At 49.3% G+C, this 57,459-nt stretch carries 58 protein-coding genes and 3 pseudogenes (2 of these 61 only partly in view); 45 read left to right on the top strand and 16 right to left on the bottom strand.

Annotated features, from left to right (window positions below; all coding sequences use genetic code 11):
• A protein-coding gene (locus DT73_RS17970) for a type 1 glutamine amidotransferase domain-containing protein (protein WP_152552545.1) crosses the window boundary here: on the top strand, positions 1-367 show its 3' end. 476 nt of this gene lie to the left of the window's left edge; 367 of the gene's 843 nt are visible here — the last part of the coding sequence; the start codon falls outside the window, past its left edge; it ends in the stop codon at positions 365-367.
• Positions 368-654: 287 nt separating this feature from the next.
• Here DT73_RS17970 and DT73_RS17965 read toward each other — a convergent pair whose 3' ends face one another.
• Positions 655-1,272 carry a TetR/AcrR family transcriptional regulator gene (locus tag DT73_RS17965; RefSeq protein ID WP_036112667.1) on the bottom strand — a complete coding sequence of 206 codons (618 nt, stop codon included), beginning with the start codon at positions 1,270-1,272 and terminating at the stop codon, positions 655-657.
• Between the two features lie 433 nt (positions 1,273-1,705).
• Here DT73_RS17965 and DT73_RS17960 point away from each other — a divergent pair, with 433 nt between their 5' ends.
• Together DT73_RS17960 and DT73_RS17955 are read left to right on the top strand one after the other, a co-directional pair.
• Positions 1,706-2,806: an alkene reductase gene (locus DT73_RS17960; protein ID WP_036112488.1), complete on the top strand. Its 1,101-nt coding sequence runs from the start codon at positions 1,706-1,708 to the stop codon at positions 2,804-2,806.
• A gap of 40 nt (positions 2,807-2,846) precedes the next feature.
• Positions 2,847-3,494, top strand: a complete 648-nt coding sequence (locus DT73_RS17955; RefSeq protein ID WP_036112486.1) for an NAD(P)-dependent oxidoreductase — start codon at positions 2,847-2,849, stop codon at positions 3,492-3,494.
• Positions 3,495-3,726: 232 nt separating this feature from the next.
• Here DT73_RS17955 and DT73_RS17950 read toward each other — a convergent pair whose 3' ends face one another.
• Together DT73_RS17950 and shiA are read right to left on the bottom strand one after the other, a co-directional pair.
• Positions 3,727-4,242 (bottom strand): polyketide cyclase, encoded by a 516-nt coding sequence (locus tag DT73_RS17950; protein WP_036112665.1) that lies wholly within the window; start codon positions 4,240-4,242, stop codon positions 3,727-3,729.
• 379 nt (positions 4,243-4,621) lie between these two features.
• Entirely contained in the window at positions 4,622-5,947 is a 1,326-nt protein-coding gene (gene shiA / locus DT73_RS17940) for a shikimate transporter (RefSeq protein WP_036112480.1), read from the bottom strand.
• A 587-nt stretch (positions 5,948-6,534) separates the two neighbouring features.
• On the opposite strand from shiA, the gene DT73_RS25210 reads away from it, so the two are divergent.
• Entirely contained in the window at positions 6,535-8,085 is a 1,551-nt protein-coding gene (locus tag DT73_RS25210; protein ID WP_160173980.1) for an EAL domain-containing protein, read from the top strand.
• A gap of 53 nt (positions 8,086-8,138) precedes the next feature.
• On the opposite strand, the gene DT73_RS17930 is transcribed toward DT73_RS25210, so the two are convergent.
• Entirely contained in the window at positions 8,139-9,497 is a 1,359-nt protein-coding gene (locus tag DT73_RS17930) for an 8-oxoguanine deaminase (protein ID WP_036112476.1), read from the bottom strand.
• Between the two features lie 256 nt (positions 9,498-9,753).
• Here DT73_RS17930 and DT73_RS17925 point away from each other — a divergent pair, with 256 nt between their 5' ends.
• The gene (locus DT73_RS17925) at positions 9,754-10,158 is read left to right on the top strand and encodes an ACT domain-containing protein (RefSeq protein WP_036112464.1); all 405 of its coding nucleotides are present in this window, start codon (positions 9,754-9,756) and stop codon (positions 10,156-10,158) included.
• A gap of 42 nt (positions 10,159-10,200) precedes the next feature.
• On the opposite strand, the gene DT73_RS17920 is transcribed toward DT73_RS17925, so the two are convergent.
• Positions 10,201-11,118, bottom strand: a complete 918-nt coding sequence (locus DT73_RS17920) for a LysR family transcriptional regulator (protein ID WP_036112461.1) — start codon at positions 11,116-11,118, stop codon at positions 10,201-10,203.
• A gap of 161 nt (positions 11,119-11,279) precedes the next feature.
• Here DT73_RS17920 and DT73_RS17915 point away from each other — a divergent pair, with 161 nt between their 5' ends.
• The 6 genes from DT73_RS17915 (at position 11,280) to DT73_RS17890 (ending at position 16,957) form a co-directional block, all read left to right on the top strand.
• Positions 11,280-12,050 (top strand): 5-oxoprolinase subunit PxpA, encoded by a 771-nt coding sequence (locus tag DT73_RS17915; protein WP_200874803.1) that lies wholly within the window; start codon positions 11,280-11,282, stop codon positions 12,048-12,050.
• Positions 12,051-12,069: 19 nt separating this feature from the next.
• Entirely contained in the window at positions 12,070-12,321 is a 252-nt protein-coding gene (locus DT73_RS17910; RefSeq protein WP_036112460.1) for an acetyl-CoA carboxylase, read from the top strand.
• Between the two features lie 16 nt (positions 12,322-12,337).
• On the top strand, positions 12,338-13,738 hold the full coding sequence (locus tag DT73_RS17905; protein ID WP_036112457.1) for an acetyl-CoA carboxylase biotin carboxylase subunit: 1,401 nt from the start codon (positions 12,338-12,340) through the stop codon (positions 13,736-13,738).
• A complete protein-coding gene (locus tag DT73_RS17900) occupies positions 13,728-14,612 on the top strand; it encodes an allophanate hydrolase subunit 1 (RefSeq protein WP_036112454.1) in 885 nt (294 codons plus the stop codon). The genes DT73_RS17905 and DT73_RS17900 overlap by 11 nt, the downstream gene beginning before the upstream one ends.
• Positions 14,602-15,582: a biotin-dependent carboxyltransferase family protein gene (locus DT73_RS17895; protein WP_036112451.1), complete on the top strand. Its 981-nt coding sequence runs from the start codon at positions 14,602-14,604 to the stop codon at positions 15,580-15,582. The genes DT73_RS17900 and DT73_RS17895 overlap by 11 nt, the downstream gene beginning before the upstream one ends.
• A 64-nt stretch (positions 15,583-15,646) precedes the next feature.
• Positions 15,647-16,957, top strand: a complete 1,311-nt coding sequence (locus DT73_RS17890) for a cytosine permease (protein ID WP_036112449.1) — start codon at positions 15,647-15,649, stop codon at positions 16,955-16,957.
• 108 nt (positions 16,958-17,065) lie between these two features.
• On the opposite strand, the gene DT73_RS17885 is transcribed toward DT73_RS17890, so the two are convergent.
• Positions 17,066-17,521 (bottom strand): GNAT family N-acetyltransferase, encoded by a 456-nt coding sequence (locus DT73_RS17885; RefSeq protein WP_036112656.1) that lies wholly within the window; start codon positions 17,519-17,521, stop codon positions 17,066-17,068.
• A gap of 70 nt (positions 17,522-17,591) precedes the next feature.
• Positions 17,592-18,035 (bottom strand): DUF2000 domain-containing protein, encoded by a 444-nt coding sequence (locus tag DT73_RS17880; RefSeq protein WP_036112446.1) that lies wholly within the window; start codon positions 18,033-18,035, stop codon positions 17,592-17,594.
• A 136-nt stretch (positions 18,036-18,171) separates the two neighbouring features.
• On the opposite strand from DT73_RS17880, the gene DT73_RS17875 reads away from it, so the two are divergent.
• Positions 18,172-18,504 carry a LysR substrate-binding domain-containing protein gene (locus tag DT73_RS17875; protein WP_051691453.1) on the top strand — a complete coding sequence of 111 codons (333 nt, stop codon included), beginning with the start codon at positions 18,172-18,174 and terminating at the stop codon, positions 18,502-18,504.
• Between the two features lie 222 nt (positions 18,505-18,726).
• Here DT73_RS17875 and DT73_RS17870 read toward each other — a convergent pair whose 3' ends face one another.
• A complete protein-coding gene (locus DT73_RS17870) occupies positions 18,727-19,539 on the bottom strand; it encodes a DUF1796 family putative cysteine peptidase (protein WP_235234535.1) in 813 nt (270 codons plus the stop codon).
• A gap of 767 nt (positions 19,540-20,306) precedes the next feature.
• On the opposite strand from DT73_RS17870, the gene DT73_RS17865 reads away from it, so the two are divergent.
• Entirely contained in the window at positions 20,307-20,744 is a 438-nt protein-coding gene (locus tag DT73_RS17865) for a hypothetical protein (RefSeq protein ID WP_036112442.1), read from the top strand.
• 194 nt (positions 20,745-20,938) lie between these two features.
• Here the strand turns inward: DT73_RS17865 and DT73_RS17860 are convergent, their stop codons facing one another.
• Positions 20,939-21,865 (bottom strand): LysR family transcriptional regulator, encoded by a 927-nt coding sequence (locus DT73_RS17860; protein WP_036112439.1) that lies wholly within the window; start codon positions 21,863-21,865, stop codon positions 20,939-20,941.
• 258 nt (positions 21,866-22,123) lie between these two features.
• On the opposite strand from DT73_RS17860, the gene DT73_RS17855 reads away from it, so the two are divergent.
• Entirely contained in the window at positions 22,124-23,143 is a 1,020-nt protein-coding gene (locus tag DT73_RS17855) for a GGDEF domain-containing protein (RefSeq protein ID WP_051691452.1), read from the top strand.
• Positions 23,144-23,307: 164 nt separating this feature from the next.
• Here the strand turns inward: DT73_RS17855 and DT73_RS26840 are convergent.
• Positions 23,308-23,454, bottom strand: a pseudogene (locus DT73_RS26840) (alpha/beta fold hydrolase); the annotation flags it as partial.
• On the opposite strand from DT73_RS26840, the gene DT73_RS26835 reads away from it, so the two are divergent.
• Positions 23,383-23,916: an NAD-binding protein gene (locus DT73_RS26835; RefSeq protein ID WP_369792639.1), complete on the top strand. Its 534-nt coding sequence runs from the start codon at positions 23,383-23,385 to the stop codon at positions 23,914-23,916. The pseudogene DT73_RS26840 and the gene DT73_RS26835 overlap by 72 nt on opposite strands.
• Before the next feature lie 68 nt (positions 23,917-23,984).
• On the opposite strand, the gene DT73_RS17845 is transcribed toward DT73_RS26835, so the two are convergent.
• Positions 23,985-24,389 (bottom strand): tautomerase family protein, encoded by a 405-nt coding sequence (locus DT73_RS17845; RefSeq protein ID WP_036112436.1) that lies wholly within the window; start codon positions 24,387-24,389, stop codon positions 23,985-23,987.
• 255 nt (positions 24,390-24,644) lie between these two features.
• Between DT73_RS17845 and DT73_RS17840 the strand changes: the two genes are divergently transcribed.
• A complete protein-coding gene (locus DT73_RS17840; RefSeq protein ID WP_036112641.1) occupies positions 24,645-25,157 on the top strand; it encodes a DUF523 domain-containing protein in 513 nt (170 codons plus the stop codon).
• A 28-nt stretch (positions 25,158-25,185) separates the two neighbouring features.
• Here DT73_RS17840 and DT73_RS17835 read toward each other — a convergent pair whose 3' ends face one another.
• Complete coding sequence (locus tag DT73_RS17835) at positions 25,186-25,977, bottom strand: MBL fold metallo-hydrolase (RefSeq protein ID WP_036112639.1); 792 nt, start codon at positions 25,975-25,977, stop codon at positions 25,186-25,188.
• A 325-nt stretch (positions 25,978-26,302) separates the two neighbouring features.
• Between DT73_RS17835 and DT73_RS17830 the strand changes: the two genes are divergently transcribed.
• On the top strand, positions 26,303-26,788 hold the full coding sequence (locus DT73_RS17830) for a GNAT family N-acetyltransferase (RefSeq protein WP_036112435.1): 486 nt from the start codon (positions 26,303-26,305) through the stop codon (positions 26,786-26,788).
• A 153-nt stretch (positions 26,789-26,941) separates the two neighbouring features.
• Here the strand turns inward: DT73_RS17830 and DT73_RS17825 are convergent, their stop codons facing one another.
• On the bottom strand, positions 26,942-27,169 hold the full coding sequence (locus DT73_RS17825) for a DUF1737 domain-containing protein (protein ID WP_036112636.1): 228 nt from the start codon (positions 27,167-27,169) through the stop codon (positions 26,942-26,944).
• Between the two features lie 363 nt (positions 27,170-27,532).
• Between DT73_RS17825 and DT73_RS17820 the strand changes: the two genes are divergently transcribed.
• The 9 genes from DT73_RS17820 (at position 27,533) to DT73_RS17780 (ending at position 37,247) form a co-directional block, all read left to right on the top strand.
• Positions 27,533-28,741, top strand: coding sequence for a hypothetical protein (locus DT73_RS17820; protein WP_036112432.1), 1,209 nt, complete (start codon positions 27,533-27,535; stop codon positions 28,739-28,741).
• 1 nt (position 28,742) lies between these two features.
• Positions 28,743-30,905, top strand: a complete 2,163-nt coding sequence (locus tag DT73_RS17815) for a hypothetical protein (RefSeq protein WP_036112430.1) — start codon at positions 28,743-28,745, stop codon at positions 30,903-30,905.
• Positions 30,906-31,355: 450 nt separating this feature from the next.
• A complete protein-coding gene (locus DT73_RS17810) occupies positions 31,356-32,150 on the top strand; it encodes an IclR family transcriptional regulator (RefSeq protein ID WP_051691450.1) in 795 nt (264 codons plus the stop codon).
• A gap of 17 nt (positions 32,151-32,167) precedes the next feature.
• The gene (locus DT73_RS17805) at positions 32,168-32,920 is read left to right on the top strand and encodes a transporter substrate-binding domain-containing protein (RefSeq protein WP_036112428.1); all 753 of its coding nucleotides are present in this window, start codon (positions 32,168-32,170) and stop codon (positions 32,918-32,920) included.
• Between the two features lie 27 nt (positions 32,921-32,947).
• On the top strand, positions 32,948-33,619 hold the full coding sequence (locus tag DT73_RS17800; RefSeq protein WP_036112426.1) for an amino acid ABC transporter permease: 672 nt from the start codon (positions 32,948-32,950) through the stop codon (positions 33,617-33,619).
• On the top strand, positions 33,619-34,395 hold the full coding sequence (locus tag DT73_RS17795; protein ID WP_036112424.1) for an amino acid ABC transporter ATP-binding protein: 777 nt from the start codon (positions 33,619-33,621) through the stop codon (positions 34,393-34,395). The genes DT73_RS17800 and DT73_RS17795 overlap by 1 nt, the downstream gene beginning before the upstream one ends.
• Positions 34,396-34,419: 24 nt before the next feature.
• A complete protein-coding gene (locus DT73_RS17790; RefSeq protein WP_036112422.1) occupies positions 34,420-35,811 on the top strand; it encodes a formimidoylglutamate deiminase in 1,392 nt (463 codons plus the stop codon).
• 122 nt (positions 35,812-35,933) lie between these two features.
• Entirely contained in the window at positions 35,934-36,395 is a 462-nt protein-coding gene (gene alaE, locus DT73_RS17785; protein WP_036112420.1) for an L-alanine exporter AlaE, read from the top strand.
• A 369-nt stretch (positions 36,396-36,764) separates the two neighbouring features.
• Positions 36,765-37,247: an RES family NAD+ phosphorylase gene (locus tag DT73_RS17780; protein WP_036112417.1), complete on the top strand. Its 483-nt coding sequence runs from the start codon at positions 36,765-36,767 to the stop codon at positions 37,245-37,247.
• Positions 37,248-37,372: 125 nt separating this feature from the next.
• On the opposite strand, the gene DT73_RS17775 is transcribed toward DT73_RS17780, so the two are convergent.
• Entirely contained in the window at positions 37,373-38,110 is a 738-nt protein-coding gene (locus DT73_RS17775) for a metallophosphoesterase (RefSeq protein WP_036112412.1), read from the bottom strand.
• 355 nt (positions 38,111-38,465) lie between these two features.
• Between DT73_RS17775 and DT73_RS17770 the strand changes: the two genes are divergently transcribed.
• Together DT73_RS17770 and DT73_RS17765 are read left to right on the top strand one after the other, a co-directional pair.
• Positions 38,466-38,903, top strand: coding sequence for an N-acetyltransferase (locus DT73_RS17770; protein ID WP_036112409.1), 438 nt, complete (start codon positions 38,466-38,468; stop codon positions 38,901-38,903).
• Between the two features lie 69 nt (positions 38,904-38,972).
• The gene (locus tag DT73_RS17765) at positions 38,973-39,350 is read left to right on the top strand and encodes an ASCH domain-containing protein (protein WP_036112406.1); all 378 of its coding nucleotides are present in this window, start codon (positions 38,973-38,975) and stop codon (positions 39,348-39,350) included.
• Positions 39,351-39,518: 168 nt separating this feature from the next.
• Here the strand turns inward: DT73_RS17765 and DT73_RS17760 are convergent, their stop codons facing one another.
• A complete protein-coding gene (locus DT73_RS17760; RefSeq protein WP_084172317.1) occupies positions 39,519-40,214 on the bottom strand; it encodes an alpha/beta fold hydrolase in 696 nt (231 codons plus the stop codon).
• A gap of 410 nt (positions 40,215-40,624) precedes the next feature.
• Here DT73_RS17760 and DT73_RS17755 point away from each other — a divergent pair, with 410 nt between their 5' ends.
• The 13 genes and pseudogenes from DT73_RS17755 (at position 40,625) to DT73_RS17715 (ending at position 52,442) form a co-directional block, all read left to right on the top strand.
• Entirely contained in the window at positions 40,625-41,107 is a 483-nt protein-coding gene (locus tag DT73_RS17755; protein WP_036112405.1) for a glutathione peroxidase, read from the top strand.
• Positions 41,108-41,317: 210 nt separating this feature from the next.
• The gene (locus tag DT73_RS17750; RefSeq protein ID WP_036112401.1) at positions 41,318-42,613 is read left to right on the top strand and encodes a DUF1254 domain-containing protein; all 1,296 of its coding nucleotides are present in this window, start codon (positions 41,318-41,320) and stop codon (positions 42,611-42,613) included.
• Between the two features lie 382 nt (positions 42,614-42,995).
• Positions 42,996-44,921 (top strand): type VI secretion system Vgr family protein, encoded by a 1,926-nt coding sequence (locus DT73_RS17745; protein ID WP_036112398.1) that lies wholly within the window; start codon positions 42,996-42,998, stop codon positions 44,919-44,921.
• Positions 44,918-45,337: a DcrB-related protein gene (locus DT73_RS17740; RefSeq protein ID WP_036112394.1), complete on the top strand. Its 420-nt coding sequence runs from the start codon at positions 44,918-44,920 to the stop codon at positions 45,335-45,337. The genes DT73_RS17745 and DT73_RS17740 overlap by 4 nt, the downstream gene beginning before the upstream one ends.
• A gap of 2 nt (positions 45,338-45,339) precedes the next feature.
• Positions 45,340-49,884, top strand: coding sequence for an RHS repeat-associated core domain-containing protein (locus DT73_RS17735; RefSeq protein ID WP_051691448.1), 4,545 nt, complete (start codon positions 45,340-45,342; stop codon positions 49,882-49,884).
• Between the two features lie 8 nt (positions 49,885-49,892).
• Positions 49,893-50,198 (top strand): hypothetical protein, encoded by a 306-nt coding sequence (locus DT73_RS17730; RefSeq protein ID WP_036112392.1) that lies wholly within the window; start codon positions 49,893-49,895, stop codon positions 50,196-50,198.
• A gap of 75 nt (positions 50,199-50,273) precedes the next feature.
• A pseudogene (locus tag DT73_RS26950) lies at positions 50,274-50,405 on the top strand (RHS repeat-associated core domain-containing protein); the annotation flags it as partial.
• A gap of 33 nt (positions 50,406-50,438) precedes the next feature.
• Positions 50,439-50,813, top strand: a complete 375-nt coding sequence (locus tag DT73_RS25900) for a hypothetical protein (protein ID WP_235234534.1) — start codon at positions 50,439-50,441, stop codon at positions 50,811-50,813.
• A gap of 7 nt (positions 50,814-50,820) precedes the next feature.
• Entirely contained in the window at positions 50,821-51,165 is a 345-nt protein-coding gene (locus DT73_RS17725; protein ID WP_036112389.1) for a hypothetical protein, read from the top strand.
• Between the two features lie 117 nt (positions 51,166-51,282).
• Positions 51,283-51,645 (top strand): RHS domain-containing protein, encoded by a 363-nt coding sequence (locus DT73_RS26825; RefSeq protein WP_051691447.1) that lies wholly within the window; start codon positions 51,283-51,285, stop codon positions 51,643-51,645.
• Positions 51,635-51,730: pseudogene (locus tag DT73_RS27100) on the top strand (RHS repeat-associated core domain-containing protein); the annotation flags it as partial. The gene DT73_RS26825 and the pseudogene DT73_RS27100, both read left to right, overlap by 11 nt.
• A 21-nt stretch (positions 51,731-51,751) precedes the next feature.
• A complete protein-coding gene (locus DT73_RS26820; protein ID WP_369792637.1) occupies positions 51,752-52,108 on the top strand; it encodes an HYD1 signature containing ADP-ribosyltransferase family protein in 357 nt (118 codons plus the stop codon).
• A gap of 1 nt (position 52,109) precedes the next feature.
• Entirely contained in the window at positions 52,110-52,442 is a 333-nt protein-coding gene (locus DT73_RS17715; RefSeq protein ID WP_036112387.1) for a hypothetical protein, read from the top strand.
• Between the two features lie 275 nt (positions 52,443-52,717).
• On the opposite strand, the gene DT73_RS17705 is transcribed toward DT73_RS17715, so the two are convergent.
• Complete coding sequence (locus DT73_RS17705; protein ID WP_036112381.1) at positions 52,718-53,074, bottom strand: hypothetical protein; 357 nt, start codon at positions 53,072-53,074, stop codon at positions 52,718-52,720.
• A gap of 353 nt (positions 53,075-53,427) precedes the next feature.
• Between DT73_RS17705 and DT73_RS17700 the strand changes: the two genes are divergently transcribed.
• From DT73_RS17700 to DT73_RS17685, 4 genes are all read left to right on the top strand, one after another.
• A complete protein-coding gene (locus tag DT73_RS17700) occupies positions 53,428-54,423 on the top strand; it encodes an alpha/beta hydrolase (RefSeq protein WP_051691445.1) in 996 nt (331 codons plus the stop codon).
• A 164-nt stretch (positions 54,424-54,587) separates the two neighbouring features.
• The gene (locus DT73_RS17695; protein ID WP_235234533.1) at positions 54,588-55,463 is read left to right on the top strand and encodes an IclR family transcriptional regulator; all 876 of its coding nucleotides are present in this window, start codon (positions 54,588-54,590) and stop codon (positions 55,461-55,463) included.
• The gene (dapA, locus tag DT73_RS17690; protein WP_036112377.1) at positions 55,447-56,355 is read left to right on the top strand and encodes a 4-hydroxy-tetrahydrodipicolinate synthase; all 909 of its coding nucleotides are present in this window, start codon (positions 55,447-55,449) and stop codon (positions 56,353-56,355) included. Before DT73_RS17695 ends, dapA begins: the two co-directional genes overlap by 17 nt.
• Before the next feature lie 9 nt (positions 56,356-56,364).
• Positions 56,365-57,459, top strand: the 5' portion of a protein-coding gene (locus DT73_RS17685; protein WP_036112373.1) for a YjhG/YagF family D-xylonate dehydratase. It continues 867 nt past the right edge of the window; the window shows 1,095 of its 1,962 coding nt (coding positions 1-1,095); its start codon is at positions 56,365-56,367; the stop codon falls past the right edge of the window.

Here is a 57,459-nt window from a genome sequence, read left to right as displayed (position 1 = left end):
CAAACCTACCGCACTGGTATGTCATGGCCCGATTGCACTGATATCAGCCTTGCCAGATGCAACTGACTACACCCGGAAGCTTGAACAGAATTCAGCAACGAAAGCGTCTGGCTGGATTTATGCCGGATACCGGCTTACTGCATTCTCGGACCGCGAAGAAGCGGCAAGTAAAGGTATTTTTGCTGGTGGACAGTTGAAATTTACCCCACAGGAAGCGTTAACCGGCGCTGGCGCAGAATATCAGGCAGCGCCAGAGAAATGGCAGAGCCATGTAGTTGAAGACCGTGAATTAATCACCGGGCAAAACCCGGCTTCAGCAAGTGCTGTTGGTGCTGCATTACTCAAACGCCTGGCAAACACACACTAACGAACTGTAACTGGGCCACTTCGGCCCGGGGTAGCTCCGCCTGTGAGGTTTAAATCATGCCCCAGTATGCCTTAACACTGGGGTAAGTCAGCTCAGGCAAACAGGGGAATTCATTGCCTGAACCGACACTCACCACCAGAGTGCCTGGCCAGAAAGTAACGCCGGGTAATTCATTGAGTAGCAGTGCTGCAAACAGCGCCGAAAAACAGGTGTAAAATAGGGCGCTGTATGCAGATTTATTCGCCTGTGAGCTATTTCCCCGGTAAAGCAGCTAAAGACCTGTTGCCTCAGACCAGAATGGTGTGGAACACGATTTCGCAAAAATCACGCAGCGGTTTGTCATCCTTCTCAACCCGCATTCGGAGCAATGCGCCTTCCCAACTGTTGAGAATAAATTGGGCAAGTTTGGCGGCAGGAAGGGGATTTGTGATTGCTCCTGACGCCTGAGCCTCTGCAATACAGGACTCAAATAGTTTACTCCACTCCGTGAAATTCACTGCCAGGGTATCGCGAATTGCCTCACTGTGATCGGCAACTTCAAGGCTCATGTTCCCCATCAGGCAGCCCCGGACAAAACCGGCTTCTGTGAACAATTTGATTCTTTGATCAAAATAGTTACTCAACCGCACCAGCGGGGGAACACTGGGATCTGCCAGCACTTCGCGCAAGGTGTGTAACCCCGACTTGAAGTAATAATCTACAACTTCCTGGCCAAAGACCTCTTTGCTTGCAAAGTGGTTATAAAAAGAGCCTTTAGGTACCTGAGCGGCATTGACAATCTCCTGGATACCCGTTGCTGAATAACCCGCTTCATGCAGCATTTTCACCCCGGCATTGAGCAGATTGCTCCGGGTAGCAACATTGGGTTTTGGCCCACGTTTGGCAGGTGTTGGTTGCGTATTCATTGCGTTATATACCCATAGTAAAAATGGCCAGTCACATTTCATTGCCTGCAGAACAGGCCTGCGGTCATTAAATAATTGTTTACCAGCTATTGTCTGGGCTGGTGCAGTGTTCTGGCCTGAGTAAAGTGCCGGAACGGAAACTGCCCCGCCGTTCAGATTAACCCTCTGTGTACCTTAAACGGTCTCAGAAGTGAGGTAATATAAACCATTTGGTCATTATTAGTCTGACCGACAAGTCTCTCTCCTGTCAAGCATGCTGAAAGACAATCTCAAGGCCGCCATTTCAAGTACAAAAAATCTACATTCTGGGTAGTTGACTTATTAAAGACGACCGGTCATATTAAAAAGAATCAGGGCAATACTGAGCCACCTGCTGCAATAACTGATGCTCCCGCGCTAAACCCTGGCGCTGACTTTAAATGAGGACCTTTGCATGTCTGCTTCATCACTTTTTACCCCTTTAAACCTTGGGCGCTACCGCCTGGAACATCGCGTTCTTATGGCTCCGCTTACTCGTATGCGTGCTGGAGAAGGGAATGTACCCAATGAACTGGCTCCGGAGTATTACAGCCAGCGCGCAACAAAAGGGGGGCTTATTTTTACTGAAGCCACTCAGGTTACTCCTTACGGCCAGGGGTATCCTTCAACACCTGGGATCCACTCTCAGGAACAAGTTGCAGGCTGGAAGAAGGTGACGGATGCAGTTCATGCGAAAGGCGGGCTGATTTTCATGCAACTGTGGCATGTCGGGCGTTCTTCGCATTCCAGTTTCCAGCCCGGTGGTGTGCTGCCGGTTGCGCCTTCAGCCATTGCCATTACCACTGAGAAGTCACTGACTCCTGAATGGCAGCAGGTACCGTATGAGGTTCCTCATGCGCTGGAGCTGAATGAAATACCCGGCATTATTGAAGCTTACCGCCAGGGGGCTCGTAATGCGCTTGCCGCAGGTTTTGACGGGGTGGAAGTTCATGGTGCAAATGGTTATCTGCTTGAGCAGTTCCTGCATGACCATTCGAATAAGCGCACTGACCTTTACGGCGGGTCTGTGGAAAACCGCGCAAGACTGCTCCTTGAGGTGACGCAGGCCGTTGCGGAGATCTGGGGGGCTGATCGCACCGGTGTTCGTTTGTCGCCATTCGGCACCTATAACGATGTAGGTGATTCAGACCCGATCGGCCTTTACAGCTATGTTCTGCCAGCGCTGAGTAAGCTGAATATTGCTTACTTGAGCATTATTGAAGCCCGTGGGGGCAGTGGAATGGAAATTGGTACCCCACAATCTGTTGATCAACTCCGCCCCTTCTGGCCTGGAACGCTGATCCTTGCTGGTGGATTTACAGGTGAAACCGCTGGTGAAGCGATTGAGGCGGGACGGGCAGATGCCATTGCGTTTGGCCGCCAGTTTATTGCTAACCCGGATCTCCCGGAGCGTATTCGGCAGGGATTACCGCTTAACCACTACGACCGCTCCACGTTTTATGGCGGTGGTGCTGAAGGCTATACAACGTACCCGAGATTTACTGACAAAGCCTGAGTTCAGGCGGGCTATTTTTATTCAGAAACAGGAGTGTAATATGAAAATCGCAGTTGTGGCTGCTACCGGGCGCGGTGGCAGCACCGCACTGGCTGAGCTCATCCGTCGCGGGCATGATGTTGTTGCTATTGCCCGCGATACCAGCAAATTCCCTGGTAATTTGCCTTCCACTGTGACCGTGGTAAAGGACGACCTGAGCGACATAGAGCGTCTTGCCGCTATTATTCGTGGTACAGATGCTGTTATCAGCGCCGTAGGTGCACCACGGGATAACGCTGGCGCGGATACCGATATCCTGGTCACGACTTCAGCACAGGTGATAGAGGCAGTCAGAAAAGCAGGGGTGCCCCGTTTGTTGGTGGTCGGTGGCTGCGGCTCGCTCTGGTACAAAGACGGGCTGAAAGTTGTCGATTCAGATGTCTGGCCGAAGTTCCTGGTGCCGATTGCTCTGTCGCATATGAAGCTACTAACGGCACTGAAAGCGTCAGCTGTTAACTGGACTTACATCAGCCCACCACTGATGATTGACCTTGGGGAACGTACCGGGCACTACCGTACCGGTAATGATGAACTGGTGATTGATGCACACGGGAAAAGCCAGATATCTTTCGAAGATTATGCGATTGCGCTGGTTGATGAGCTTGAAAACCCCAAACATGAACGCGCCCGTTTTAGCGTAGGTTCCTGATAGATCTTCACAACAGGCCAGCCGGTGTGAACCTGTATCTGCTGGTCTTTGTTCCTCATAAATGCAAGCAAGAGCACAAATAAAAATGTGCTCTTGTTTTGCTTGTCTGGTTTGTGTAGCAGCAGTACAGGCCTGAACAGGCGAGGAAGATAAAGAATGGGGGCTAATAGCCCCCAGAACAGTCAGTGCAAGTAACCGTAGATGACGGCTACCTGGTGGTAGTTATCACTACTTATTTTTTCGCTTTACGCGCTGCGGCTACCAGGCCATCAAGCCAGTCCTGGTGGCCATTGATCATTGGGTTTGGTTTGGTTGCATGTAAGTCAGCAGCCGGTTTCCCTTTTTGCGTTTCCTGCGTCAGGATACGCACGCGTCCCCCTTCCAGGTCTTCGACTAACCATGCGTGGTGCACATCCAGGCGGCTTTCAGTGCCTTCTTCGCCTGCCCAGCCATGCCAGGCCAGGCGGCCAGGTTGATTACCAGCTGGTGCAACACTTTCCTTGCATTGTGACTCTACCGGGAAGCCAAAGGTTTCGAAGTAAAAACGGTCGCCATTGCGCAGCTCTGGCCCTTTATTGTCGTAAAAGCGGACATTGGCAGAGTTGGTGTAGTAGGTTGGCCAGTGAGCCGGGGTCACCAGCAAAGGCCAGATATCGGCTGCACTCAGCCCGGCAACAATCACTTCATTAGACGCAAAGTTCTCGGTAAAGCCCGGGACAAAACCTTCTGGCCAAATAATCGCGTTCATCATTATGTCTTTACTCCTGAATTGTATTTCGCTGTGGCAATCCGGTAATAAGTACAGTGCAACAGGTAAATCTGTTTGCAGGCTGCATGCGGATGGCGCTCGGTGTTAGTTCGGGAGTAATAGTGCGTATTACTCTGTAATAAATCCAATTTTGATTTTTTATTTTTAATATAAACTGAATTGATATTATATAAAAAACATAGCGTTAAGCTGATTTTTGCTCACTGAGCAAAGGTGGGGATGTATGAAACCGGGTGTGGTCAGGCAGCGGATAAGTAAATAAGCTACCTGCATGTACAGCGTGAAAAAGCCGTTATCTGGCTGCCAGAATAATGTGGGGAAAGATGGCAGGCCCGAAAAGGCCTGCCGTGCAAGCATGTTACTCGTTCTCGGTCGCTGGTGTTTTCATCAAAAACGCGACCACGGCAGACAGCAGGCAACCGGCCATCAGGTAAATCGCCACACTGTGCCATGCGCCCTGAGAGAAGGTGACCAGAGCGGCAGCAATAAACGGCGTAAAGCCACCACCAACCACACTGGCAACCTGGTAGCCAACACCGGCGCCACTGTAGCGGTAGCTGGCACCAAACAGTTCGGTGAAGATAGGCTGCTGAACACACACCACCATATCATGCGCCAGGTTCGCCAGCAGCAGGGAACAAATGATAATACCGGCAACGGACTGCGCTTCCAGAGCCATGAAGAAAGGAAACGCACTTGCCGCGCCAATCAGAGCACCGGTTATATAAATCCGTTTACGGCCGTATTTGTCTGCCAGCAGGGCGAACAGCGGAATGGTGAAACAACTTAGCGCCCCCACACATAACCCAACACTCAAAAACAGTTCCCGGGGCATGCCCAGGTTGGTTGTGGAGTAATTCAGCGCGAAGGTGGTGACGATATACATTGTCAGCAATTCACACAGCCGCAGAGCGATAATCAGCAAAAAACTGCCTGGATGGCGGCGAATTGCTTCCATCACCGGTAACGTGCGGCGGGCAGAAGCCGGTTTTGCCACGGCCTGTTTTTCAAACTCGACAGACTCTTCCATGTCGTTACGAATACGCCAGGCGGCCAGTACCAGAACCACGCTGAACAGGAACGGAATGCGCCATCCCCATTCGAGGAACTGGCTGTCGTTGGTGAAATGGCTGATCAGGGAAACCAGGCCTGTCGAGAGCAATAACCCCACGCCATAACCTACCTGGACACCACTGCTATAAAAGGCTTTTTTGCCAGCAGGCGCGTTTTCTACAGACAGCAGCGCAGCGCCACCCCATTCACCACCGACGGCAAACCCCTGAACAGCACGCAGCAGCACCAGCAGGGCGGGAGCCCACCAGCCAATAGAACCAAATGACGGCAGTAAACCAATACAGGCGGTGGACAGGCCCATCAACCAGACAGTAAGCATGAGCATGCGTTTGCGGCCAAGTAAGTCGCCAAAATGCCCAAAAATAATACCGCCCAGCGGGCGAAACAGAAAGCCCACGCCGAAGGTGGCAAACGCTGCCAGAGTACCCATCGCCGGGCTTATTTGCGGGAAAAATTCATGGTTGAAGACCAGTGCCGCAGTAATGCCATAGAGTAAAAAGTCATACCAGTCCACCACTGCGCCTGCGAAACTCCCCCAGGCTGCACGCTTTGCGCGTGACAGTGCAATGGTGCGCTCTTCATAAGCAGAAGAGGCGAGTGTCGTATCCATAGTTATCCTGTCTTGTTACGTCATTTGTTGTTATTGGTTTTGAGCGGTACCGGAAATACTCACAAAGTTCACTGCCAAAAATAAGGCTTGCTTATGAGACTACCCTGACTCGATGTGAGAGAAAACAGTTTTAGCGAATAAATCCCGCCAGACGCCGGGTTTCTGTTACTGGCACGAATTAAAGCATTTTTTAAAGGCAGTAAAAGACAAATAAAAATAACGTGTGAGACAAAAAATTCAGCGTGTTTTAATGTAAAAGCTTCCACTTGCGGAGAAAATCGCCAAAATAGGCGCGGGTAGCAAAAAAGGCAAAACCTTGCACTGATTATGTCTACTCAACTCAGCAACTGGCTTGTATGATGTCGCCCTTTGCGGCGTAGTGGAACCGTTTTACCGGCAGGAGCTTTTACCTCGAAGGGCCATGTCGGGTGGTGTTTATCTGAATTGCCGGAAAAATCTCGAAAAAGTTGCTGAGTATGGTTAAATCACAGGTTCGTGTTTTGCCAGCTTCAGGCCGGTTATTGGGTGTTAAAGCATCATTATTCAGATGCGCACTAATAAGTTCTCTGTTTAAAGGGGATACAGATATGTCCGAAGCGCGAAAATGGCGGGCAAAAAAACGGTTTCTGTTTTCAGTTTTCCCATTATGCGTGTTCGTTGTTTTTTTGTGTGTTTTTTCCTGGGGATACCGGGCGGTTCAACAAAGAGTCATTGATGATAGTGCGGCTATTATTCTTAACCGTGTTTCGGAAGTGGCGGCAGAGTTTCGTAGCGCGTTAGATCATCTTAATGACAAATATAGCGGCGTGAGTTGTACCCAGGATGTTGTCAGGCAACTAAAAAATGATTTATGGAAATATGAGTTTATTCGTGAAATTGGTATCACGCACCATGGTTTGATGACCTGTACCTCGTCTGGCGCGGTACTTCCTCCTGCTCATGTACCGGTTCCCCAGGTGGTTACACAAATTGGCACCGGGTTAATGTTTAATAACTCGACCTTGTTGGGTAAGGGAATTGCCACAGATGTGATAACCCGTGGCGACATTGTGTTGTTCATTTCCCCCATGATGATGGAAACCATGGACCGCAATGTTCGTGAACATGGCCTGATGCTGTCGCTGGTGCAACAAGACACGGGCAAAGTTATTCGCCAGTCTGGTACGCTGCCGGCTGGCCGGTTACATGACAGGCTGGGCCTTAAGCGCAATGTGTATGGTATAGAACGCTGCGGGCCGCAGGGCAGTATTTGTGTGCGCATCAGTGCTGTGCTGAATGATGCGACAGATTTACCTGCCTGGGGCCAGGTTGCGCTGATTTGTACCGGGCTGGGAGCAGGTCTGGCGGCCAGTTATTTGCTGTTTTTCTACCGCCGCCGCCGGGTATCTATGGATGTTCGGCTGAAAAGAGCCATTCGCAATGAAAGCTTTTCGCTGGTCTACCAGCCGATTGTCCGCACGGTAACCGGTGAAATCGTGGGGTTTGAAGCACTGATACGCTGGCGAGATTCATTGCTGGGCGATGTCTCACCAGATACTTTTATTCCCCTGGCAGAACAGACCGGGCAGGCGCAGGCGATTACCCGGTTGGTTACGAAAATGGCCTTGCGGGAAATTAGCGATACGCTGAAAAAACATAATTTGTTCGTCAGCATTAATGTGATTCCGGATGATATTCGCGATGTCACGTTTATCGATTATCTGAGCGAATCGGTGAATATCGTGGGCCTGTCGCCACAGCAAGTGGTGCTGGAAATCACGGAACGGGCTAATGCATCTACAGACGATGTGGATAGTGGCATGCGTGTATTACGTAACCGTGGGTTCAATATCGCTATTGATGATTTTGGCACCGGCTATTCAAATATATCCTGGCTCACCAGCAATAATTACGACAAGATTAAAATCGATAAATTTATTACCAATGCCATCGGCACTGATTCTATCAATAACAAAACCTTGATGAACCTGATTGTGCTGTTGCGGGAAATAGAAAAAGACATTGTGTTTGAAGGTGTGGAGCACCGTTATCAGGTGCATTTTATCTCCCGCGAAATCCCGAAAGCCTTTTCCCAGGGCTGGTATTTTTATCGCCCGCTGGATAAAACCATGGCTGCGACAGTGGTTGCCAGCCATTAGCCCTGGTGGCTGTTCATGCCAGGTTTAACCGGCCGGGGCATGAACAAACCTGGTTAAACCTGGCGGATTATCTGCCTGGCGGCCGCCTGGTGTTTATTGATAAGTGCAGGAATATCCAGACCGGCAATTTCGCCATTGGTGACGCGCCATTCCCCGGCGACCATCACGCGGTCTGCCTGCTGTGCACCACACAATATCAGCGCGTCCAGGGGCGAATGGCTGCCGCTGAATGCCAGCCCTTGTGGGCGGAACAGTGCCAGGTCGGCCTGTTTGCCTGGTGCGATTTCACCAATATCTGTGCGGCCCAGCAAGCGGGCTGAGCCGGATGTTGCCCAGCCAATGACGCGTTCCGGGGTGATAACCTCGGCACCGTAGCGCAGGCGCTGCAAATACAGAGCCTGGCGTGCTTCGTACATCAGGTTGGATGCATCGTTAGATGCAGAACCATCCACTCCCAGGCCTACCGGGCTGCCTGCCTGTTCCAGGTCCACGGTGGGGCAAATCCCGGAAGCCAGGCGCATATTGGACACCGGGCAATGGCAAATCCCCACCTGAGCCGCACCCAGCCGGGCAATTTCTTGCTGGTCAAAATGAATGCCGTGCGCCAGCCAGACCCGGGAATTCAGCCAGCCCACATCTTCAAGGTAATCTACACAACGTTGCCCAAAGTGTGACAGGCAGTATTGGGTTTCGTCATCGGTTTCGCCAAGGTGGGTGTGCAGGCGTACATCCAGCACTTCTGCCTGGCGGGCAATTTCCTGCATTAATTCACGGGTAACCGAAAACGGGGAACAGGGAGCAAGGCCAATCTGGATACGCGCGCCCGGGCCGCGCTGGTGGTAGCGTTTAACTAACCGCAGGCTGTCTTCCAGAATGGTATCGCTGTCCTGAATGGTGTGGCGCGGTGGCAGGCCACCCTGATCCTCGCCCAGATTCATGGAACCGCGGGTGAGCAATGCGCGCATCCCTAACTGGTTAACGGCTTCAATTTGAATATCAATGGCAGATTCCAGCCCACCGGGGAATAAATAGTGGTGATCGCTCACGGTGGTACAACCGGAAAGGAGTAACTCCGCCATTGCCACCTGGCTTGCCAGCGCCAGTGCTTCTGGTGTCAGCCGCGCCCAAACCGGGTACAGCGTTTTCAGCCAGGGAAACAGGGGTTTGTTAACCACGGGTGCCCAGGCGCGGGTCAGGGTTTGGTAAAAGTGGTGGTGGGCATTAATTAACCCGGGCAGAACCACATGCTCGCGGGCATCAAACACGACATCGCAAGGGTGTGCGGGTTGGCCACCCGCCGGGATGACTTCATCAACCAGACTACCTTCCACCACGATACCACCGCGGCCATCACAATGAGCGGGAAGGGCAATTGCCAGTGGGTTTTTTAACCAGATACGTTGAGCGGCCATGAGTGGCTCCTGTCTGTATTCACGCGCAAAATACGCGCTGTTAAACAAAGGGTGAGCCAGCTCAGTTATGCCCTGTCTGCTGATCCAGGGGTTCAGGTGAACAGGGCGATATTAAAGTGTTTGCCAGAAAAGGCAAGCGAGGGCAGTAGCGCAACGACTCCTGTCATCATAATGGGCTATTTTGGTATTAACCGGTGGCATGATGTGCGGTTTATGTTTACTGTCCTGAATAAAGAGTGATTAAACAGGAGAGACAATGTCTGGTGAAACCAACCTGGAACGCCTGCTGGCTTCTGCGTCACCGCGCCATAACCCTGGCCGCTATGTTTTTTGCACGACAAATACGCTGCCTGAACAGTTAGCGACTCACGCAGTGGTTGTGGTGCGTGAACAGGAGGGCATTACGCTGGTATTACCGGAGGATATAGCCCGCGAATCTGGCTTCCCGTGCAACTATGTGGCCGCCTGGATAACCCTGGAAGTGCACTCATCTCTGGAGGCCGTTGGGCTGACGGCGGCGTTTTCGCAGGCGCTGGCCGCCCAGAAAATAAGCTGCAATGTGGTGGCCGGTTTCTATCACGACCACCTGTTTGTTGCCGCTGAAGATGCAGAGCGTGCGTTAAGTGTTCTGCAAAACTTAGGTAAAAGTACAACCTGTTAAAGGTATGAATAATGGGTTGGGAACTGGAATACCTTTTCTCCATTAACGCCTCACCATATTAATTTGCTGGGTAATAAACGCACTGCGGAAATATTCGCGCAGTGCCAGCATGGCAGGCGTGAACTCGGTATCGTTGCGCCAGGCCAGGCCAACCCCCATTGGGTGCACGTTATTCACCAGCGAGCGGGTTTCAATACGCCGCCCTTCCAAAGACCACGGGCGGTAAACCAGGTCAGACAATATTGCGATGCCTGAACCGTTGGCGACCATGCTGCGTACGGCTTCAACGGAACTGGTGCGCAATATAATATCCGGGCGAAACCCGGCTTCCTCCCAGTAGCGCATGGCGCTGTCTGCGGCTTCATCTACTGTCAGCATGATAAATGGCTCGCCAGCAACGTCTTCCAGCGTAACTTGTGATTTAGCACAGAGTGGGTGGTGCGAAGGCAACCACAAACGCCGGGTGGAGTTAAACAGCGTTTCTGCGTAGATATCCTGGTGGCGTAAGTTACCGGTCAGCACCAGTGCCATGTCCAGTGAGTGGTCCAGCAACCCCTGCTCAATATCCTGGCGCTCATACTCAAACAGTTGAATATCAATATGTGGGTAGTCCTGCGCCAGGCGCTGCAAATGGAAAGGTAGAAAATAACCAATAACTGTGTAACTGGCTGCCAGACGGAGGGTTCCCCGCACGCCGTTGTCGTTAACCGGCACACTGCGCACCGCGTTATCGACAGTTTGCAAAATGGTGTAGGCATGGTTGAGAAAGTGATTGCCGTGCTCGGTCAGCACCATGCCATGCACGGAGCGGGAAAACAGCTTTTTCCCCAACAGTTGCTCCAGTTCCTTAATCGCGCCCGTTACGGCAGATTGCGAAATGTTCAGGTGAACGGCGGCGAGTGAGATTTGCCCCATCTCTGCCGTGGCAACAAAATAACGAACCTGGCGCAAGGTTAGCATCAACATCTTCCTCTGTATTATGGGGGCGCACGGCTTAAAAGGCTGTGTGAGTTAAGCCTTCTGATTTTCTGATATTACGCCATCTAAAAATACTACTTTCCGAACGAAAATAAATACTCATATATTAAATAAACAACTCCTGCGATAAATAAGAAATATATATGATGAAAAGAGTAGACATTAACTCAGATATAGGTGAAAGCTTTGGCTCATGGGTGATTGGCGATGGTGTGGATGACGCATTAATGTCAGTTATCAGCTCTGCTAATATTGCCACTGGTTTTCATGCCGGTGATCCAAATATTATGCGCAAAACAATTGAGCAGGCGAAAATAAATAATGTTGCAATTGGCGCACACCCTGGGTTTCGTGATTTACAGGGGTTTGGGCGGCGCCATTTATCTATCCCTGCGAGTGAGTTAATCAACGATATTATTTACCAGTTAGGTGCGTTACGGGAATTTGCCAGTTTGTCTGGCTTGCCATTGCAGCATATAAAACCCCACGGTGCATTGTATATGCACCTGGCGCGTGATGAAGCTGCGGCGCAACAGTTTGTGGAAACATTACACCAACTGGACAGCAAACTCTGCCTGTACTGCATGGAAAATACCGCAGTCTGGCGTTCGGCGCAGCAACTTGGGCAGCCTGTGGTTACCGAGTTCTATGCAGACAGAGCCTATGATGATCAAGGCGTTATCGTTTTCACCCGCAATACCGGGCACCTGAAAGTGCAGGATATTGTCGATAAAGTTCTCCTGGCATGCCTTGAAGGGAAAGTGAAAACAGTAACCGATAATATTATCCCAATTAATTTTGATTCTATTTGTATTCATAGCGACACCCCTGGTGCTCTGGAAATTATTAGTGCGGTAAAAACGGCACTCATTCACCACGGTGTGGAAATTGCCTCCCCGAGTGCGGCGAAATAAATATAACCTGGAGAAAAATATGTCTGATTTTGAAGTGGTATCACCTCTGCCTGGTGTTTTTTATCGCCAGCCATCACCAGACGCCAAACCTTTTGTTGAACCCGGCCAGGTAGTGTCTGCAGATACGGTTATTGGCTTAATTGAAGTAATGAAACAATTTAGCGAAGTGTTTGCTGAAGTGGAAGGCACGATAACAGAAATAGCGATACAAAATGGTGATGCCATCGAGCCCGGGCAAACGATAGCCATAATAAAAACCGATAATGCATAACCACCCTGGAGGAAATATGGCAGGCAAAATAACAAAACTGCTGGTTGCTAACCGTGGGGAAATTGCTGTGCGTATTATTCGTGCAGCACAGGCATTGGGTATTCCTGTGGTTGCAGCCTGCAGTGAAGCAGATAAAGACAGCCTTGCGGCTCACCTGGCAGATGAAACCGTGATTATTGGCCCGGCGCAGGCAGCACAAAGCTATTTGAATATTAACGCGTTACTGAACGCAGCAACCCAAAGTGGCGCTAACGCCATTCACCCCGGGTACGGGTTTTTGTCTGAGAATGCACAGTTTGCAGAGCGCGTGGAACAGGCCGGGCTGATTTTTGTGGGGCCGGATGCGCAAACGATTCGTGTCATGGGAGATAAAGCCGCGGCCCGCCGCACAGCCGCTGAAGCTGGTGTCCCTGTGGTGCCGGGTTCACGAGTGCTGGAAACGGTCCAGGCAGCCCAGGCCCATGCTGCACAGATTGGTTACCCCTGCATGATAAAAGCGGCGGCTGGTGGTGGTGGCAGAGGCATTCGCGTGGTAGACAACGGCGACGCTCTCGCCAGGGAATTTCCCGTTGCACAAAGTGAATCCAAAGCGGCATTCGGTTCCAGCGCAGTATACCTGGAGCGGTTTATTGCCCGGGCCCGCCATGTTGAAGTGCAGATCCTGGGTGATGGCGAGCATGTCGTTCACCTGTTTGACCGGGAGTGTTCTCTGCAACGGCGGCGGCAAAAAATGTTCGAAGAAGCGCCTTCACCGGCGCTGAGTGACGAACAGCGAAAAACCTTGTGTGACAGTGCGCTGCAATTAGCCCGGCATTTGCGTTACCGGGGGGCAGGTACCCTGGAATACCTGTTTGATGAGGTGCGTGGCGAATTTTGCTTTATTGAAATGAACACCCGTATTCAGGTAGAGCACCCGGTAACGGAAATGGTTACGGGTGTGGATTTAGTACAGTGGATGTTACGCATTGCCAATGGTGAACCTCTGACGCTGGCGCAGGAGGATATCACTCTGCATGGCAGCGCCTGTGAAATGCGTATTAACGCCGAAGACCCGGACAAAAACTTCTTTCCCTGCCCGGGGGTGATTGACGGCGTGGTCTGGCCGGGTGGTGAAGGTGTACGCGTAGACAGCCATGTGTATAGCGGTTACCGCATTCCTCCCTGGTATGATTCTTTGCTGGCGAAAGTGATTACCTGGGGAGAGAACCGCCCGCAGGCCCTGGAGAGAGCCCGGCAGGCACTGGGTTCCCTGGAACTGCGCGGTGTGAAAAACACGGCTTCGCTACATAAATGGTTGCTGAGCCTTCCACAACTGGAAGCTGGCGAATTTACCACAACCACGCTCGAACAGTGGCTGGCGGAGCGCAACCAGAGTGCGTCCACGCCTGCCGGGGAGGTGCGCCGTTATGGCCAATAACCCAATTCGTTACTCATTTGGCGGCGATGAGCACCTTTTCGCCGAAATTGACCGGGAAATGTCTTTGCAGGCTTTTTTTCGGGGGCTGAAACTGACGCGGGCGCTGGAAGCCCTTCAGTTACCTGGCGTGCTGGATATTTGCCTGGCGAATGCCTCTTTTCAGGTGCGTTTTAACCCGGATGTCCTCGACCCTTATGTGCTGTTGGAACAACTGCAGGCACTGGAAGCAGGAAGCAGTGGGGAAGCCGACACCCTGGAAACCCGGATCATTGAGGTTCCGGTGTTTTACAACGACCCCTGGACACACGAAACGCTGATGCGCTTTCGTGACCGCCACCAGGCGCCGGAAGGCAGTGATCTGGATTACGCGGCAGAGATTAACGGGTTTGCAGACAGCGCAGAGTTCATTGCCGCTCACAGCAACACGCCCTGGTTTGTTTCGATGGTGGGGTTTGTTTCTGGCCTGCCATTTATGTACCAAATGGTGGAACGGCAAAAGCAGTTACAGGTGCCGAAATACCTGCGCCCACGCACCGATACCCCCGGGTTGTCTTTAGGCCATGGCGGGTGTTTCGGCTGCATTTACTCGGTGCGTGGCGCAGGTGGCTACCAGTTGTTTGGCATTACGCCAATGCCCATCTACGACCCGGCCCAACGGTTGGGGTATCTCAAACAGGACATGGTGTTTTTCAAAGCGGGGGACATTGTGCAGTTTCGCCCGGTGGACCGGGCAGCCTATGACGCACTGTGTGAAGAGGTTCAACGCGGCGAGTTCACGCCACGAATCCGTGAAGTGACTTTTGCGCTGGCAGATTTTCTTAACGACCCTCAAGGGTATCCTCAGCAACTAAAAAGGGGGCTGTATGGCCATTAATGTTATCAAGCCTGGCCTTGCCACCACAGTGCAGGATACCGGAAGGGAAGGGTACTACCACCTGGGGATACCGCCTTCTGGCGCGCTGGACCCCTATTCTATGCAGATGGCGAATATGCTGGTGGGCAACAACCCGGATGACGCCGTGCTGGAAATGACGCTGCTGGGCCCGGAATTGCAGTTTACTGAAAATACCCTGGTGGCCGTATGCGGTGCGGGCATGGTGCCCATGCTGGATAACCAGCCAGCCAACAGCAACACAGCCTTGCTTATCGCTGCCGGGCAGCGCCTGCGTTTTGCCCCGGCGCGCCAGGGTTGCCGGGCGTATCTGGCGGTAGCGGGCGGGATTGATGTTCCGCTGGTGTCAGGTAGCCGTTCAACTTATACGCTCGGTGCGCTGGGTGGTTACCAGGGCAGGCGCCTCGCCGCAGGGGATTCGTTGCCCGTGTTGCCAGTAACGGCGGGGCGCTTGCAGCTTGAAGGCAAAACAGTGCCGGAAGATTTACTTACGGCATTCCCGAAATCAGTCACATTGCGGATGCTGCCCGGGCTGTATATCCACCGCCTGACTGAAGCCGCCGTCGATAACTTTTTTGCCGATACCTGGCATGTCAGCACCGAAGCCGACCGAACCGGTTACCGGCTGAAAGGTGGCACACCGTTAACGTTTAAACCGGAAGAGCCACCTTTTGGCGCAGGCTCAGACCCTTCAAACATTGTTGATGCCTGTTACCCCATTGGCTCTGTGCAGGTGCCTGGCGGGCTGGAACCCATTGTCCTGCTGCGTGATGCCGTTTCTGGTGGCGGGTATATGACACTGGGTACGGTGATTAGCTGTGACCTGCCCATCCTTGGGCAATTACAGCCTAATCAACAGGTGCAGTTTATCCCTGTCACGCTGGAAGAGGCACTGGCTGCCCGCCGCGCATCACAACACCGGCTGGCTGAGCTTACTCAGGCGTTGCGTTAACCCTGCCCGGGGTGCAGGCCCCGCGGCATATATCACTGGTCTCTACTCGTATCAGGAGGTTGCTATGGCTTCAGCTCCACAATCCCGTGCTGTGCAAAATTCGGCAGAACCGGCACAGATGGGCAAATTGTCACTCACCATGGCATGGTGGGCGGTGTGTAGTGCAGTGTTTTACATTGTGGTGGGTGCATCGCTGGCGATGGCCTATGGCGCGGTTAACGCCATCATTGGTATGGTGCTTTCGGTTATCACCTATGGCCTGATTAACGGCGTTATCAGCCGTTTTGCCATTCGCAGTGGGTTATCTGTTGCTCAGTTTTCGCGCCGCCTGTTTGGCCAGTTAGGCGCGTCGCTTGCCACGCTGATATTTTTCTCCACGGCCATTTACTATGCCGTGTTTGAAGGCTCGGTGATTGCGTTTGCACTGAACCACCTGTACCCGGGGCTGGTGTACTGGGCTGCTGCTGCGCTGGTGGTGGTTTACAGTGTGCCGCTGATTTTTGGCAGTGTGCAGCACTGGCTGGATAAATTTAATGGCGTGCTGCTGCCGTTCTATTTGTTGGGTTTACTGGCAACGATTGTGATGTCGGTGGCGTTACACGGTTACCAGGCAAACTGGCTACAACTGGGGCCTGCCACGCCATCGCCCTGGGGCTGGTGGAACTGTTTCACGTCTTATATGGGTGTCTGGGTTTTGATGATGTACACCTTTGACTACGCGCGTTTTGGTAAAGAGGAAGACAGCCAGTACCACGCCCGTTTCAATTTTGGGATGCCGTTTTACCTGGTGACTTTCTTGCTCAATGGTATGGCGGGGATCTACCTCACCAGCACGTTTGCTGCCGGTACAGCATTAAATGAAACTTCGGTTGTAGTGGCAATTCTCAACCTGCTGGGGCTGGCCGGGCTGGGGTTTGTTTGGGTAACCCAAACCCGGATTAATACCGCGAACTATTACCTGGCAACGGTGAATATGCAGGTGTTTTTCCACAGCCTGTTTAAGGTGAAACTCCCCAAAGTGGTGTGGGCCTGTGTGGTGGGCGTGGTGGTCTATATTCTGATGCTGGCAGATGTGTTCGCCTGGTTGTTGCAGGCACTGGCGTACCAGGGGGTATTTGTGGTGGCCTGGGTGGGTGTTGCCCTTGCCGGCATAGCCCGCAATGTACAGGCCGAACGCGAAAATAGCGCCATCAACCTGACGGGCCTTGGCGCCTGGTTTATCAGCGTTGCGATTGGTATCGCATTAATGCACGCCACCCCATCTGTGGCGGCATTTTCAGCTCCGGTCACTTTTGTCTGTGCCTGTGGCTTGTATGCGCTGTTCAGCCTGTGGGCAGGAGCCCGGTTACCGGCAACCAAAGTGATTAATGACTGATTAGCGGTTTCACAGTGTGCCCACCTGAGTGTGGGCATGCTGCTACTCGCAGGCCAGGGAAGCGTTGTTTGCTAACCTGGATGAACCAGAAGTTGATACCTGGTGTATTCATCGGTGCAATGACATTACTGGATAACAGAGAATATCCTGACTGGCGGTTGTAGCCGATTCAAAAGAGATGAGCCTGTAGCCTCGCTGCATATAGAAGCGTATTGCTGGTAAGGAGGCATCCAGTGTTACTGAACCATATCGCTCCAGCACAGTTCTTTCCAGAAAATCCATCAGCAGTTTCCCGTACCCTTGCCGTTGGTATTGCGGCAGAACAAACAACCGGCCGATTTCATTTCCAGAGATACTTCCCGTTCCAACGACAATGCCATTGCTGGAAAGAATATATATCTCTCTGTTTTTAATTGATTGTTGTACTTTTTCTGGCGCGTGGTGTTCGAGAAAAAAACGTACAACGCCCGCCGGATAATACTTTGGGTAAATGGTGTTGATGGTTGTATTAATAACCGATAGCACTTGCCTGAAATCTTGCTCTTGCGCGTGTTCAATTTTCAAAGGAACCACCTGCACCGAATTAATCACCCTCGTGAGCCGGAAAAGGACATGCACACTTGGGTGAAAACACTTACTTAAATAAACTGAATTTCCCGGTAAATTCTTTAAGTATATCGGTGTCGCCAAACATGCAGACCCCGAAATACTCCAGCGCTTGTTCTGGTGTTTCTGATGTGGCGTGTAACTGTGCTGCCGAAGAGCCAACGATCATTGTGTCTGTAAAATCAGTAAACGGGATATCACGCTGAAGCAGTTCTTCGCGAACTTTCCTGATTTTATTGGAGTTGTCTGCTTTAAGGACAATAAAAGGAAAGTGAGAAATGGCAGGGTGAATGCCACCATCTTTGTCTTTATATTGCAAGAAGCACAAGCTTTCCGGGTTATTGATATGCGCGACAAGCCCCGCCGTCATATGGCCGAGCGCGTTATATAAACGGCCCATTTCAACCTTTTTATTTAATACTGCAATAAAGCGTTTTGTGTTTTCATCGGGCAGGGTGGATAACTCTGTCATAAATGTCCTTTTCTTACTCACATAAGCTCATTTCCCGGTGGATAAACCACAGCCCTGCCAGTTAACGATTCAGGTTTGTTCTGTTTATACCGGGTTGAGAGAAATCATACTCTGCCGGGCAGAGAGTATTCAACGTATGGTACTACACGTAGATAACCGCCATACCCCTCAAGAATCACCGGACTGGCAACACTGGAAACAACGCTACGGGCCGGAAGGCCTGAATTTGTCCAGAGGCCTGCATTTCAGCGATGAAACCCATGCATTACAGGCCGCGGTGGCAGGGCATGGCGCGGTCATTGCCAGTGAATTGCTGGTGGGGGATTTAATCAACAGGGGAATGCTGGTTGCGCCTTACGCCGGTTCTTTACCCGGGGCAAATTATTACCTGGTGGCTTTGGAAGAGATGGCATTCCGGGCAGAGGTTGTTGCGCTGCGCGAGTGGATACAGAGCAGGGTGCAGTTATAACGCAGGCTGGTGGGGAAGCATTGTCAAAACATAACAGGATATTGGCGTAACATAATCACTGCTTTGTTATAAAATATCTTATGGAAGTCTCACAGCATTAACTCCGCTAACTGTATGGTTACCGGAGTTAATAATTATCCCCAGTCTGAATGGTGTCTGTTATTTGTCAGTGGCATCAGCCGTGAGGTGATTATAATTCAGGAGGGTATTTATCACTACCTTTTATTCATCAGTGACATTCAGTTCTTTTTTCCTTAATTCGTCAACTATGCTAAACATAGAGGTAAACAAAGAGTCATCTCTTTTAGCCCAGAAAGTATCAAGATCATCACCGCCCCAAATTGCATGGGTATGGCAGATAAACTCGAGTAAACCTGTACTGTGAGGAATAAAGTCGATAAACTTCTCAGTATTGATGTCAATTATTTTTTGATAGAATAAGATTACTTTACAGTGGCAGTTTTTAATATTATAAAGCGACAGAAATTCATTGAGATGAGATCGCAGTAAGGGAATGTTTGACAAGTCTGAAATACGGTGGTGATATAGAAAAATGAAGTTCCTCACACCTCGGTATTTTAGTTGGCGGTAAATACGGCGTTTGAATGCACGCAAATCTTCTTTCACCCTGAGTGGGTCATGGTGGGAGAACTCAAACCCCAGCATGTGTCGAGGACTGTATTGCCCGGCACAGTCTTTATAGTATGTTGAACGTACCACGAAGTGGTCACCATCCGGGAAGGGTTGTAACTGGTCTTTCTCCAGAAGATGCCGGTAACAGTCCTTCTCCATCTGCAGGATGTACTCTATATTGGAACGGCCAGAGGAAAACACTGAGCTGAACGATTTTCGGTTATGCCTGCTCAGAATATCATCTGCAAGGCAGTTTTCACCAATAGAGATCCATAATGTATCAGATTTAAAATTACGTCTGTTTTGCCACTTCTTACTGATATTACTAATACTCCGTTTTATAGACCGGAGGTTACTTTTTATTTGTTGATGAGTGATTATGTTTTTCATTGCTTTTACCATCCCCCTTTCTCTATGAGATTACAATGATGGTTCTGTAGCACCACAAAGTAGTTGGCGTATTTACAACGGGCATACACTTCCATGGAAAATATTTTCTCCATGTTTTATGCAAAATGATTCACTGGTGGTAAATATCATATTAAGCAAGTTAACTGCGTTGCCAATTATATCTTTCTTTAAAAAGACTACTGGAGTAGATGTTTTTTATAATTCAAAAAAATAATTGCGAATAGAAAATGAATGTTTTGTATCAAAATGATTCTAGTCCTCATGTTTATCAGGGTAAACATGAGGTTTTTCTTAAAACAGTGATTTATTGATTCAGTGACTCATGATGGCGTGCGGTTCTTTCCTTTGTATTGATTGCCACCCCATGAATATTTACCAGTAAGCAGGTGCCGGGTTACTTGTTTTGTGAGTGTTGAAGATTGTTACGGGCAGTAGTTACGTAGTGCGTTGTTTTTAGTAAATTTGCGGGCCCGGTTCCAGTCCTGAGCTTGCTGCCTGTCTCCATTCCCGGTACGCTTTTTTCCGCACCTGCAAATTCAGGTGCCAGGATTGGCATCCTGCATCACCCTTGTTGGCAACATAGTTATAAATTACTATGTTGCGCGCACGGTTACACCTCAATGGCGGGCCGGGCGGGGGCACCGTAAGGTGCGCCGGGGTCCAACAAGGCCGGTTATGCCAACCCTGTTCGGTTCCGCCACCCGTGAAATTGGCATTTCCGGTGGCGGGAAAAATCAATTCCTTGTTGGAGGTGCCCTGTGGCAACAATCCTCACTCCTGGCAGCCATTTGCTGTCTGTTCCGTTCAGTGCTGCAACTGATTTCACCGAACTGGCCACTTACTGCGAGCATTTTGCTCAGACCATGCTGGAAAGCGATGATCCTGCATTGAAAATGGCGTTGCTTGCCCGGCTGAATGCAGCACTTGCGCTGTTGCGCCCAACCCTGGATGACCCAATTCCCCCGCATCTTCTTGAGCAGTTTGTGGTAGATGTCCTGCCCGATGCCCCGGTTTTCGAGCCTGGCCCGGAGTTGTTGTGTGACTACTGCCTTGCGCTGACTCAGGTGCTTACTTTGCAGGGGTTACCACCTGAAACCGGTAAATCCCTGGCCGGGTTGCTGGCCGAGTTAGTGTGGCACTTTGCGGGCAACCTGAAAGCGCCGCGCTGGGAAACGCTTCCGGCTTGTGGGTTGTAAACGGGGGAACAGAGAACCCGTTCTGAATATGAAGTAGCAGGTTAAGCCAGGTGTGCGTTCCGCACCTGGCTTTTTTGTGTGCGGCCGGGTATCAGGCGTGGCTGTGCAGGGTATTTTGCTTTCAGGTGGCCGGGTTACCGGTTTTTTTCAGCCTCAAAGCATTCATCACCCTGTTCGTGGGTGTCGCCTGTTTACTATCCAGCTATTGCCAGTGGTTTGCTTTCACTGCAGGCGGTGAATAACAGCTCACGCAACCAGCGCTGTGCGCTGTCGCGGTGGGTGCGCTCATGCCAGACAGCGGTTTTGGTAAAACCCGGTACGGCAAGTGGCGGTTCCATTACCACCAGGCCAGGCACACCATTAACCAGGCGGTGGGGGAGAATTGCCACCATATCGCTGGCGCGCAGGATCTCTGGCACAATCAAAAAGCTTTTAACAGATAGCGTGACGTTACGCTGTTTCCCCAACGCTTTCAGTGCGTCGTCTGTTACCCCACTAAACTGGCCTCCGGCATAAGACACCAGAGCACTATCCAGAGCACAGAAGTCTTCCAGTGCCAGCGTATTTCCTTTCGCGAGCACCGGGTGGCCTTCCCTCACTACGCAAACATAATGTTCCTGAAACAGATTCCGTGCGTGCAGGTTGGGCAAGGCCGCTTCAGGTGTCACCAGCGCCAGGTCAATTTCCCCTTGCTCGAGTTGTACTGGCAGCAAAGCGTCATCAACCGGCACCAGAGACACCTGAATAAATGGTGCCTGGCGCTTTAATGCCTGAAGAAAAGGCACTGCAACAGCCCGCAGCGCATAATCTGTCGCGGCAATAGAAAAGGTTTGGTGTGCGGTGGCAGGGTCGAAAATGGGAGGCTGTAATAATGCGCCAAGTTCACTCATTATTTGCTTGAGCGGCATAGCCAGGTCCAGCGCCCGTTGGGTGGGCACAATACCGCGCTGGGAACGGACAAACAGCGGGTCGTCGAACGTTGCCCGCAGGCGTGTCAGCATGGCACTCATGGCGGGTTGGGTAACCCCCAGCTTGCTGGCCGCTCTGGTGACATGGCGTTCGTCCAGTAATGCGTCCAGGGACTTAAGCAGATTGAAATCCAGCGCTTTAATATCTTTCATATCTATCAATTCTGTAAAATTAATCAACTCTGTTGATATCTTAGTGCGCCGGGCAGAAATGGCAACGGGTACACTAAAAAGGTGCAGTTATGTGCCGATAAAAAAGAAAGTGTGAGCAGGATTCAAAATTGCAGTTGATAGATTACGTTTATTAATTGTAATGGTATTCTGAGTTAATTACATTGGTGTTGGTTTCTATCGCAGTTCATTAAAGGCGCTGATTCAAATAATAAAAATAACCATTGCCCTGGAGTGAAAATGAACGACTTCACGAGTGGTAGTGTGACCTTACTTCATGCTGATAGCAGTTTTATTAAAGAACTGATGCAGTTTTGTAGCACTGACTCCGGGTTGTATTCACCCTGGGTGATGGTGCTGGACCGTGAATGCTCCCCTGTTACCGCGCCAGGCACAGCGCAATTGTCCCGTTACCATATTATTTCCGGTGAAAAACACACGGTCTGGCAGCAAGTCTTGTCCGGGCAGACTCTGCGAGAAGGTATTTACTGCCTGAAAGCGTTGGCCGGGTTTTACGGCCAGTTTCCAGAGCTGGAAGCTGCGGGAATGTGTACGCACCTGAGCGTGCCCATTATATTGCGGGATGGCACGCTCTATGGCTCGGTTAACACAGTCAGCAAGCAGCAAAAAGAAGATTGCCAGGCAACGGTAACGCGCCTTGTCTCACTGGCAAAAATCATTGCCCGTTACGCCGAAGAACTGTTGGTTATCGAACAGCTTAAAGAAGATAATTACCAGTTGGCATTACACTCCTACACAGATCCACTGACTCAACTGCCGAACCGGCGGGCAATATTCGACCGGTTGCCTGCCTTGTTTTCACTGGCAAAGCGTATCAATCGCGCGGTACTGATTAGTTATATCGATCTCGATGAATTCAAAAAAGTGAACGATGAACTGGGCCATGATATTGGGGACGCACTACTGCAAGATATTGGGCAGCGGTTGCAACATATTGTGCGCGAAGAAGATATTGTTGGCCGGATAGGCGGCGATGAGTTTTTGCTTGCCTGCCTGGGGCCGGAAAAAAGAAGCGACCAAAAAATGGCGCTCTGCACTATTAAAGACAGGATCCATACCACATTGCGCGGGCAGTATACCTTTGGCAATTTGTGTTTATGGTATGAGGGTGCAAGTGCGGGTGTGGTTTGTATCTATCCTGAAACATGTTCTGTGGACAATGCTGTAAAACTTGCTGATACCGCGATGTATAAAGAGAAAAAAGAACGTCGTCAGGGTGCCGCTAAAAAGAACGGTTAACGTTATGGGCACGGGCTAAGCTACCAAACCGCCTGCGTGGCTTCTGGCTACCACTTCCCTTTCTGGCACCACTTATCTGCGCCATCTTATTCACACACCACCGCAAAGTGACCCGGCACACCTCCTGGGGGATAATGCCGGGGCTGGCTGTAGCGCATGGCTTAAGGCCAGGCAACCCAGGCCCCTACATCGTGAGCTGCCAGGTAATAGTGCTCTATGGCCAGTTGTTGCATCAGCCCATGAATTTTCTCAGCCAAAGACTGTGTATCGTAGCCAAACTGAGGTTTGTCGGAATCGCCCTGGCCGGGGACAGCTTAGCCATTCAGCAGGCTTTACCGGTAATTGAAACATACTCAATCAGGCAGGTGCTTGTGGGAGAAACCGCCAGTGCGGCAAGTGCCATGAAAATCTGTGTCAACTATATGACGATGGCTCAACTCGCCATGCTGGGGGAGGTTTTTACTTTTGCAGAGAAAATGCAGCTCGATAATTCTTTAGTGCTGAATATCGTGGAATTGTTCTTTTCAGGGAATGAAGCAATTAAAGAGTACGCCGGAAAAATCGCCAAAAGAAATTTTGATACTGCAGGTTTCGAGCTGGCTGCTGGCTTAAAGGATGCCTGTATTTTTGAAAAAGCGTTTAATTCCTGCGATGTAATCCCGTCGGCAATTCTTGGCGCAAAGCACAACCTGGTAACCGCACAACATATTGGGCTGGGTAAAAAAGACTGGAGTGCATTAACTGAAATATCCAGAATGATGGCCGGTTTATAAGCCAGGTACAGGTGCCAGTCGTGGATACCGGCACTGTAATTGCGGCAGGCACCGGGTTATACCTGTTTTCAGTAAAACTCGTCTTTGTGCTGGTACCTGTATTCTTGTGTGATGCCGGTATACCCATAGGATGCCGCTTTGCAATCAATAACATGTACGTTGGATTGTGGGTGTAAGTTACCCATCGCCTGTTCCATTGCGTTGTAGATTGCTTTTTGGTATGCGGCTTTCTGGTCTTTGCTACAGGTTTCATCTACCACTGTGACTTCAAGTCTGAACGAGTTTTTTCCCCATTCAGCCAGGCTTTTGCCGTCGATAAACCAGTCGTCATCAGCAACATGCCTGACTATCACCATAGTCTCAAAGCTATTTTTCTTTAATATGTCGCATGTGATTTGGGTGGCTAAAGCAACACAGGTTTTGGTTAACTGTGGGTTCTTTTCACCCGATAATGTAAGGGTTATTCCAGGCATCACGTATCCTTAATTCAATGATTACCAAAAGATATTGCCACAGTAGTTGGCTATATAAGAACGGGATATTGTGCATAATCGAAAATAAGCACCCTGTTAATTGTGATTGTGGGGCGGGCGTAGCAGCACTTTATTTTGCCGTTTATTGGCGTGGCCGGTTCTGTTTTGCCTTGCACGGTATTCGATAATGCAGGGGAATGTAGCCCGCCGAAACGTTACACTGACTCTGTTCTGCCACCGCAATGCTGGGAAATGATGAAAAATAAAATTCTGGTAAGTGCCTGCCTGATGGGTTTTAAAGTTCGTTATAACGCAAGTGAGAAAGCACAGATGGCAGAGCAACTTGCTCTCTGGCAACAGGAGCAACGCCTGGTTATTCACTGCCCTGAATTGTCTGCGGGGTTGCCTGTACCTCGCTCACCGGCAGAAATTCTCTCGGCTGGCGGCGGCACCGGTGTAATGCACGGGCAGGGCAGAATCATTGAAAAGACCGGGAAGGATGTGACTGCGCATTATCAACTTGCAGCCTGGCTGGCCTTGCGGGCGGCACAGGAGTCTGGTTGCACCGCTGCGTTATTAACAGACGGCAGCCCAACATGCGGCAGCCAGTTTATTTATGACGGTTCTTTTCGCGGGCTTCGCCAACCTGGCATGGGCGTTGCGGCAGCGTTACTCACTGAGCAGGGTATCGCTGTTTTTTCCGACACCCAGTTTGCAGAACTGGTGGACTGGATTGCGGAAAAAGAAAATCCTGAATTTCCTTTGTGAAGGAAATTCAGATCGCTTTCAGCATGAGTTACTTCAGGCAATCAATATATTTCTGCCCAGAAAATTGGACAATATCATCTGCATGTTCGGTTATTTCTCGCCCTTCAAATGCACCATATATCTGTGAGTATTTAACAATGCTCAGGCGGTTCATTATGCCTCTGACCGTTTCTGCAGGTAATGGTAAGAGGTTAGGGTAACTCCACATGAATGATACGTTCTTTCCCCCCGGTGTTACCTGAACAATATCCCCTGAAAACAGGATCCCGTCTCCCTGATCCCAGTGGAGAACACTACCGCCAGAGAAATGTCCCCCAAGATGAATCAAACGAACATCAGGAGCTAATTGTAGTGAATCCCCATCCCAGAAAGTAATGTACGGGCTGCCGCGCATTACCCACTGCTGGTCACTGGAGTGAAGATAAACTGGCGCGTTAAACTCTGCAGCCCACTCCTGCATTGTGGTGTAGAAATGCGGATGTGATATAGCGATAGCTTTCAGTCCACCCAGTGAAGAAATAAGTGTTTTTGTGGCGTCATCAAGTACGGCTATACAATCCCAGAGAATATTACCATTAGCCGTTTTTAGGATGAATGCACGCTGATTAATTGCAAATTCAGGAACTGTTGTAATGCTAAATATATTGTCTTTAAACTGCTTCCACTTATTTGTATGTGTGGCAATCAGGGTTGGCCATTCAACCCATTGCTGGCCAGCTACAGGCACATACTGGCGCTCATCAGCACAGATTTCACAACATTCCAACGGGGCGTCGAGAAACGCATAAGAAGTACCGCAAGCCTTGCATAAAGTAATCATTGTGCTGAATGCTCCCATATTGAACCCGGCTTCAAATAAGCGGCCCGATCTGAAAATTTTCCACTGACTTCATCTGTTACTTGCCTGCCTAATACTCACATTTTGGTCACCGTGGTTAGCATGGCAGATTGCCAGTCAGGCATGTGCTGTTTTGTGCTTATATATTCCGTAATATATTGAGGGAAAATACCCAGGTTAAGTAACCGCGCTTTGTAACTGACGAGGCATGGAGGGATTTTTTTAGATGACAATTGTCTACTTTGTATCAAGCGCTGAAACGCTAAGTTAGAGTGGGTTATTGACCAAGTGAAAATAAAGGAAGTGTATGAAAATTAAGATCTGTGATGTGTCTGATATTCCGCAACTGGCAAGGGTTTTTGTCGAAATGGAGTCGTATTACTTCGGGAATGAGGCTGCCAGCTATGACGAAATGCTCTCTTATCTGACTCACCGAGTTTTCTCTGCTTATTCGGGTGTGACTGTACTGGGAGCATGGCTAGACGGGACACTCGTCGGATTTGCTACATTCACTCTAATGTTCCCGGCACCGAAGTGCTCTGGGCAAGCGTATATGAAAGATCTTTTTACCTCAGCAGCAGTGAGAGGTCAGGGCGTAGGTAAGTCACTTATGCGATTTATAGCTGCTTTTGCCATAGAACATGGTTGCACAAGATTCGACTGGACGGCCGAAACCACCAACCCCAAAGCAGCCGAATTTTACTTATCACTCGGGGCGTCTCTGGTAGAAGAAAAACAGTACTTCCGGTTAGAAAGTCAGCGTTTAGCGACATTTGCTATGCAGAATGAATAACCCTGAAGCCCATTGTGGCTGAGGGATTCCATCCATTGCTACACCAAAATGCTCTGTTCAATATAAGGAAATGTGCCGCGATGAGTGATCAAATTACCTTACGACAGACACTGGTGGTGAAAAACAGCACCGAACGGATTCAGGACTTCATTACTACGAATCCTGATTCTGTTGTACCTCAGGCCATATGATAGCTTGTGCAACAATCACATCCTGCCCATTAAACGTCGCGGCGGGTGAACCATACAGTTGATAACCAAGCGCCAGCGCTTCTGAAATCCGATGACAAAATTTAGCGTCATCCTTACCTGTCAGGAGACGATAACGAGGAAGACCATCCGGAGGTTCATGGCCCTTATTTTTTATTTCTGGGTTGATCATGGTAGTGCTCATCTTCAAGTTGAGCCTTATAGGCTCTGTCGTTACTCTTATCTTTACAAAACCATAAAATATCATAATGGTCAATCAGGACCATGCGTCCGGAGAGTGCTTCCGGGCCCGGACGACCCTGTGTGTCAGGCGCGGATGTTACAAACATCTGAATATGCTGATCTGCTCAGAGCTGGTTATTACCGTTCAAGTATTAGGGTTGAGGTATTAAGATTTAGAAGGAATTCATTTTTTCGAATATAGCTAGCTTAATAATTGAGTTAGTCCATGTGTTGAGTAATAATTATGTATTAAACAGACATCATTGCTTGAAGCTCATCCTTAATAAAATGTTTAAAATCCGGAGGTGGTACCATGATAGAACTACCTGCATCATTGAGTTTAGATAAGATAGATTCCTTCATCAGAAGGGTAAAGATGGCAGATGATGACCAAGCTTTGCTCCTTCCTTTGGGTAAGAGAAATTCTGCTTTTGGAGGGATAGCCACTGCTGTACAGTCTATTAATACTTGGGCGAACTTAAGCCTGAATAGAAAACTGATTTTAAAAGAGTCATCTATTAAGGGTGCTGACTATTTTATAGACTTGATCAATACCCCGCATAAATTTACCGCTGCAATGATGTCGAAAGAAATTTCATTTTATAGCTCTCCTGATATAAGTATAAGACGTGATATAAATATACTTGCCAAAGAGGCAATTGAGTCTCAATCAGACAACCTTTTTGGGCAACAACATGGAAGACTCTGCTGGTATTCGTTTGTTGATCACAGCACAAAAGGATTCGATCGCAACTTTTATAACAATTCACCTTTTGTTCATTCCAAGCCAAAATCCTATGAAGAAATAAGAAACATAATAAGCGCAATGGTTTTGAAATCATCAACTGTTGCAGGAGGGGCTATATCTCTTAAAGAGGATAGTATTGACGATCTTGGAAGAATATTTTATGAGTTATTTGTTAACACACACGAGCATGGCAGTCGTGCTCAAAATAGATATAAGTGGATAAAACCAGGTAACAGGTTAATTTATACGTATGGAATAAACTTGTCTGATGAAGCAATAAATAATTACCTACTAAATGATAAAGTTCTTTCTGAATACATTTCCAGTCTTAAGAGAACCAACGTTTCTTCACGAAGGTTCATTGAAATAAGCATTATTGATTCTGGTTTAGGATATTGTGGCCGATGGTTGGCGGACCACTCTGATGCTGGCTTAACTCTAGACGTTGATGATGAATATAAGATAATTAAGAAATGCCTGAGGTTTAGAAGTTCATCTACAAATAATGATATAAAAGGGAATGGTTTGCCTTCAGTTATGGCATCATTAACCAAACTGCATGGTTTCATGAAAATAAGAAGTAACAGAGTCTCTATCTATAGAGATTTCAATACTAGCCCATATTGTTTTGAAGAAAGTGATGATTGTAAATTTTTAGACTGGTCAACTAAAAGCTATTGTGATGAGAATATAACTGAACATTCTGAAGTTAGCGGAGTTTCAATAACAATCCTTGTGCCCCTTATCGATAAAAATAACCCCAAGGATGAATAAAATGAGTGATATTTTACTTTTCAGATTTAATAAAATCAGCACTAAACTCTCACCAATAATGGCAATTTTCTGCATTTCATCACTAGATTTGCATCAACTAATCAAAGAAATAAAAGAAGATATAAGCAAAAATTTAGTACCCAATGAAGTATTAATTTTTGGCTTTGGAGTAGATGAAACACAGAAATCACGCTTACTAAATGATCAACTTTTTAACCAAGAGTTCGAGTCTTACATCGGCACAGCATCAAGTAAAATAAAATTTTTAAACGTTAGCAATGACGGTAACATCACTGATATAACGACGAAAGAAAAATATAGTTATCAGCATGAACTTCTCCAGACTGGAGCAAATGAAATCTTTAAGAAACGTAAGGGTGTAATAACCTCTACTTCAACGTATCATTTTAGTAAACCTTCAGGTGATCATTGTGATAAATTCATAAGGGCATCAAATTTGTTTACCTCAAGCGTTGAGGTGACTTTTTTAGCTATTGGGTTATTAAGCTCTATATCTTCAGCTTTAAAAAGAGTGTATGTAGACACTTCATCTATCTCATTTTTAGTTAGTACAGCACTACACTTGTCGAAAAAATTCCCTTCCAGCATTCCAGTAATTGAGAGCTTCGAGTCATATTCATTATTAAGTCAGCAGTTTAACTTTATCCGAGATGAAAATCAGTTAGTTATAATTTCGGCCACAACCAGCGGTGGGCTCGCTCGCACACTTGAAATAAAGAAAAAAATACCGCAGAAAAATATAAAAACACTTTTCTATTCTTCACTAGGTGAAAATCAAACTGGACTATATAACATCCTCGATGCTTTGGGAGGTGAAATATATTCAGAGTCACACGACAAATGTAATCTCTGTGCTAACGGGTCAAAAGTGATCAGACTTGAAGGTGAGCAGTTTTTGCCTGAAACGCCTAAACATGATTTACTCATGATAAAGAAAATAGATTTCAAAGCAGAAAGACAAAACTTTTTTAGAGAATTTGCAGCGAAAAAAATTCTAAATATTAATGCCATAACTCAAGAAAGCAATGACGAGTTTTACGACATCGACATCCCTACTTTATTGAAGGATAAACCTGATCTTCTTATTTCTGATATACGAAAAAAAATTAATAAGTTTTTTTCTCGTGACATTAACACAATCATTCATTTAGACGACGAAGGTTCAGAGCTTTTAGCATTAAAGGTCAAGGATATTATTAATGATGATGAATTAAAAATATTAAATTTCGGCAAGATGAAGGAATCCGATTATAGCAGTCTGTCATCTGTTTTTGTTGTAGCAGGAGCAATAACAACGGGCAGAAAGCTATTATCCGTCTCCAGAAAACTTAGATGTCTTGATAAGTCATCTTCAATTTCATATCTTGTCGTATTTTCAAAATTACAAAACTCAGCTAGTCTTGAGCAGCTAAGAAAAGACTTAAGCATGGGGGGGCATGAACTTATAGTTCTCAGGAACTGTTTCTTACCAAGGATCAGTGACAAGTCAAAAAGCCATTGGGATCTTGAGCATGAAAAACTTTCTCAGTTTAATAATGATAATCCTTTTGATGATTATTACAATCAACAAGAAATCCCTGACGATTTACTATCGAGATTAGCTTTACTTGAATCGCCCATAAGTCCTAATGAACTGTTCTTGAAAGATAGCAAAGGGAATTCTCTGAAGATCCGGGAAACATTTGTTTTTTGGGATAAACTGGCTATTGCAATAGAAGATTCTTCTCAAGCAGATGTTTTTTGGACTATTCAAACACTGCTTCATGATTTAAGAATGAATGATGGAAAGGGTTTATCCACAATTTATCACTACACACTTTTGAGCCCCATTTGCTTTGACCGATACAATGATGGCGTTATACAAGCATGCCTATTACGGTCAGCGTACTCTTCAGAGCTAAATTATGCTATTGATGAAAATTACAGTCAGCAAATGTGCGATATAATATGTTCGGTTGTCAGAAATTATGACAATGAACAAGGTGAAGGTTGCCTTGAGTTCTTAATGTCGATCTGGATCAAACACCTAAGAATAATTGACCGTCATCTGCAGGAAATTCTATCGTTAGAAAATCCAAGCATGCCTGACTCAGTTAAATTCTTATTGCACCAGATTAAACATGATTTATTTTTAAGTGAGTAGCTAGCATATTGAAGGTTGGTAATCCAACCTTCAATCCGCCCCTTGACCAACTCCCCTATGACTTAGGACACCCAAATGTAAGTATGCATTCCAACCTTCCGCTCATCGCCCAAAGCGGACCTTCAGCTCAGTCAGCTCGTCCGCCCCATGCCAACACCAGACATTAACAATGCAACGCGCATGACTTCCACCAAATAACAACTGGTGATGTCGCCAGTTCACTTATTGCACCTGATATGGTGCAACCCCTGCACCAAAACCGTTCAGGCTTCCACCGCAGCTTGCTGTTTACGAAAAATCTCTCCCCAGTAAAACCCTCTTTGCCCGTTATTTGTCTTTATATCTTTCTGTTTAAAAATCAATTCCCTTATTACGGGAATTTATTTCCTCAAACCTGGCACAACCCCTGCAATATTCCCTGCAAGCGTTACAAAACAGGTTAATAAACGGATGGATGCAATACAGAGCAAAGTTGAATCTGCTGACCAGACTCCAACCTCTGAAAGAGTACTGATGGTGCTCAGGATGGTTGCTGAATATGGCCGCCCCGTCAGCGCCAGTGAACTTGTTCATGCCTCTGGTTTAAACAAAAGCACAATGTACCGGCTGTTAGCCTCGTTACGCCGTTGGGGATTTGTGATGGAGTCAGATGCGCTGTATGCGCCGGGCCCTGCCTGCCTGCAAATGGCACTTAACTTTGATGCCGTCACGCTGCTTTCCCTGCATGCGAATGACGCGATGATTGATTTGCGAGACACCACGCAGGAAACCGTTGCAGTGACTGTCGTTATGCAGCAAGAAGCGGTGTGCATCAGCATGTTAGAACCCCGGCAATCCTTACGCTGTTCGTTCGAAAAGGGGCGCAGTTTACCGCTGTATCGAGGGGCAACAGCAAAATGCCTTTTGGCGCATTTGCCTTTACCTGCCAGGCAGCATATTGCGAAAACCCACATCAGCAACATGTTCGAACGTGAAGTCTATGAGAACGAGTTACTCAAGATTGTTCAGCAGGGCTATGCCTGCACAGAAAGCGAAGTGGATGACGGTGTATGGGGCGTAAGTGTTCCTGTGCTTTCACCCAATCAACAACTGCTTGGGGCTTTAACGCTAATGGCCCCCATTATTCGTACTCAGAACAAGCACCAGCGTCTTATCGAAGAAACGCTGAATGCAGCCAAACGTATTCAAGCCAGTTTGAATGCGACATTTACGCAGGCATCACCTGCTTTTCATCATCAATCTTAATTTCAGGAAGTGAGCCCATGCCTTCATTCAAACACACAGTTAAACATGCACTGCTGTCACTTAGCTTACTGAGCATTTCTGCAGCAGCCCTCGCTGCCGGGGCACCCATCAAAGCGGTGACCGATGCCACATTCCCACCGATGGAGTTTACTGAAAACCAGAAAATGACGGGGTTTGATATTGAACTGACAGAAGCCATTGCGCACAAGCTTGGCCGTTCAGTGCAATGGACCAACGTTGATTTTAAAGGGCTGATCCCCAGCCTGACCGCGGGCCGTGCAGATATTGCTGTCTCTGCAATTTACATCACGCCCGAACGCCAGAAAGTAGTTAATTTCACTAAGCCATACATGGCTGGTGGCCTGGTAACACTGGTTAAAGAAGGCAATAACACCATTAAAAGTGCAGATGACTTGAAAGGTAAAAAAGTTAGCGTACAGACAGGCACCAAATCTGTCGAATGGCTGCATACCCATATTCCAGAAGCGCAAACTGTTGAAGTTGAAAAGAACCAGCAAATGTTCAACCTGGTGAGTATTGGCCGGGTGGATGCAGCGGTAACAGGTAAACCTGCTGCATTCCAGTACGCCCGCACGCGTGGTGGCGTGAAAGTTTTACCGGGTTCCCTGACCAGTGAAGAATACGGAATTGCTGTGCGTAAAGATGAAACCAGCCTGGTTGCAGATATTAACAACGCGTTAGATCAACTGAAGGCAGACGGCACCTATAAACAACTGGTCGATAAGTGGTTCCCGGTTTCAGCGAAGTAATTCACTGGCAAAAACACAGGATTAACGATGAGTTTAGATCTTGATTTCGCGCCAGTGTTTGCCAGCAGCAATGCGCTGCTGGCAGGTACAGTGGTGACTATTGAAATTACCCTTTGTGCCCTGGTTCTGAGCTGTATTCTGGGTTTGATAATTGGTGTTGCCAGAATTAACCCACAGCGAAAAGTTGTCTATGGTATTGCCAGCGCTTACGTTGCGGTGATCCGTGGTACACCATTATTAGTGCAGCTGTTTATTTGGTATTACGGGCTACCTCGAGTCGGGGTCATGCTGCCGTCATTTTTTTGTGGCGTGATTGGGCTCGGTCTTTATTCCGCTTCTTATGTTTCCGAAATTGTACGCGGCGCCATTACCTCCATTGACCGGGGCCAGAATGAAGCGGCACGGTCGTTGGGAATGTCATCAAAACAGGCAATGATGAAAATCATTCTTCCCCAGGCGGTGGTACGCATGTTACCGCCGTTGGGGAATGAATTTATTGCGTTAATTAAAAACTCTGCGCTGGTTTCGTTAATTACCATTCACGATGTAATGCAGCAGGGTAATACCATCATCAGTAATACCTACCGCGACCTTGAAACCTACCTGGTTATTGCAGTGATTTATTTTGTACTGACCAGCATTACCGTGACGGCATTACGCTACTTTGAAAAACGGCATCACCAGAGAGGGGAGCAGTAATGTCGAATCACAACGCCAACCCACAACCTCAAATCAGTATTCGCGACCTGCACAAGCGGTTTGGTGACAATGTGGTGCTGAACGGAATTGATTTCGATGTGTTCAGCGGCCAGGTGATTGTCATTATTGGGCCAAGTGGCTCGGGTAAAAGTACTTTCCTGCGTTGCTGTAACGGGCTTGAATTGCCAGAGCGCGGCAATATTACCTTGTGCGGAACACCTTTAATCACGAATGGTAAGCCACTGCCAGAAAAGCAGTTAAACGAACTGCGCAAAGAAGTTGGCATGGTGTTCCAGTCATTTAACCTGTTTCCTCATTTGTCTGTTCTGGAAAACCTGTGTGTTGCGCCAGTGATGTTGCGCAAAATTGATAAAGCAACAGCGCAGAAGCAGGCAATGAAGTTGCTGGATAAAGTGGGGCTGACAGCAAAGGCGCAAGCCATGCCGGGCAACCTTTCCGGCGGGCAAAAACAACGTGTCGCCATCAGCCGCGCTCTGGCTATGTCGCCCAGTGTCATGCTGTTTGATGAACCCACCTCGGCACTTGATCCTGAATTGGTTGGCGAGGTACTGCAGGTAATGAAGATGCTTGCCAGTGAAGGTATGACCATGATGGTGGTAACCCATGAGATGGGATTTGCCCGTGAAGTGGCTGATGTCGTCGTGGTAATGGATGGCGGCGGTATTGTGGAAGCAGGCCCGCCTGAGCAGGTGTTTGGCGCGCCGCAAAATGAGCGCACCCGCCAATTTCTCAATGCGGTATTAACACGGCAATAGCACCAGATCGGAGATGAATTACGTATGAGCACCAGGCAGATTTTTGCCCGCCATGCCTGGCTTGAACAAGGCTGGCAGCGGGATGTACTGATTTCATGGAATAACCAGGGGTTTATTACGGCAGTCGAGCCCAACTCAATGCGGCCTGACAGTGCTGAGTCTGTCTGCTGGCTGCTGCCAGGAATGCCGAACCTTCATTCTCATGCTTTTCAGCACATTTTTTCTGGCATGACTGAATACCGCCAGAACCCGGCAGACAGCTTCTGGAGTTGGCGGAAATTAATGTATGCCTTTGCTCAGCAAATCACGCCGGAACAACTCGAAATTATCGCCACGCAGCTTTATAACGAGATGCTGGCTGGCGGATATACCTCTGTTTGTGAATTCCATTACGTCCACCACCAGCCTGGCGGTGAACCCTATCATGATGCTGTTGCGATGAGCGCCGCACTGGTTCGTGCCGCTCAGCGCACTGGCATTGGCATGACATTGCTGCCGGTGCTCTACCAGGCCAGTGGTTTTGGTAGTTTGCCGCCAGAAGCGCATCAGTACCGTTTCACCCACGATAAGCCATCTTTCCTGGCCTTTTGGGACCAGTTATTCAGTTTGTGCCAGGCGGCGGGCGTAAAACTGGGGCTGGCACCGCACTCATTACGTGCAATCAACCCTGATGATTTGCAGGCGGTGTTGTCACATATTTTTGCGGCCGATGCCACTGCACCTGTTCATATCCACGTTGCTGAACAACAAAAAGAGGTTGATGACTGCCTTGCCTGGAGCGGGAAACGCCCGGTACAGTGGTTGCTGGATAATTTTGATGTGGATTCTCGCTGGTGCCTGATTCATGCCACCCATATGGATGAACAGGAATACAGCGAAGCGGCGGCGACTGGGGCAGTTATTGGTTTATGCCCAACGACAGAAGCGAACCTTGGCGATGGCATTTTTGATTATCGCCAGTGGCAAACGCACCGCGGCCATTGGGGGATTGGTTCAGACAGCCACATTGCCGTGAATGCGGCAGAGGAGTTACTGCAACTGGAGTATTCACAGCGGCTTGTGCATCAGCAGCGCAATATCTGTTGCAGTGATAACGAACCCGATGTCGCCAGTTATCTTTATCGCCACGCGTTGCAGGGCGGGGCACAGGCTTCTGGCCGGCTCGTTTCAGGTATTCAGCCAGGCATGCTCGCTGATTTTATTGAACTGGATGCAGACAATCCTGCACTGGCGGGGCTTTCGCCAGACTATATTCTTGCGGCCCATATTTTTGCCAGTTCACGGCAATCTGCCATCAGGCGGGTATGGACCAGGGGAATACAGCGTTACCAGGCGGCAGGCACACCCGTGTTGGCTCAACAAGCTGATATCGCTGCTATTCGCCAAACTGTTCTTGCAACCTGCACGTCAGAATAAAGGGCGCAATGGTGACTCAGCGTGCTGTGAAAGATAAGCGGTATGTTTATCGGTTCCACTTAATCCATTAACGGAGAACGGGCATTTCAGCTAAAGCACTACAACAGATTGGGAGATGTTATTTGCCACTCAGTACAGAAAAAGCTTCACGAAGAAGGGCATTTATTGCAGACACCACTGCACTGGTTCTCTTCTTTACCACCACTGGTATTCTCAATGAACGCTTTATCGCTGGAATGACCTGGGACCAGGTATTCCATGCGCGCCTTATCGGTGCGGTGCTGATGATTCCGGTTGCCCGGCCCTACGGTATTTGGCGTGACTGGGTAATGAAGTATGCGGGGCCTGGGCGTTTTTCAAGATTGCTGTGGGACAGCCTGGCACTGATGACTTTCCAGGTTCCGCTCTATGCGGTAATTATTGCATTCAGTGGTGCATCGGGAAGTGGGCTGGTAAAGGGCACGCTTGGCGCAGCGCTGATGATGCTTTGCCTGGGGCGCCCTTATGGTGCTTTTCTTAACGGGATCCGCAGGCTGTTCTCTCTTCCTCCTGGTGGCGAAAAGCCGATGTCATTGAATGAGTGAATCACTGGTCTGTGCTGTTGTAACGACGGGAATGACCCGTTTTCTCGGGCTCGGAAAAGTTGACTGCAACTGCGCAACAATACGTATCCGTCCGTGATAAGGCGAGGTTTAAGACAGTACGTTAAACGTCATACAAGGCCTGCATGCTGGTACGCATTACCCTCACTGTTTTGTGATCTTTATGTAGCCCGCTTCCGGCACTCGCCTGGCTTAGGCAAGATCCAGGGGCAGCTATGAGCGAGAAACAGACATTCTCACCTTACGATAGTCTCGTCTATATTAACGATCGCATTCAGGGCTGGCAGGTAAAACAGACGCGTGACTCGCTATTGAGATTGTAAATTTTTTTGAAGATAATTGAGGAGATATATGGGCCGGGCCGATTATTTAACAGATATCAATGGAATTTTTTATCGGGCGATAGATCCTGCTTATCGGAACTTTTCTTTATCGGGGTCCAGAGAGCCGGGCCGTTACTCAGACAGTAATCAACCCACGCTGTACCTCAGTTCATCGCCGGAAGGCGTAGAAGCCGCCATGAAATCCCACAGTGGCAGCAGGAGTGCCAACCTTGAAATAGTCAAAGTAAGGGTTATCACTGAGAAAATTTTTGATTTAAGAAATGCAGAGGCATTACTGGCGGCAGATATTGATCTTAATGATGCCATTGCGCCATGGCAGGAAATTGTGCATGAGGGCGGCATTCCCAAGTCTTGGAAATTGCGTAATCGCCTCGAGTCACTTGGCATAAATGGTTTAATAGACCCTTCCCGAAAAGCACCGGGTCTTTGGCATTTAGTTCTTTTTTCCTGGAATCAGAACAGTACATCTCATGCATATATTCTTGAATGAACAAATGAGATTGACATCCTTGCAAAAGTTAAGTGTAGGTATAGAGGGTATGTAACCCCTATGTCTTCTTCTGGCACAGAGCGGCCAGTCAGCTTCTTCGGCGCGTGTTACTTCAACGCTCGCCATTAAACACAAATATGATGGCAGGCCAGGGCGTTACTGGCGAAGTGGTGGATCATTAACGCGGGTGGGTCATTAGCCGGTGGAACATTTACTGTGCCAAACCAGGCAGGGTTAGCCGGGCAAACGGATCCACAAATGTAGGCAGGTATGCCTGCAAACAGGCCTGAAATAGGTCTGTGGACGTGGCCTGTTGAAATGGCCATTAGCCTGCCCGTGGAGTGTTTAATCAAATCCTCCATCTCTGCCAGACCCCTGCACATTGTTTCGTCTAACGTCGGTATGCCAGATGCAAATACGTGATGGTGCAAAAACAACAATGACGGCGTGTCGCCTGCAGCGTTGAGTTGTTTATCTAACCATTCCAGGTGGCCTGCCACACTGCCGTAATCCTCAGAATCAATTGATGAATCCAGACCAATCAGGCGAATATTCCCTGCATCGTGGATAAAGTGCAGGGCCTCTCCCTGGGGATCGTGCGCCCATCTGTTCTCACCCCAAACCGAACGCATCAAACAGCGGTCATCTGAGTTACCTGGCAAGATCAACGAAGGGTACTTTTGCTGATTGAGGCGTGCAGCTATCTTTTTGTAACCTTCATGCCAGTGCCCATCGGTAAGATCGCCTGTAAGTACCAGTATGTCTGGTTGCAGATGCTTAAGCCAGGTCAGAGCCTGGTCAAACCGAAGCAGGTGATCATTTTCAGGTGCAGCGTGAATATCGGAAACCTGCACTATCAGCATAAAGACCTCATAGGAGTATGGTGTGAAGAAAATAAAGCACAGGGTTATGATTTTCGACCATGAATTCGGTTTCAATATTGGTGTATTTTTTTACCACCTTATTTTCAATAGATTGGCATAGCTTTCCGCTAAGCGTACCAGATTGTTTTATATAAATTTTGTTATGACGTCCACTCTCTGCAAGGAGTGGGCGTTACTTTCTTTGTACCATATTAATTATTGGGGGCCAGGGGCGGAACCTCATGGCGTGTTGACACAAGCAGCAAAGAAACCGGAGAGGCCAGCAAGCTGGTAATTCTGCCCGGTATCTGTATATTTAACCATGTGTTTGTGACTAATAAAAAGGATAAGAGGGATGAGTGGCGCAGTTCAACAAATAAATTTTGAAGTCTGTGAAAATCCGGATACAGAACGACTACGTCCTATTGAAGAAGGGCTCAATCATTTCAATGATTCAATTACAGCGATGAGTGATCGCAAGCCACTATCTGTATTAATAACATCCAGCAAAACGGGCGAAGTGCTCGGAGGAATGCAAGGTCGTTCTTCGTTGGGGTTACTTTTTATAGATCTTTTTTATCTTCCACCCGAGTTGCGGGGAATGGGAATTGGTACAGAAGTCCTCAGCCGCTTCGAGGATGAAGGGCGTAAAAGGGGCTGTATTGCTGCTTTTTTGTATACGATAAGCTTTCAGGCTCCTGATTTTTACAAAAAGCATGGCTGGGAAGAGTTTGGGCGCATTGACTGCAAACCGGAAGGGGCAAGTCGAATCTTTATGAAGAAATCTCTATAACTTCGGCATAATCGTTCTCTTCCCAATTATATGATTTATTACTATCAATAATTAAACCAGGAACTCCTGATGAAAGCACTTTCTATCGTTCACCCTGCAGGAACACAAATTGCCAGTGGATTGAAAACGCTAGAAATTAGGCGATGGCAGCCTGAAGTTCAGGCCGGAGAAAAGATACTACTGGTTGAAAATGAACATTTCCTGACAACGGATGGTCAAGAGGAGGCTGGCAGGGCCGTCGCTGTCATTACTTTGGGAGAAATCAGGGCATTCAGACGAGAGGACATCCCTCAAGCATGTGCATCCTATTACGAAGACGGATGGCTGGCCTGGGAAATAAAGACAGTTAAGAAAATCGATAATCCATTCTCAATCCGCGCTGCACGGAAGCTTTACGAGATTGATGACACAGTACTCCATTCTGTGGAGCTGACAAACATTCGGTAAATCCCGCGCCAGGAATTTTTTCACGAGCCAAAAATCCAGTTTTCTGGCGTTCCCACTGGTGCCACCTGATGCCCGTGGTGAGCCGGGAGCAGAAGTTGCCAGCATAATTTCTTTGAAATTAAATATCGGTTTAAAATCGGGCCGGGACAGTACGAGATAATGCCCCATTCAATGAGATAAACAATGATTAAAAGCCCGACGTACGTTTTCGTATAACGCAGGCGAGAGCATTAAATTATCCCAAATATTGTTATGTCCAGCCTTTGGAATGATCAGCAGTTGTTTTTGGCAACTGCATGATGCCGAGGACAGCAGTTTTTGCGGTATTTCAGAAGGAATGATTGCATCATTTTCGGCAGCAATAACCAGTAAATTCCCGCCAAACTCAGAAACTATGCTCCAGGCATCCGTATGTTCCCAGTTGCGCTGTTTGCGTATGATTGCAGAAAAATCAGGACCAAACTTAACCTTATATGCAGGTATCGAGTAGACACCGGGAACCATGAGGATTAGAGACTGGAACCGAATCATTTTACTCAGTTGAAGTGCATTGTAGGCTCCCATACTTACACCTATACAGCCTGTAAGTTCTGGCCTCAGGGATGCAATGACCGCCTCTGCTTGCATTGTTCGACTAAACAGCGAGGATTCGTTAATGTTCCCGCCTGTCTCACCATGACCTAAAAAATCAAAAGTCGTCGTTCCAAAGCCTAAAGTATCCAGAAGTTCCCGGTATTTATAGAAAACGGTTCGATTTTTACCACCGCCATGAAGCAACAGAACATGCCCATTGGGCCCATATGTGCTTTCTGCGTAAAGCATGGAGCCATGGAACGGAACCTGAAAATAGTGAACGGCAATCATCTGGATATGAATTTTTGGATGAATGATTTATTCGTTGTATCAGACCTGGTTACCCCGTGCAATGTCATGCTCTTCAATCCGCACCAGGAACAGGCAATAGCGTATTAGTGTTAGTGCTAACGCAGGTACACCACAACCTTGCTTTTGCCTGCATGTCTGGCGGGGCGGCTGGGCTATTTCGTCTCAAGGCATTGCGCTTTACTTTCCACAAAACCGGCATATGCCCGTCGCACTGCGGCTGTTTGTCGATACAATTAAAGCAACATTACGCGCACAAGATTAATTCACTTGCCGGTAATGGCTGTGCTGGCTGGTATTACGGATTGCAGAGAAGATAACTTCTTCTATCCTGGGTTACGCGCTGTATGGCAATATTGCCACCCAACGGGTTGTGCTTTGAGGAGCCGGACATGACTAGCTTTTATCAACTTACTGCGACCAGCCTGAGTGGCCAGCCCATCTCTATGGCCGACTATGCCGGCAAACTGGTTCTGGTGGTAAATACCGCCAGCCATTGCGGTTTTACTCCACAATACGCAGGCCTTGAAACGCTTTACAAAAAGTATGCCGCGCTGGGGCTGGTAGTGCTCGGTTTCCCTTGCAACCAGTTCGGTAAGCAGGAACCCGGCGGCGCAGACGAAATTGCTCAGACCTGCCATATCAACTACGGTGTGAGCTTCCCGATGTTCGCAAAAGTAGAGGTCAACGGCGCTGCCACGCACCCGGTGTTTCGTTACCTGAAAGCCGGGTTGCCCGGTGTGCTGGGGGGGCGAATTAAGTGGAACTTCACTAAATTCCTGGTTGGGCGCGACGGCCAGCCACTTCGGCGTTTTGCACCGTTTACCACCCCAGAAAAAATGGAAGCCGCAATTCTTGTCGCACTTGAAATCTAAGTGTTCCCGTTGTTCGGGCCATTTATGTTCAGAAAGCTTCCGCTAACATTGTGTGAAGCTGGCTCCTGCTCTTCACTCAATATTCACATAGCTCCATTAGGCACTCTTAACCTGCAAATATTACTGCAGCTTAAATAATCCTTAATTCCATACAAAAAGTAAGATATTTAGCTACGCTTAATTCGTTCTCTCATATAAGGGGGATTTAGCGTGAAAAAAACTCTGTTGTCTCTGGCCTTGCTTCTGGCAAGTGGCGCTGCGTGTGCGCAACAAATAAGTGATAAATATGCTGAAGATGCCTTTATTTATGCGTATTCGATGGATGAAGCGTACAAGTTCTTTTATGAAACGGCTGTCAAGACCGATACACCTTTGAATCGTTTTCAGAACATCCGCCACATTGCTGATGATACCTACACCGACCACCCAACCATTAACAACGACACCCTGCATTTAATGGGCTGGCTTGATGTGGCGGCGGAACCGGTTATTGTCAGTATTCCGGATATGGATAAAGGGCGTTACTGGATTTTGCACACCATGGATATGGGGCATTACACCACGTCAATGATTGGTTCCCGCCTGCGTGGCACCAAAGGCGGCCACTTTATGTTTGCCGCCCGTTCATGGAAAGGTGAAGTACCCGCCAGTGTGACCGAGGTTATTCGGGTGGATTCTGATTTCCTCAAGCTGATGGGCCGTATCATGGCGACCGGGAAAGAAGATGAAAAAACGGCGCTGAATTACATGGATGACTGGAATATCCGCACGCTCTCGGCTTACCTCGGTGTGCCCGGGCCCAAACCAAAAGAGCGCACATTCCCGGACCCGGCAAAAACCAACTGGTTACAGCGGGTGAACTTTGTGCTGTGTGAAGGCGACATGGGCACGACGGACAAAAAATGGCTGGATAAATATAAGGATATTGGCCTGGCGCCCTGCAAGGAAGACTTCACCCCAGAACAACTGGATGCTGCCAAACGGGGTGAAAAACTGGGGATGGCGTATTTGGCTGAACTGGCGCCAAAAATGAAAAACGCCGGGAAACTACTCGGCACCCGTGAACAGTTACAAAATGGCCAGCGCGACCTGTTTGCCGAAGGAACCTTTCTTGGGCAATGGGGGTTGCCGCCAGATGAATCTGTTTACTTACAGGAAGTGAAAGGTTCTGACGGGCAAAATATTAATGGAGCCAACGGGAAAAAATACCGTATGCACTTTAAGGCACCGGATGTCAGCCAGTTCTGGTCCTTCACGGTGTATGCCACAGATACCAAATTGATGGCGCACAATGCTATTAACCGCCACAGCCGTGGGGACCGCACCCTTAAACCGGGGCCGGACGGCATGTATACCATTGAGCTTAGCGCCAAAGGCGATGCTAAAAACGCTAACTGGTTACCGATCCCTGAAAAAGACGCCTATATCATTATGCGTATGTACGGGCCGAGCAAAGCCATTCAGGAGGGGGAATATAAGTTCCCGGTAGTGGAAGTAGTGAAATAAGCAGGCGGGCAGGGCCTGTAATAACAGGCTCTGCAGCAAACCTCAGCAGTTAAATAAGTGCCCAAAATATGGGTGATAAAGAGAAAGACTCTATAACTGCACAATAATCGCAATATTGGCAATAAAAGGAAAAAACCAGGAAAGCTCAGACCGGCCCTGATGGGGAAAACTGATTTGCCGGGGCATTCAACTCTTAACATTCAAAATCCTTTCAAATACATACACCTGTATTCAGATAATTCCTAGTGTGTCGATTTGTGTTGAATCAGATAATGCCTATCTTTCATCGTTGGGGCCGTGCGGTAGCTCCCCCATAAATCTGCATCATTATTTTCATCAGGGGGCCGGGAATGGCGCCCATCTGGATGCCAGGAACCGATTTATGCTCAATCGCATCACTGTTCAATTACCGGCGGATGGACTTGTCTTTTGGAAACTTTCTGGCCGGGAAGCTATCTCTGAATCTTTCGCTTTAAATCTGCAACTGTTGGGGACGGATGCCCGTCTGGATCGCAGCAAACTGTTGGGCCAGCCCGTTACAGTAACCATTCCGACTCAAACCCTGACTACAGACCGTTATATCAATGGCAAAATTACCCGTGTGGCCGTGAGCGCAGTAGAGCTCTCTGGCACACGTTACGCGGTCTACCAGTTGACGGTGGAGCCAGACCTCTGGCCCATGAAACGCGACCGCAACCTGCGTATTTTCCAGGGGCAAACCGTTCCGCAAATTGTGAAAACCCTGCTGGGTGAGTACAACGTCAATCTTGAAGACAAGCTGATTGGCAGCTACCGGGTCTGGGATTATTGCGTTCAGTACCAGGAAAGCAGCTTTGACTTTATTTGCCGCCTGATGGAGCTGGAAGGGATAGCCTGGCATTTCCGCCACGAAGCAGATAAACACACCCTGATCCTGACCGATTCCGCGACCCAAAACACACCGTTCACGGGCTATGAAATTATCCCTTACCACCAGACGCAGTCAGGCGGGAGTACCGACGAAGAAGGGATTGGGCAGTGGGCTATAGAAGATTGCGTCACCCCGGGGTTGTACAGCCTGGACGACTATGACTTCCGCAAACCCAATGCCTGGCTGTTCCAGAGCCGACAAAACCCGGCTTCACCTGCACCGGGAGCCATCGACGTGTACGATTGGCCCGGGCGCTTTGTCGAACATGGGCATGGTGAGTTTTACGCGCGCATTCGCCAGGAACGCTGGCAAGTTGAACACCAGCAAATCGCCGGAACGGCAACTGCCATTGGTATTGTGCCGGGGAATACCTTCCAACTAACGAACGCGGCTTTTTTTGATGATAACGGCGAATACCTGGTCACGGCGGCAGAGTACACCTTCGAAGAAAACCGCTATGCCAGTGGTGAAGATAACAACACTATTCACCGTATTGATTTCAGTGTTATCCCCTCTACGGTGGTTTTCCGCCCGCTCCAAAAAACACCCTGGCCGCGTACCTTTGGGCCGCAAACCGCCCGGGTTGTTGGCCCCAAAGGAGAGAGCATCTGGACTGATAAATATGGCCGGATAAAAGTGAAATTCCACTGGGATCGCCTGGCGAAAGGGGATGATACCAGTTCCTGTTGGGTTCGCGTTTCCAGTGCCTGGGCAGGCCAGGGGTATGGCGGGGTACAAATTCCCCGCGTCGGCGATGAAGTGGTAGTCGATTTTATTAACGGCGACCCGGACCGGCCGATTATTACCGGGCGTGTTTACAACGAAGCCAGTATGCCCCCCTGGGCATTACCCGCCGCCGCGACCCAAATGGGTTTTCTCAGCCGCTCGAAAGACGGCACTGCCAGCACCGCTAACGCATTGCGTTTCGAAGATAAACCCGGCGAAGAACAGGTCTGGGTTCAGGCGCAGCGCAATATGGATACCCTGGTCAAGAATGACGAAACCCACAGCGTGGGCGGCTCACGAACAGTGAGTGTGACACAGGATTACACCGGCACCGTGGAAGGCGCACATACCCAGGCGACACAGTTAGCTCAGAACGAAGTGGTGGGCGGTGGTTATACCCAGTTGGTTAAGGGCGCAATGGTGATGGCCTCCGATACAGAAATAAGGCTGGTTTCCGGCAATTCTGCGCTGGTGCTGGGGGCGGGAGGGCAGGTCACGCTGCTGTGCTCAGATTTTGCCATCAACGCCTCAGGCGGCGGGCAAATTAATACGCGCGGCATGCTGGATCTTAACCTGACAACGCCGTCAGAAAATACGGCGATAAACCCAACGATTAATGATATCCAGCAAGCGGTTGCTGCTGTGTTTAAAAAGGGAACGGGTAACGCATGAGTCAGCCTGTATTTACGCTTTCTGAAGGGACGCTAACCCTGCCGCAAGCCGGCCAGGATAACAGCATCACCATCCTTAAATTTGACGATGCAGGTGCTTCACTGGTGATTACCCGCGCCTGGGATGTGAAACCCGGCGACGAGGAAAACTACCTAAACCAGCAACTGGCAAAAATTAAGCGCACCATGAAACGTGTTGTGCTGGGGGAGATCCAGCCAACCCAGGTGGCGGGCCTGGATGCCCGGGAAGTTGCTCTCAGCTTCGATAACCAGGCCACGAGAGTAAATGAGCGCATTGCTGTGTTGCGCCACCAGGATCACCTGATGGTGATGACTCTCACCCGAATCACGCCATTTGATGCCAGCGCAGATGCATTCTGGGCCGCGATTAAAGATGGATTTCAACCTGGAGCATAACGGTGACGGATTACCTTGCGGCCCGCATGAATGACCCACTAAGGCACAGCTCCGCTATCGCGGACTTTGTCAGTGGTCTTGTGGAAGGGGCAGTTGTTGTTGGGGCGATGGCTCTCGCAGCAACGGGCATTGGCAGCATTCTTGTCGCCGTTGCCGTTGGCGCGTTGATGGTCAGTGGTAAATTAACCGAGATAGGCAATGCGGCCGGTGACTTCGTTGGCGGCCTTTTCCCCCGTGGGTCGCCTGATGCTTTTATTGCCTCTGGTTCCCATAATGTACAGATCATGAAGCAAAAGGCAGCCCGTGCCGCCGGAACCGTCAACCGGGCCTGGTTAGAGTCTGGCGCCGCCGAGGAAGGCACAGACTGGCTGGGGCTTGGGCTGGGCCTGCTGGCGGGTGTGGCGAACACTGCACGTATCGTAATGAACCCGATGGGTGCCCTGGTAGACACAGTGCGCAAAGAAGGCGTTGATGGCCTGCTTGAGGATGCCAAATCTTTCAGTTACAACGTTTGGGAAAGCCTGGCGCAACCGGTGGTGGAAAGTGCCAGCCCTTATGCGACAGCAATGCCAGAAGACAGAGTGAACTGCACCAAAGGCCACGCCATCACCACCAGTAATTTTATTGCCCAGGGCTCCAAAAAGGTTCTTATCAACAACCAGCCTGCTGCGCGCAATGGTGATAAAAGCACTTGTGAAGCCGTTATCGAACTGGTCGCAAACCCGCGAGTCCGTATTGGCGGGGACACGGTCACCGTGCGTGATATTCACAGCGGTAAAAATATGCTGGCCTATTATGCCGGGGTGATTACTGGCTCGCTTGGCATAGGGCTATTGCGGCAGTTGTTAAAAGAAGGGATTAGCTGCCTGATTCTGCGCCAAATGGGAAGAGACTTTGCCTGCCCGCTGATGGGCGCGATGCTTGAAAATATTGGTGGAACAGTTATGAGTGCGGCGGTGGCGACCGCAGTTGTCGGCAGTGCGCAAACCGCGCACCCGGTCAATATTGCCACCGGTGCAAAAGTGCTGGCCGGGGACGAAGAACGGGATTTTGTCCTCCATGACCGGATCCCGTTGTACTGGCAACGAATTTACCACAGCCGCAATACCGCCACCGGCATGCTGGGCCAGGGCTGGATGCTGCCCTTTGAAACACGGCTGCATCGCCTGGCAAACAATCAATTGATTTATAAGGATATGTCCGGGCGTGAGATGGACATGGGGGAGGTTAACCCTGGCGATGTTATCTTCTTCCAGCAAGATGGCCTGAAGCTGTTTTGCAGCCCGAACGGCGCGATGATCCTGCAAACGGACCAGGGCGAGTTCCAGCTCTATGAGCCGGACCCGACCCGGCCTAATCAGTGGCGTATCCAGTCTGTTTATGATCGCCACGAAAACGTCCATTATTTTGACTGGGATAACCAGGGGCGACTGACCCGGATTTCCAGTGACAACGAAGAGCTGAATGTTGAGCTCGATTATACCGATTTCCCGGACGGTATCCCGGAAGGCCGGCTGGGCGCGGTGTACCAGGTTTATGACGGAACCCGGCATTTGCTGGTGTCCTACCAGTACAACGCCCGTGGGCAATTAACCCATGTCGCCGATGCCGACAGTATTGTGACCCGCCGTTTTGGCTGGGATGATGCCAGCGGTATGCTGGCCTGGCACGCCTATGCGACGGGCCTGACGCTGCACTACCAGTGGCAGGCGAGTACGCTGCCCGAAGCACCCTTCTGGCGAGTCTGTGCCTGGCAGGTGTGCGATGACCAGGGCAACCAACTGGAAAGCTGGCACTTCGACACCGACGAAGCCGCCCGTCACACCCGGCTCTACAATGATAACGGGGTCACCAGCAACCACCACTGGGATACCTTATCCCGAATTACCCGCTATACCGATACCCACGGTGGAGACTGGCGTTTTACCTGGTCTGGCGCCACGGAACAATTGCTGACCCTGACGGAGCCGGAAGGTGGCGTGTGGGAGTTTGCCTGGGATGAACGCGGCAACCAAACGCTGGTGCGAGACCCGCTGGACAGAGCGACGTTAACCACCTGGCACCCCTGGTACAGCTTCCCGGTGAAAGAAGTACTGCCGGACGGTGCAGTCTGGCAATACGAATACAATGTGGCCGGGGATGTCATCAGCGTTACTGACCCGCAGGAAGGTGTAACCCGTTTTGAATGGAACGAACAGGGCGACTTAATCCGGCGCACTGATGCGCTGGAAAACAGCCACCGCTTCTGGTGGAACTGGCGTGGCCAGCGCGTGCGGGAAGAAGACTGCTCGGGTCACCAGAGCCACTGGGTCTATGATGCCGCCGGGCGGCTGGTTCAGACCACCGATGCGCAGGGCAATGCGGAGCAATACACCTGGAGCCCGGCGTCGCGCCTGGCAGTCTGGCGGCGAGCCGATGGCCGTGAAACCCGGTTTGACTACAATCACGCGGGCCTGCTGTGCGGCCAGAGTGTGGATGGCATGCTGGAAAGCCATGTGGTGCTGAATGCCCGCGGCCAGGTGACGGAAGCGGTGAACCCGGCAGGCCAGGTGACACGTTTTGATTTCAGCCCGGAAGGGCGTTTGCTGGCGCTGACCAACGGCAACCGTCAACAGTGGCGTTTTGATTACAGCCCGCAAGGGTTGCTGCGCAGTGAGTCTGACTACGCAGGGCGCAGGACAGAGTACCGTTACAATGCCGCCCAACAGGTAGTGACCCAGACCCGCTATCCGGAAGCGGGCAGTACGCTGGCGCCGCAGGTGCTGAATTTTGAGTACGATGGCGTGGGGCGACTGGTGGCGCGTGAAACGGCGCAACACCGCACGGAATACCGTTACAGCGCCCTGGCGACAGAAATCCGGCGTATGCCTTATGCGGCCTGGCGGCAGTCGGTTGTTACCGGGCGCGAGCCGCAGGAGACAGAGCTGCTGGTTTTCCGGCGCAATTTACTGGGTGACCTGGTGAGTGAGGAAAATGCAGACGGCACGTATCTGCACGACCGGGATGCGCTGGGAAATCTGCGCGCCACCACATACCCGGATGGCCGCCAGTTGCAGTACCTGCGTTACGGCACCGGGCACCTGCTGGAGATGCAGTTGTCGCTGGGCGGGCAGACCCACAGCCTGGCAGGTTACCAGCGTGACAGGCTGCACCGTGAGACGTCGCGCACGGCGGGGCCGTTACAGCTGGAAACGGAATATGATGTGGTGGGCCGGGTTACCCGGCAGCACTGTGCAGACAGTACCCGGTCGCAGCTGGTGTATGAGCGACGTTACCAGTGGGACCGTGCAGACCAGATAATCCGCGAGATGCTGACCGACGGCGCCCCGGCAGGGCCGGGCGAGAAGTACCGCCAGAGCCTGTGGGGTTACGACGCGGCAGGCCGCCTGACGCAGAGCCATCAGCCGGGCAGTGAAGAGCATTTCTGGTACGACGGTGCGGATAACCGGACGGACGCAACACTGCATCCGGTGTGGAATAACCTGCTGAAGCGCCTGGAGGGTGTGGCAAGGGAATACGACGGTTTCGGGCGGATGGTGACGCGGCATGACACGCGTCGTGGCGTGAAACAGCGCTTTACGTATGATGAAGAGCAACGCATCAGTGCGGTGGAGCTGGAAGGTGACCCGGAGTGGCGCCGTGCGGAATACCGCTACGATGCACTGGGGCGACGGACAGAGAAACGGCTGTGGAAACGCCACCAGGACAGGGATAAAGACAAAGACACATTCACGCGAATTCGTTATGCGTGGAGCGGTCTGCAACTGGTGGGTGAACATGACAACACCCGGCCGGGCGCCGCAGTGCAGTATGTGTATGAAGAAGGGAGTTACCAGCCACTGGCCCGTGTGGAAAGCCAGGGGAATGCGGTGGCGGGCCTGTACTGGTACCACGGAGGGCTGAACGGCCTGCCGGAGCAGGTGACGGATGAAGAAGGTCGCCGGGTCTGGCGGGGCGTGTTCAGTGCCTGGGGCCGGACAGAGCAGGAAAGCGGAGGGGCGCACTGGCATGTGGCGCAGAACCTGCGGTTCCAGGGCCAGTACCTGGATCGTGAAACGGGGCTGCACTATAATACATTCCGGTATTACGACCCGGCGGGCGCGTGTTATACACAGAAAGACCCGATAGGGTTGGCGGGTGGGGAAAACCTGTATGCTTATGCTCCTAATCCGATTAGTTGGGTTGATCCTCTAGGCCTAGCTAAATGCCAATTGCCATCTAAAGTCAATCTGACTCGTGATGGAGTACAACACGTTAAAGATCGACATGTGGGTAATAAAATTGGCTGGGATCATAAAAGTAAATGGACGATAGGAAATGCTGAATGGAAATCAACGGTAAGAAATGTATTCCGTAATCCTGACCGAATTACGCGAGATGGGTCTAGGTTTGTTTATGAAAAAACATTACCAAGAACTATCGGACGGACTCCTAAAGGTGAGGTATTGACAAAGGTTAGGGTTGTTGTTGAATCTAATGGTGATTTGGTTACTGCATTCCCACAAAGCGTATTCAGGGATGTGAAAATAACTGATTTAATATTGTGAGGGGAAGTATGTCTTTGGATTTTCAAATAAAATTTGATGATAAGATGTTTCATTTTGAAATTAGCGAACATTTGCATTCTTCAATATTTTCTAATTCAACAAGATGGAGTAGTTTTAAACAACTAAGGAAGATAAAAGACTATTATCGCACCGACTGTTTATTTAAAGGTAGTGATGCTATTTTGTTTATAAATGAATTTATTGAGGTCTGTGAGAATAATTCATTAGAAGGGTTAGAAGAGGTAAAAATAGAAGAAGTAAAGGCGTTGTTAAGTAAAAATAAAATAACCTACATCAGAGTTAGTGGTGACTAATAAAAATGGCTGGAAGCGATACCACGTTCCTTCCGGCTATTTTCCGACTGATAAAACGTTCACCGTGGATGCATTAATATATTCCGGTATTACGACCCGGCGGGCGCGTGTTATACACAGAAAGACCCGATAGGACTGCTTGGAGGCCTGAATTTATATCAATATGGGCCGAATCCATTAATCTGGGTTGATCCGCTTGGGTTAAATAATTTAAATAGTGTTCAACAACAAATCGATGCTGTGCTTAGGGAGCATTTACCAGCAATACAAGCGATTGATCCTAATGCTACGATAGGCTATAGAGGAAGTGTTGCAAGTGGTATTAGTAAAGCGCATGACCCTAATATATCTAGGCCTATAAATATAAATAATTTTGATGTGGATGCCTTTATCCAATCAGATTATTTATCTAATGATTCTATATTTACAAATAGACGTCGTGATGCTGCAAAAATTTCAGGTATGAGTGAGGTCGAGGCTTCTATAGATCGTAAATTGCGTTCTATTTTTCCTGGTTTAAGAGATGAGCCTTTTGGTTTCCGAATTTTTAAAAGCCACGAGTTAAGTGACTTGGCTCGTCGTGGTGATGTTCAGCACAAAATTGGTTGTAAGTAGGTATATTATGAATACTAAAAAAAGATGGTTAAGTTTCGTATTAACTAGTAATGACTCGTTTGATGAATTACTTATTAAGATACAACAGGCATTTAAATGTAAATTATCCAGTGAAGATGATGAAGGCCGCTATATAGCCAAAGCTAGGCTTGGTGGTTTTAGTATTAAAGTTATTGATAGGGTTGATCGGCTCAGCGAATTACTATGTGATGAAAACTATACTCTTGAAATAGAAATAACATCTGATGAATATTTTAATTATGACTTTGAAAAAAATATAAGAAAAATTTTAAATGATAATTCTATACTATGGGAGCGTTTAGTATGGGCTCCAGATAAGTTGCATGACTGAATTAGGATTATTTAATAAGCGAGACTGTAAATCATTCTGTATATACCCGTGATCATTGAAGGTGCTTGACAGGAGACGCCCACGCGAATCCGTTATGCGTGGAGCGGTCTGCAACTGGTGGGTGAACATGACAACACCCGGCCGGGCGCCGCGGTGCAGTATGTGTATGAAGAAGGGAGTTACCTGCCACTGGCCCGTGTGGAAAGCCAGGGGAATGCGGTGGCAGGCCTGTACTGGTACCACGGAGGGCTGAACGGCCTGCCGGAGCAGGTGACGGATGAAGACGGTCGCCGGGTCTGGCGGGGCGTGTTCAGTGCCTGGGGCCGGACAGAGCAGGAAAGCGGAGGGGCACACTGGCATGTGGCGCAGAACCTGCGGTTCCAGGGCCAGTACCTGGATCGTGACCAGTCCGTCAGGAACGGACTGGAACCACGCATAAGCGTGGTCCCGCAGGGCCCGGCACAGGGAAGTGCCGGGTAAAACGGGGCTGCACTATAATACATTCCGGTATTACGACCCGGCGGGCGCGTGTTATACACAGAAAGACCCGATAGGGTTGGCGGGTGGGATAAACTTATGCAGTTATGTGCCTAACCCTAATACATGGGTTGATCCGCTGGGTCTTGCTAAGTGTTCAACCGACAAAACTCGTGTTCGTCATTATACAAATAGGAAGGGATCTAATGCGATCGAGGAAAGTGGCGTAATAAAAGCTTATGATAATAATCGCGTATATGTGGAACCTGCAAAAAACAAACTTCTGAGTTCAGTTGAAGCAGAAAGTAAATATCAAATAGGCCGTGGTCGTGGTCGCGATTATATAGAAACAGATGTACCAACAGACGCCTTAGAGTGGGTGAGTAATCCTCGCTATCATATAGATGAGTTGACAGTTAAAGGCGACATTAAATTAGATGATCCTAAAATATTTAGGAGGAAATGATTTGAATTTACTAAAAGATAACGAAAAAATATTTCTATCTGGTGATGAAGCGATAAATATTTTGAGCGAGGTGGAGTATATGCTTATCTCGTTGAGGGATATTGCTCGTCATTATTACGACAATGCCGATGGGGAAATTAGCATTGAAAAAAGAGCGTTATATTGTGAAGAAACCACAAAATTTATTGATGAAAACAATATCACTAATAAATTAGCTAAAATAAGAGAAACCATCACTGAAAAATTTAATCTTGAGCTAGGTGATGATGATATGGATGATATTGAAAGAGCAATGGAAAATATCACGTATTGGAAACCCAATAACCAGAAATAACTTGTTGATAATAATGAAGCCAGAAGCGTTCCCAACGATCCTTCCGGCTTTATTTTATCGTCCGCTCCGTGGAACTGTAAGTACACCCATATTAGTTCAACACTTTTTTGAGATTTCCTGATTTTCAGCCATCTGCCGGTACGCAAGCGTTGGCCACAGGCCAGCACATCGTGCATAAAATCGATGAACCCGCTCTGGGTAATATCAACCAGCCTCAGGAGTTTACCGGTTTGCTGCGGGCAAACAACGGAAAAAATTTACTGTTCAGGCTGTTATCAATTAGCTGAACAGAGTTCTACAAGTTTCTTGATTACAGGTTTTGGATCCCTGGATGTGTATTCCATTGTGCTTAACCAGACTATCTTATTTTTGTTAAACCCCTGGTGGAAAAACTGATACCGAAGACCGGGGGCACAGACAAGCAGAGCTGGTTCACGTTCAGTCAGTATTTCAATATCAGATTCGGTATCATCAGCTAACACATGCAAACCAGAGTTTAGCTTGTCCAGTTCTTTCTGAAGAGCCTGAATGTACCTCTCGGTAAAAGCGAACGGGTAAAATCCTCTTTGCAGCGGTGAACGGCCAAACATAGGGCCTGGGCTGTGAACTAAATAGATTGTATGGTTTGTCATAACTCTCCCTGACTTTTACCAAAATGAGGGAACACAGGCGGCAAGGTGTAAGCCCTTCATGCAGAGTGCTGGTTTGGCGCAACATAAAGCTCTGGTTGGAACGAATTAGTAATGCTACTTCAGCCCCGGTATAACCCCTCCCTCTGAACGAGTCTACTCCCTGGTTTACTGGCTGTATCACTTCTAACCAGCTCCCTCTGTTATTCGCCGACCCGCATCTCTGTACCATGCTCCTTTAGCTGGTAATCCATCATAAACGCCATATTGAAATTAGCAATCATTCGCATTAAATTGTCTCTCTTTTGACGAGCAAGAACTGCTGACGTCGCCAATAAAAGCGTGGGGCACACTGTATGGCTGGCTGGAAAACGATAAAACCGTACCCGGGAACGAAGCTGTTTTCGGCACTGTGGGTGGCTCTGTTGCTCATTCTTCTTCCCGCTGCCAGTGGCTACGCCAGGCCAGATATGCAACCGCTGGGGGAAAACATTGCCGATAAAGGCTCCAGCAGGTATCACTTCAACGTGCAGCAGTTCAATTCGGCAGACGGGCAGCGCCACTATAAAGTGTGGGCTGCCATACCCAACCAGTCGCCGCCACCTGCGGGTTACCCGGTGCTGTATATGCTGGATGGCAATGCGGTGATGGACCGCCTGTCGGAAGCGTTCCTTGAGCAACTTTCCGCTAAAAACCCGCCTGTGATTGTGGCCGTTGGCTACCAGACCCGGCTACCGTTTGATTTAACCGCCCGCGCCTGGGATTACACCCCGCCAGAAAGCACGCCTGAACCGGTAAAAGCCAGCGCAACGCGCTTTGGCCGCAAAGGCGGCGGCAGTGCCGAGTTTCGCCACCTGCTGGAAAACGTAATTGCACCAGCCATGGAGAAAGGGATTCACATCAACCCGGCAGCACGCGGCTTGTGGGGGCACTCTTTTGGCGGGCTGTTTGTTATCGATACTTATCTCACTTCCCAGTTTTTTAGCTATTACTACTCCGCCAGCCCGTCACTGGAGCGGGATAACTTTGCTGTGCTGAAACGCCTGGTAAACCTCACCCCTGGGCAGTTTTGCCACAAGCAACTGGAATATATGGAGGGTACCGGAAGCAAAGCCCCTGCAACAGACAGCAATGCTCCGGTGAATGCTGCTTTAGTAATGAAGCAGGCAGAGCAGGCGATAAACACATTACGTGCGCGCGGGGTTAATGCCAGCGCCAGGCTCTACCCGGGGCTTACCCACGGCCAGGTATTTAATGCTTCTTTCCACAGTGCGTTGTTGCAAATGGCACAACAACCCGTCACCACGCCCACCACCACAACCTGTACTAATAGTACCGCTCTGGCCGGTTAAGCCACTAAGACTGGTGCCCGGGCACCAGCCAGTACCAATCTTCTTGTATCCAACCCCGGCCGCACTCGCTCTGATGGCGGTTTTCTTGCTTTTTCCCAGTATTTTCTTTGCCCGAATCCCTTTTCTTTGGGCTTGCTCACATTACGCCAGGTGGTTGGTTCAGCATGCTGAACTGGCAGTATTTTGCTGCAATTGATGCCGATAGACTCACTTTCAACCAGAAGGAGCCGCCAATGAGCAGAACCGGGTGTACATCATTAATCCGTGCAGAAAAAATTCTGACCTACATAGCCTATATCGGTGCTGTGGGGTTTATGGAATTGCTCCGGGAGTTTCAGTACCCAAAAAGCAGCCTGCTGAATTTACTGAATACCATGGTGGAGTGCGGGTTCCTGGTTAAAAACAGCCAGGGGCAATACACCCTGGGAATTAAAAATTATGAGCTGGGGTGCCAGGCATTGCACAGAAAAAATATTTTCGAAGTGACCAAACGGCCCATGCAGGCGTTATCGGCACAAAGCGGGCTCATTTGCCATCTGGGAACGATTGAGAATGGCTACGCCATTTATTTAGATAAAGTGGAAACCCCAGGCACGGCACCCACCCGTAAAAGCTGGATTGGCAAAAAACTGGAATTACATGTTACTGCGCTGGGTAAGGCTTTGCTGGCATGGAAATCCACAGAAGAAATTGACTACTTTATGGGAACGCTGGCGCTGGCAAAATATACCGAAAACACGATTACTGATAAGAAAGCATTTATTAGCGAACTGCAGAAAACGCGCTCCCGTGGGTGGGCAATAGATAATGAAGAATCTGCATATGGCGCAGTTTGTTTGAGTATGCCGATATTTGATTTGTACCACCGGGTAAACTACGTGATTTCGTTATCCGGTAATCCATTTATTTTCTCAGGAAAGAAAAAAGAACATTACTTATCACTGTTGAAGCAATGTTCAGAACAGATATCTGAAGGGCTTGGTTTTAAAAAACAACCGCGTTTTAGTAATAAGGGAAGTGTTTATGATTACAAAGTTTAAAGGCATTATACCTCCGGTTTCTACCACCTTTGATGCTGAAGGCAATATCGACCATGAGGCAATTAAACAGGTGGCGGATTTTCTGATAACCCGTGGTGTGGATGGCCTGTTTTACCTCGGCACTGGAGGCGAATTCAGCCAAATGAGCACCGGGCAGCGGATGGCGTTTGCTCAGGCTGCAGTGAGTGCGGTAGACCGGCGGGTGCCCGTGTTAATTGGCGTGGGTTCAACATCAATGGAAGAAGCCATCGCTCTGGCTCAGCATGCAGAAAAAATCGGGGCTGACGGGGTGGTTGCTATCAACCCGTTCTACTGGAAAGTGGCACAACGAAATATTGAGTTGTACTACAGTGCAATTGCCCGCAGTGTTTCTTTACCGGTCATTATCTATAACTTCCCGGATTTAACCGGGCAGGATATGTCGCCGCAAATCGTCAAAAAACTGGTGTTGCAAAACAGCAATATTGTTGGCATTAAAGATACCATTGACAGCGTTGGCCACTTGCGCAGCATGATTAATACCGTAAAAGAAGTTCGGCCCGATTTTTCTGTATTCTGCGGTTATGATGACCACTTATTTAATACGTTGCTATTAGGTGGTGATGGGGCAATTTCTGCCAGTGCAAATTTCGCACCCGAATTATCTGTAGGTATTTATGATGCATTTTGCAAAGGCGAGTATGCCCAGGCCGTTACGCTGAATAAAAAACTCATGCAATTACCTGGCCTGTATTCACTGGAAACACCGTTTATTTCATTAATTAAATATGCAATGCAGTGTGTGGGCCTGCCAGTCAACACCTGGTGCCGCCCGCCGGTAATGGAAGCAACGGAAACAGCAAAACAGCAAGTGCGTGAATTACTGGCGGCTCAGGGGCTGTTAAAACAATAAGGTGGCTGTATGTTATTTACCGAACTGTATCCTCAAAATAATGCGATTTACCAGGTAAGAACACATGCTAAAGGCCCTGAGGGGGAATTACCGCTCACTGCTGACATGCTTATTAACCGCCCGAGTGGTGATATTTTTGGTATGACCATGAACGCCGGGATGGGCTGGGCTCCACAAGAACTGGACCAGGATAGTGTGTTGTTACTCAGCACGCTGGGTGGGCTGCGTGAGCCTCAGGGTAAACCGGTTGCGCTGGCATTGCACCAGGGACACTACGAGCTGGACATTCAACTCCGGGCCGCAGCGCAGGAACTTAAAAGCCAGCATGCATTACCTTATGCCGTCTATGTTTCTGACCCGTGCGACGGGCGGACTCAGGGCACAACAGGTATGTTTGATTCACTACCATACCGCAATGACGCATCAATGGTGATGCGCCGGTTAATTCGCTCTTTGCCCAATGCAAAAGCCATTATTGGGGTTGCTTCCTGCGATAAGGGGTTGCCGGCAACCATGATGGCGCTGGCTTCGCAGCATAATAAAGCCACGGTGCTGGTGCCGGGGGGCGCAACGCTGCCTGCGTTGAATGGCGAAGATAACGGAAAAGTGCAAACTATTGGCACCCGGTTTGCCAATGGTGAACTGACCCTGCAAAGTGCCCGCCGCCTGGGGTGTTCTGCCTGTGCGTCTTCTGGTGGTGGCTGCCAGTTTTTGGGTACCGCAGGTACTTCGCAGGTGGTGGCCGAAGGGTTGGGGCTGGCTCTGCCTCACTCGGCACTGGCACCTTCGGGGGAACCCGTATGGTCAGAAATTGCCCGGGCCTCGGCTGCTGCTGCGCTGAACCTGATACGCCAGGGTATTACCACTAAAGATATCCTGACGGATAAAGCAATTGAAAATGCCATGATGGTTCATGCGGCGTTTGGCGGTTCGACCAACCTGCTACTGCACATTCCGGCGATTGCCCACCAGGCCGGTTGCCGAATTCCGGATGTGGATGACTGGATCCGTATTAACCGCCAGGTGCCACGGCTGGTTAGTGTGTTACCCAATGGGCCAGTTTATCACCCCACTGTGCGCGCATTTATGGCGGGTGGTGCGCCG

It is taken from the genome of Mangrovibacter sp. MFB070 (assembly GCF_000705335.1).
GTDB lineage: Bacteria > Pseudomonadota > Gammaproteobacteria > Enterobacterales > Enterobacteriaceae > Mangrovibacter > Mangrovibacter plantisponsor.
This window is presented reverse-complemented; position numbering and strand designations above follow the sequence as displayed.

Coding starts and splice junctions, on each gene's coding strand:
- DT73_RS17965 (WP_036112667.1), bottom strand. CDS start 1,272: ATGAATACGCAACCAACACCTGCCAAACGTGGGCCAAAACCCAATGTT.
- DT73_RS17960 (WP_036112488.1), top strand. CDS start 1,706: ATGTCTGCTTCATCACTTTTTACCCCTTTAAACCTTGGGCGCTACCGC.
- DT73_RS17955 (WP_036112486.1), top strand. CDS start 2,847: ATGAAAATCGCAGTTGTGGCTGCTACCGGGCGCGGTGGCAGCACCGCA.
- DT73_RS17950 (WP_036112665.1), bottom strand. CDS start 4,242: ATGAACGCGATTATTTGGCCAGAAGGTTTTGTCCCGGGCTTTACCGAG.
- shiA (WP_036112480.1), bottom strand. CDS start 5,947: ATGGATACGACACTCGCCTCTTCTGCTTATGAAGAGCGCACCATTGCA.
- DT73_RS25210 (WP_160173980.1), top strand. CDS start 6,535: ATGTCCGAAGCGCGAAAATGGCGGGCAAAAAAACGGTTTCTGTTTTCA.
- DT73_RS17930 (WP_036112476.1), bottom strand. CDS start 9,497: ATGGCCGCTCAACGTATCTGGTTAAAAAACCCACTGGCAATTGCCCTT.
- DT73_RS17925 (WP_036112464.1), top strand. CDS start 9,754: ATGTCTGGTGAAACCAACCTGGAACGCCTGCTGGCTTCTGCGTCACCG.
- DT73_RS17920 (WP_036112461.1), bottom strand. CDS start 11,118: ATGCTAACCTTGCGCCAGGTTCGTTATTTTGTTGCCACGGCAGAGATG.
- DT73_RS17915 (WP_200874803.1), top strand. CDS start 11,280: ATGATGAAAAGAGTAGACATTAACTCAGATATAGGTGAAAGCTTTGGC.
- DT73_RS17910 (WP_036112460.1), top strand. CDS start 12,070: ATGTCTGATTTTGAAGTGGTATCACCTCTGCCTGGTGTTTTTTATCGC.
- DT73_RS17905 (WP_036112457.1), top strand. CDS start 12,338: ATGGCAGGCAAAATAACAAAACTGCTGGTTGCTAACCGTGGGGAAATT.
- DT73_RS17900 (WP_036112454.1), top strand. CDS start 13,728: ATGGCCAATAACCCAATTCGTTACTCATTTGGCGGCGATGAGCACCTT.
- DT73_RS17895 (WP_036112451.1), top strand. CDS start 14,602: ATGGCCATTAATGTTATCAAGCCTGGCCTTGCCACCACAGTGCAGGAT.
- DT73_RS17890 (WP_036112449.1), top strand. CDS start 15,647: ATGGCTTCAGCTCCACAATCCCGTGCTGTGCAAAATTCGGCAGAACCG.
- DT73_RS17880 (WP_036112446.1), bottom strand. CDS start 18,035: ATGACAGAGTTATCCACCCTGCCCGATGAAAACACAAAACGCTTTATT.
- DT73_RS17875 (WP_051691453.1), top strand. CDS start 18,172: ATGGTACTACACGTAGATAACCGCCATACCCCTCAAGAATCACCGGAC.
- DT73_RS17870 (WP_235234535.1), bottom strand. CDS start 19,539: ATGGTAAAAGCAATGAAAAACATAATCACTCATCAACAAATAAAAAGT.
- DT73_RS17860 (WP_036112439.1), bottom strand. CDS start 21,865: ATGAAAGATATTAAAGCGCTGGATTTCAATCTGCTTAAGTCCCTGGAC.
- DT73_RS17855 (WP_051691452.1), top strand. CDS start 22,124: ATGAACGACTTCACGAGTGGTAGTGTGACCTTACTTCATGCTGATAGC.
- DT73_RS26835 (WP_369792639.1), top strand. CDS start 23,383: ATGAATTTTCTCAGCCAAAGACTGTGTATCGTAGCCAAACTGAGGTTT.
- DT73_RS17845 (WP_036112436.1), bottom strand. CDS start 24,389: ATGCCTGGAATAACCCTTACATTATCGGGTGAAAAGAACCCACAGTTA.
- DT73_RS17840 (WP_036112641.1), top strand. CDS start 24,645: ATGAAAAATAAAATTCTGGTAAGTGCCTGCCTGATGGGTTTTAAAGTT.
- DT73_RS17835 (WP_036112639.1), bottom strand. CDS start 25,977: ATGATTACTTTATGCAAGGCTTGCGGTACTTCTTATGCGTTTCTCGAC.
- DT73_RS17830 (WP_036112435.1), top strand. CDS start 26,303: ATGAAAATTAAGATCTGTGATGTGTCTGATATTCCGCAACTGGCAAGG.
- DT73_RS17825 (WP_036112636.1), bottom strand. CDS start 27,169: ATGATCAACCCAGAAATAAAAAATAAGGGCCATGAACCTCCGGATGGT.
- DT73_RS17820 (WP_036112432.1), top strand. CDS start 27,533: ATGATAGAACTACCTGCATCATTGAGTTTAGATAAGATAGATTCCTTC.
- DT73_RS17815 (WP_036112430.1), top strand. CDS start 28,743: ATGAGTGATATTTTACTTTTCAGATTTAATAAAATCAGCACTAAACTC.
- DT73_RS17810 (WP_051691450.1), top strand. CDS start 31,356: ATGGATGCAATACAGAGCAAAGTTGAATCTGCTGACCAGACTCCAACC.
- DT73_RS17805 (WP_036112428.1), top strand. CDS start 32,168: ATGCCTTCATTCAAACACACAGTTAAACATGCACTGCTGTCACTTAGC.
- DT73_RS17800 (WP_036112426.1), top strand. CDS start 32,948: ATGAGTTTAGATCTTGATTTCGCGCCAGTGTTTGCCAGCAGCAATGCG.
- DT73_RS17795 (WP_036112424.1), top strand. CDS start 33,619: ATGTCGAATCACAACGCCAACCCACAACCTCAAATCAGTATTCGCGAC.
- DT73_RS17790 (WP_036112422.1), top strand. CDS start 34,420: ATGAGCACCAGGCAGATTTTTGCCCGCCATGCCTGGCTTGAACAAGGC.
- DT73_RS17780 (WP_036112417.1), top strand. CDS start 36,765: ATGGGCCGGGCCGATTATTTAACAGATATCAATGGAATTTTTTATCGG.
- DT73_RS17775 (WP_036112412.1), bottom strand. CDS start 38,110: ATGCTGATAGTGCAGGTTTCCGATATTCACGCTGCACCTGAAAATGAT.
- DT73_RS17770 (WP_036112409.1), top strand. CDS start 38,466: ATGAGTGGCGCAGTTCAACAAATAAATTTTGAAGTCTGTGAAAATCCG.
- DT73_RS17765 (WP_036112406.1), top strand. CDS start 38,973: ATGAAAGCACTTTCTATCGTTCACCCTGCAGGAACACAAATTGCCAGT.
- DT73_RS17760 (WP_084172317.1), bottom strand. CDS start 40,214: ATGATTGCCGTTCACTATTTTCAGGTTCCGTTCCATGGCTCCATGCTT.
- DT73_RS17755 (WP_036112405.1), top strand. CDS start 40,625: ATGACTAGCTTTTATCAACTTACTGCGACCAGCCTGAGTGGCCAGCCC.
- DT73_RS17745 (WP_036112398.1), top strand. CDS start 42,996: ATGCTCAATCGCATCACTGTTCAATTACCGGCGGATGGACTTGTCTTT.
- DT73_RS17740 (WP_036112394.1), top strand. CDS start 44,918: ATGAGTCAGCCTGTATTTACGCTTTCTGAAGGGACGCTAACCCTGCCG.
- DT73_RS17730 (WP_036112392.1), top strand. CDS start 49,893: ATGTCTTTGGATTTTCAAATAAAATTTGATGATAAGATGTTTCATTTT.
- DT73_RS17725 (WP_036112389.1), top strand. CDS start 50,821: ATGAATACTAAAAAAAGATGGTTAAGTTTCGTATTAACTAGTAATGAC.
- DT73_RS17705 (WP_036112381.1), bottom strand. CDS start 53,074: ATGACAAACCATACAATCTATTTAGTTCACAGCCCAGGCCCTATGTTT.
- DT73_RS17700 (WP_051691445.1), top strand. CDS start 53,428: ATGGCTGGCTGGAAAACGATAAAACCGTACCCGGGAACGAAGCTGTTT.
- DT73_RS17695 (WP_235234533.1), top strand. CDS start 54,588: ATGCTGAACTGGCAGTATTTTGCTGCAATTGATGCCGATAGACTCACT.
- dapA (WP_036112377.1), top strand. CDS start 55,447: ATGATTACAAAGTTTAAAGGCATTATACCTCCGGTTTCTACCACCTTT.